This is a genomic window from Promicromonospora sp. NPDC060271 (assembly GCF_042726755.1).
Lineage (GTDB): Bacteria > Actinomycetota > Actinomycetes > Actinomycetales > Cellulomonadaceae > Promicromonospora.
In genome coordinates this window covers 1-53,911 of record NZ_JBHXBG010000012.1, presented here as the reverse complement: position 1 = coordinate 53,911, position 53,911 = coordinate 1, and the positions used below count along the sequence as shown (strand labels likewise).

The 53,911-nt window shown below is 71.9% G+C and carries 49 protein-coding genes; 29 read left to right on the top strand and 20 right to left on the bottom strand.

Features of this window, described 5'->3' with window-relative positions:
* Positions 1-44: 44 nt before the first annotated feature.
* Positions 45-881 (bottom strand): helix-turn-helix domain-containing protein, encoded by an 837-nt coding sequence (locus ACFWE2_RS03650; RefSeq protein ID WP_377222848.1) that lies wholly within the window; start codon positions 879-881, stop codon positions 45-47.
* Positions 882-931: 50 nt separating this feature from the next.
* Here ACFWE2_RS03650 and ACFWE2_RS03645 point away from each other — a divergent pair, with 50 nt between their 5' ends.
* Entirely contained in the window at positions 932-1,345 is a 414-nt protein-coding gene (locus ACFWE2_RS03645; RefSeq protein WP_377222847.1) for a DUF2000 family protein, read from the top strand.
* A 4-nt stretch (positions 1,346-1,349) separates the two neighbouring features.
* On the opposite strand, the gene ACFWE2_RS03640 is transcribed toward ACFWE2_RS03645, so the two are convergent.
* The 3 genes from ACFWE2_RS03640 to ACFWE2_RS03630 are packed head-to-tail and all read right to left on the bottom strand — an operon-like array spanning position 1,350 to position 4,401.
* Positions 1,350-2,093 (bottom strand): lactate utilization protein C, encoded by a 744-nt coding sequence (locus ACFWE2_RS03640; RefSeq protein WP_377222846.1) that lies wholly within the window; start codon positions 2,091-2,093, stop codon positions 1,350-1,352.
* Entirely contained in the window at positions 2,090-3,607 is a 1,518-nt protein-coding gene (locus ACFWE2_RS03635; RefSeq protein ID WP_377222845.1) for a LutB/LldF family L-lactate oxidation iron-sulfur protein, read from the bottom strand. Before ACFWE2_RS03635 ends, ACFWE2_RS03640 begins: the two co-directional genes overlap by 4 nt.
* Positions 3,604-4,401 (bottom strand): (Fe-S)-binding protein, encoded by a 798-nt coding sequence (locus ACFWE2_RS03630; RefSeq protein ID WP_377222844.1) that lies wholly within the window; start codon positions 4,399-4,401, stop codon positions 3,604-3,606. Before ACFWE2_RS03630 ends, ACFWE2_RS03635 begins: the two co-directional genes overlap by 4 nt.
* 70 nt (positions 4,402-4,471) lie before the next feature.
* On the opposite strand from ACFWE2_RS03630, the gene ACFWE2_RS03625 reads away from it, so the two are divergent.
* Positions 4,472-5,227 (top strand): FadR/GntR family transcriptional regulator, encoded by a 756-nt coding sequence (locus tag ACFWE2_RS03625; RefSeq protein ID WP_377222843.1) that lies wholly within the window; start codon positions 4,472-4,474, stop codon positions 5,225-5,227.
* Positions 5,228-5,273: 46 nt separating this feature from the next.
* Here ACFWE2_RS03625 and ACFWE2_RS03620 read toward each other — a convergent pair whose 3' ends face one another.
* On the bottom strand, positions 5,274-6,008 hold the full coding sequence (locus ACFWE2_RS03620) for a MerR family transcriptional regulator (RefSeq protein ID WP_377222842.1): 735 nt from the start codon (positions 6,006-6,008) through the stop codon (positions 5,274-5,276).
* A gap of 74 nt (positions 6,009-6,082) precedes the next feature.
* Positions 6,083-6,577, bottom strand: a complete 495-nt coding sequence (locus ACFWE2_RS03615; protein WP_377222841.1) for a MarR family winged helix-turn-helix transcriptional regulator — start codon at positions 6,575-6,577, stop codon at positions 6,083-6,085.
* A 117-nt stretch (positions 6,578-6,694) separates the two neighbouring features.
* Between ACFWE2_RS03615 and ACFWE2_RS03610 the strand changes: the two genes are divergently transcribed.
* From ACFWE2_RS03610 to ACFWE2_RS03595, 4 genes are all read left to right on the top strand, one after another.
* Positions 6,695-8,974, top strand: a complete 2,280-nt coding sequence (locus ACFWE2_RS03610) for an LLM class flavin-dependent oxidoreductase (RefSeq protein ID WP_377222840.1) — start codon at positions 6,695-6,697, stop codon at positions 8,972-8,974.
* Between the two features lie 147 nt (positions 8,975-9,121).
* Positions 9,122-9,736 (top strand): SprT-like domain-containing protein, encoded by a 615-nt coding sequence (locus ACFWE2_RS03605; protein ID WP_377222839.1) that lies wholly within the window; start codon positions 9,122-9,124, stop codon positions 9,734-9,736.
* Positions 9,737-9,740: 4 nt separating this feature from the next.
* The gene (locus tag ACFWE2_RS03600; protein WP_377222838.1) at positions 9,741-10,781 is read left to right on the top strand and encodes a 3-oxoacyl-[acyl-carrier-protein] synthase III C-terminal domain-containing protein; all 1,041 of its coding nucleotides are present in this window, start codon (positions 9,741-9,743) and stop codon (positions 10,779-10,781) included.
* A gap of 106 nt (positions 10,782-10,887) precedes the next feature.
* Positions 10,888-12,324: a Gfo/Idh/MocA family protein gene (locus ACFWE2_RS03595; RefSeq protein ID WP_377222837.1), complete on the top strand. Its 1,437-nt coding sequence runs from the start codon at positions 10,888-10,890 to the stop codon at positions 12,322-12,324.
* A gap of 117 nt (positions 12,325-12,441) precedes the next feature.
* On the opposite strand, the gene ACFWE2_RS03590 is transcribed toward ACFWE2_RS03595, so the two are convergent.
* From ACFWE2_RS03590 to ACFWE2_RS03575, 4 genes are all read right to left on the bottom strand, one after another.
* Positions 12,442-14,016, bottom strand: coding sequence for a polysaccharide lyase family 1 protein (locus ACFWE2_RS03590; RefSeq protein ID WP_377222836.1), 1,575 nt, complete (start codon positions 14,014-14,016; stop codon positions 12,442-12,444).
* A 143-nt stretch (positions 14,017-14,159) separates the two neighbouring features.
* Positions 14,160-15,287, bottom strand: a complete 1,128-nt coding sequence (locus tag ACFWE2_RS03585; protein WP_377222835.1) for an AEC family transporter — start codon at positions 15,285-15,287, stop codon at positions 14,160-14,162.
* A 57-nt stretch (positions 15,288-15,344) separates the two neighbouring features.
* Complete coding sequence (locus tag ACFWE2_RS03580) at positions 15,345-16,511, bottom strand: Gfo/Idh/MocA family protein (RefSeq protein WP_377222834.1); 1,167 nt, start codon at positions 16,509-16,511, stop codon at positions 15,345-15,347.
* Positions 16,508-18,577 carry a DUF6807 family protein gene (locus ACFWE2_RS03575; RefSeq protein ID WP_377222833.1) on the bottom strand — a complete coding sequence of 690 codons (2,070 nt, stop codon included), beginning with the start codon at positions 18,575-18,577 and terminating at the stop codon, positions 16,508-16,510. Before ACFWE2_RS03575 ends, ACFWE2_RS03580 begins: the two co-directional genes overlap by 4 nt.
* Positions 18,578-18,864: 287 nt before the next feature.
* On the opposite strand from ACFWE2_RS03575, the gene ACFWE2_RS03570 reads away from it, so the two are divergent.
* The 5 genes from ACFWE2_RS03570 (at position 18,865) to ACFWE2_RS03550 (ending at position 24,250) form a co-directional block, all read left to right on the top strand.
* Positions 18,865-19,788, top strand: coding sequence for a carbohydrate ABC transporter permease (locus ACFWE2_RS03570; RefSeq protein WP_377222832.1), 924 nt, complete (start codon positions 18,865-18,867; stop codon positions 19,786-19,788).
* Positions 19,781-20,734: a carbohydrate ABC transporter permease gene (locus tag ACFWE2_RS03565; protein WP_377222831.1), complete on the top strand. Its 954-nt coding sequence runs from the start codon at positions 19,781-19,783 to the stop codon at positions 20,732-20,734. The genes ACFWE2_RS03570 and ACFWE2_RS03565 overlap by 8 nt, the downstream gene beginning before the upstream one ends.
* 49 nt (positions 20,735-20,783) lie before the next feature.
* The gene (locus ACFWE2_RS03560) at positions 20,784-22,133 is read left to right on the top strand and encodes an ABC transporter substrate-binding protein (RefSeq protein ID WP_377222830.1); all 1,350 of its coding nucleotides are present in this window, start codon (positions 20,784-20,786) and stop codon (positions 22,131-22,133) included.
* 166 nt (positions 22,134-22,299) lie between these two features.
* Positions 22,300-23,898, top strand: a complete 1,599-nt coding sequence (locus ACFWE2_RS03555) for a UxaA family hydrolase (protein ID WP_377222829.1) — start codon at positions 22,300-22,302, stop codon at positions 23,896-23,898.
* A gap of 148 nt (positions 23,899-24,046) precedes the next feature.
* The gene (locus ACFWE2_RS03550) at positions 24,047-24,250 is read left to right on the top strand and encodes a hypothetical protein (RefSeq protein ID WP_377222828.1); all 204 of its coding nucleotides are present in this window, start codon (positions 24,047-24,049) and stop codon (positions 24,248-24,250) included.
* A 120-nt stretch (positions 24,251-24,370) separates the two neighbouring features.
* Here ACFWE2_RS03550 and ACFWE2_RS03545 read toward each other — a convergent pair whose 3' ends face one another.
* The 3 genes from ACFWE2_RS03545 to ACFWE2_RS03535 are packed head-to-tail and all read right to left on the bottom strand — an operon-like array spanning position 24,371 to position 30,326.
* Positions 24,371-26,602 carry a discoidin domain-containing protein gene (locus ACFWE2_RS03545; protein WP_377222827.1) on the bottom strand — a complete coding sequence of 744 codons (2,232 nt, stop codon included), beginning with the start codon at positions 26,600-26,602 and terminating at the stop codon, positions 24,371-24,373.
* Entirely contained in the window at positions 26,599-28,020 is a 1,422-nt protein-coding gene (locus ACFWE2_RS03540; protein ID WP_377222826.1) for a DUF1996 domain-containing protein, read from the bottom strand. The genes ACFWE2_RS03545 and ACFWE2_RS03540 overlap by 4 nt, the downstream gene beginning before the upstream one ends.
* 47 nt (positions 28,021-28,067) lie before the next feature.
* Positions 28,068-30,326: a discoidin domain-containing protein gene (locus ACFWE2_RS03535; RefSeq protein ID WP_377222825.1), complete on the bottom strand. Its 2,259-nt coding sequence runs from the start codon at positions 30,324-30,326 to the stop codon at positions 28,068-28,070.
* A 308-nt stretch (positions 30,327-30,634) separates the two neighbouring features.
* Between ACFWE2_RS03535 and ACFWE2_RS03530 the strand changes: the two genes are divergently transcribed.
* Complete coding sequence (locus tag ACFWE2_RS03530; protein ID WP_377222824.1) at positions 30,635-31,681, top strand: LacI family DNA-binding transcriptional regulator; 1,047 nt, start codon at positions 30,635-30,637, stop codon at positions 31,679-31,681.
* Positions 31,682-31,695: 14 nt separating this feature from the next.
* On the opposite strand, the gene ACFWE2_RS03525 is transcribed toward ACFWE2_RS03530, so the two are convergent.
* Together ACFWE2_RS03525 and ACFWE2_RS03520 are read right to left on the bottom strand one after the other, a co-directional pair.
* Positions 31,696-31,821 carry a hypothetical protein gene (locus tag ACFWE2_RS03525; RefSeq protein ID WP_377222823.1) on the bottom strand — a complete coding sequence of 42 codons (126 nt, stop codon included), beginning with the start codon at positions 31,819-31,821 and terminating at the stop codon, positions 31,696-31,698.
* Complete coding sequence (locus ACFWE2_RS03520; protein ID WP_377222822.1) at positions 31,821-32,468, bottom strand: MerR family transcriptional regulator; 648 nt, start codon at positions 32,466-32,468, stop codon at positions 31,821-31,823. Before ACFWE2_RS03520 ends, ACFWE2_RS03525 begins: the two co-directional genes overlap by 1 nt.
* A gap of 221 nt (positions 32,469-32,689) precedes the next feature.
* Between ACFWE2_RS03520 and ACFWE2_RS03515 the strand changes: the two genes are divergently transcribed.
* Positions 32,690-33,610: a glycoside hydrolase family 19 protein gene (locus ACFWE2_RS03515; protein ID WP_377222821.1), complete on the top strand. Its 921-nt coding sequence runs from the start codon at positions 32,690-32,692 to the stop codon at positions 33,608-33,610.
* 182 nt (positions 33,611-33,792) lie between these two features.
* Here ACFWE2_RS03515 and ACFWE2_RS03510 read toward each other — a convergent pair whose 3' ends face one another.
* Positions 33,793-35,997 (bottom strand): hypothetical protein, encoded by a 2,205-nt coding sequence (locus ACFWE2_RS03510; protein WP_377222820.1) that lies wholly within the window; start codon positions 35,995-35,997, stop codon positions 33,793-33,795.
* A 70-nt stretch (positions 35,998-36,067) separates the two neighbouring features.
* Here ACFWE2_RS03510 and ACFWE2_RS03505 point away from each other — a divergent pair, with 70 nt between their 5' ends.
* Both ACFWE2_RS03505 and ACFWE2_RS03500 read left to right on the top strand, forming a co-directional pair.
* Positions 36,068-37,123 (top strand): aldo/keto reductase, encoded by a 1,056-nt coding sequence (locus ACFWE2_RS03505; RefSeq protein ID WP_377222819.1) that lies wholly within the window; start codon positions 36,068-36,070, stop codon positions 37,121-37,123.
* Positions 37,124-37,331: 208 nt separating this feature from the next.
* The gene (locus ACFWE2_RS03500) at positions 37,332-38,558 is read left to right on the top strand and encodes an NAD(P)/FAD-dependent oxidoreductase (protein WP_377222850.1); all 1,227 of its coding nucleotides are present in this window, start codon (positions 37,332-37,334) and stop codon (positions 38,556-38,558) included.
* Between the two features lie 6 nt (positions 38,559-38,564).
* Here the strand turns inward: ACFWE2_RS03500 and ACFWE2_RS03495 are convergent, their stop codons facing one another.
* On the bottom strand, positions 38,565-39,317 hold the full coding sequence (locus tag ACFWE2_RS03495; protein ID WP_377222818.1) for a TetR/AcrR family transcriptional regulator: 753 nt from the start codon (positions 39,315-39,317) through the stop codon (positions 38,565-38,567).
* 104 nt (positions 39,318-39,421) lie between these two features.
* Between ACFWE2_RS03495 and ACFWE2_RS03490 the strand changes: the two genes are divergently transcribed.
* From ACFWE2_RS03490 to ACFWE2_RS03465, 6 genes are all read left to right on the top strand, one after another.
* Positions 39,422-39,919: a nitroreductase family deazaflavin-dependent oxidoreductase gene (locus ACFWE2_RS03490; RefSeq protein ID WP_377222817.1), complete on the top strand. Its 498-nt coding sequence runs from the start codon at positions 39,422-39,424 to the stop codon at positions 39,917-39,919.
* The gene (locus ACFWE2_RS03485; protein ID WP_377222816.1) at positions 39,916-40,887 is read left to right on the top strand and encodes an NAD(P)-dependent alcohol dehydrogenase; all 972 of its coding nucleotides are present in this window, start codon (positions 39,916-39,918) and stop codon (positions 40,885-40,887) included. Before ACFWE2_RS03490 ends, ACFWE2_RS03485 begins: the two co-directional genes overlap by 4 nt.
* A gap of 28 nt (positions 40,888-40,915) precedes the next feature.
* A complete protein-coding gene (locus ACFWE2_RS03480; RefSeq protein WP_377222815.1) occupies positions 40,916-41,584 on the top strand; it encodes a ThuA domain-containing protein in 669 nt (222 codons plus the stop codon).
* A 43-nt stretch (positions 41,585-41,627) separates the two neighbouring features.
* The gene (locus tag ACFWE2_RS03475) at positions 41,628-42,371 is read left to right on the top strand and encodes a hypothetical protein (protein WP_377222814.1); all 744 of its coding nucleotides are present in this window, start codon (positions 41,628-41,630) and stop codon (positions 42,369-42,371) included.
* 66 nt (positions 42,372-42,437) lie between these two features.
* Entirely contained in the window at positions 42,438-42,671 is a 234-nt protein-coding gene (locus ACFWE2_RS03470; protein ID WP_377222813.1) for an antitoxin, read from the top strand.
* The gene (locus tag ACFWE2_RS03465) at positions 42,658-43,008 is read left to right on the top strand and encodes a type II toxin-antitoxin system PemK/MazF family toxin (RefSeq protein ID WP_377222812.1); all 351 of its coding nucleotides are present in this window, start codon (positions 42,658-42,660) and stop codon (positions 43,006-43,008) included. Before ACFWE2_RS03470 ends, ACFWE2_RS03465 begins: the two co-directional genes overlap by 14 nt.
* A 24-nt stretch (positions 43,009-43,032) precedes the next feature.
* On the opposite strand, the gene ACFWE2_RS03460 is transcribed toward ACFWE2_RS03465, so the two are convergent.
* The gene (locus tag ACFWE2_RS03460; protein ID WP_377222849.1) at positions 43,033-43,512 is read right to left on the bottom strand and encodes a tRNA (cytidine(34)-2'-O)-methyltransferase; all 480 of its coding nucleotides are present in this window, start codon (positions 43,510-43,512) and stop codon (positions 43,033-43,035) included.
* 261 nt (positions 43,513-43,773) lie between these two features.
* Here ACFWE2_RS03460 and trpS point away from each other — a divergent pair, with 261 nt between their 5' ends.
* Both trpS and ACFWE2_RS03450 read left to right on the top strand, forming a co-directional pair.
* Positions 43,774-44,907 (top strand): tryptophan--tRNA ligase, encoded by a 1,134-nt coding sequence (gene trpS, locus ACFWE2_RS03455; RefSeq protein ID WP_377222811.1) that lies wholly within the window; start codon positions 43,774-43,776, stop codon positions 44,905-44,907.
* A 98-nt stretch (positions 44,908-45,005) separates the two neighbouring features.
* Complete coding sequence (locus ACFWE2_RS03450) at positions 45,006-45,509, top strand: hypothetical protein (protein WP_377222810.1); 504 nt, start codon at positions 45,006-45,008, stop codon at positions 45,507-45,509.
* Positions 45,510-45,669: 160 nt separating this feature from the next.
* Here the strand turns inward: ACFWE2_RS03450 and ACFWE2_RS03445 are convergent, their stop codons facing one another.
* The gene (locus ACFWE2_RS03445) at positions 45,670-47,583 is read right to left on the bottom strand and encodes a phosphoenolpyruvate carboxykinase (GTP) (protein WP_377222809.1); all 1,914 of its coding nucleotides are present in this window, start codon (positions 47,581-47,583) and stop codon (positions 45,670-45,672) included.
* Between the two features lie 192 nt (positions 47,584-47,775).
* On the opposite strand from ACFWE2_RS03445, the gene ACFWE2_RS03440 reads away from it, so the two are divergent.
* The gene (locus tag ACFWE2_RS03440; RefSeq protein WP_377222808.1) at positions 47,776-49,263 is read left to right on the top strand and encodes a helix-turn-helix domain-containing protein; all 1,488 of its coding nucleotides are present in this window, start codon (positions 47,776-47,778) and stop codon (positions 49,261-49,263) included.
* Between the two features lie 199 nt (positions 49,264-49,462).
* The gene (locus ACFWE2_RS03435; protein ID WP_377222807.1) at positions 49,463-50,077 is read left to right on the top strand and encodes a hypothetical protein; all 615 of its coding nucleotides are present in this window, start codon (positions 49,463-49,465) and stop codon (positions 50,075-50,077) included.
* A 106-nt stretch (positions 50,078-50,183) separates the two neighbouring features.
* On the opposite strand, the gene ACFWE2_RS03430 is transcribed toward ACFWE2_RS03435, so the two are convergent.
* A complete protein-coding gene (locus ACFWE2_RS03430) occupies positions 50,184-51,479 on the bottom strand; it encodes an alpha/beta fold hydrolase (RefSeq protein WP_377222806.1) in 1,296 nt (431 codons plus the stop codon).
* A gap of 70 nt (positions 51,480-51,549) precedes the next feature.
* Here ACFWE2_RS03430 and ACFWE2_RS03425 point away from each other — a divergent pair, with 70 nt between their 5' ends.
* The 4 genes from ACFWE2_RS03425 to ACFWE2_RS03410 are packed head-to-tail and all read left to right on the top strand — an operon-like array spanning position 51,550 to position 53,715.
* Positions 51,550-52,005, top strand: coding sequence for a helix-turn-helix domain-containing protein (locus tag ACFWE2_RS03425; RefSeq protein ID WP_377222805.1), 456 nt, complete (start codon positions 51,550-51,552; stop codon positions 52,003-52,005).
* A complete protein-coding gene (locus ACFWE2_RS03420; RefSeq protein ID WP_377222804.1) occupies positions 52,002-52,400 on the top strand; it encodes a DUF86 domain-containing protein in 399 nt (132 codons plus the stop codon). Before ACFWE2_RS03425 ends, ACFWE2_RS03420 begins: the two co-directional genes overlap by 4 nt.
* A gap of 27 nt (positions 52,401-52,427) precedes the next feature.
* Positions 52,428-53,138: a hypothetical protein gene (locus ACFWE2_RS03415; protein ID WP_377222803.1), complete on the top strand. Its 711-nt coding sequence runs from the start codon at positions 52,428-52,430 to the stop codon at positions 53,136-53,138.
* Positions 53,122-53,715, top strand: coding sequence for a TetR/AcrR family transcriptional regulator (locus ACFWE2_RS03410; RefSeq protein WP_377222802.1), 594 nt, complete (start codon positions 53,122-53,124; stop codon positions 53,713-53,715). Before ACFWE2_RS03415 ends, ACFWE2_RS03410 begins: the two co-directional genes overlap by 17 nt.
* Positions 53,716-53,911 lie beyond the last annotated feature (196 nt).

Genomic DNA, 53,911 nt, shown 5'->3' with positions numbered 1-53,911 from the left:
GCCCGGGCTGCCGATCACCTGACCTTCTACCGATCACCTCGTGCTCAGCGCGTTCGCGGCCGGTCACCCACCTCGCGTGGGGCACCGCGCTGGTAGCGGCCCGGCGTCGTGCGCAGGAGGCGGCGGAAGTGCCTCGTGAGGTGTGCCTGGTCGTGGAACCCGGTGGCGACGGCGACGTCGGCCGCCGGCTCGCCCGCCAGGAGCCGGCGGCGGGCCAGGTCGAGCCGCCGTCCGACCAGGTACCGGTGGGGCGGCAGGCCGAGCTCACGGGTGAACGCGCGCACCAGGTGCGGCACCGTGACGCCGAGCTCGGCGGCGACCTCGGCCAGCCGGACCGGCCGCGCGGGGTCGGCGTCGAGCAGGTCGCGGGCCCGTCGCGCGGTCGTGGTGCCGACGGGTTCGCGCGGCGGCGTCGGCCGACCGGACAGGTGCCAGGCCAGGCCCTCCGCGACCAGGGCGAGCAGGCCCTCGGCCGCGACGTCCTCGCGCACGGTGAGCGCCCGGTCCAGGCCGACGAAGCGAGCGCGGAGCGTGTCGTCGAGCACGAGCGGCGCGTCCACGGCGCGGCCGACCAGGCCGTCGTCGAGCACCGTGGGCTCCAGGTAGAGCACGCGCTTGCGGAAGCCCGCGGCGGTCACCGACCGCCCGTCGTGCACGACACCCGGCGGCAGCACCGTGACCCCGGAATGCTGCGCGGCGTGCTCCTGACCGTCCAGGCCGTAGCCGATCAGGCCGTGGTCGACCACCAGAACGGTCCACGTGTCGTGGGTGTGGGCGGGATAGGCGTGCTCGTGCCAGGCGGCGTGCAGCACCTCGGCGACGCCGGGCACCCCGGGACGCCAGGCGCGCACGACGTCCGAGTCCGCAGCGGGCGAGGCCATGTCAAGAACGTACAAGAATCCGGCCCGACGGCGGCCGCAGTGTGAGCGGTATGACCTTCGAACAAGCCAAGATCGTGATCGTGCTGCGGGACGACCTGCTGGGCTGGCAGGAGAACAACGTGACCGCCTTCCTGGCCAGTGCCGTGACCGCCGCCTACCCGGAGCTCGTGGGGGAGACGTACCACGACGCGGACGGCGGTGAGTACCTCGCGATGCTCGGCACCCCGGTCATGGTCATGGTGGCCGACGGCGACCAGCTCGCCACGATGCGCAGCCGCGCCGCCACCCGGGGGCTGCGGATCGGCGTCTACACCGCGGACCTGTTCGCGACGGGGAACGACGTCGACAACCGGGCCGCCGTCGCGAGCGTCGCCACCGAGAAGCTCGACCTGGTCGGGGTGGCGGTGGCGGGCGAGCGCCGCGTCGTGGACAAGGTGGTCAAGGGCGCGAAGCTGCACCCCTGACCCGTCAGGACACCAGCACCACGTGGAGCGTGCGGGGGCCGTGCACGCCCTCGACGCGTTCCAGCTCGATGTCGCTCGTCGCGCTCGGCCCGCTGATCCAGGTCAGCGGCCGGGCGGGCTCGGCGCCGAGCAGCCGCACCGCCTCGGGCACGGTCTGCGCCACCTGGTCGGTCCGGACCACGCACACGTGCACGTCGGGGACCAGGGAGATCGCGCGCCGGCCCTGGTCGGGCTCGCCGTCCAGCACTATCGTGCCGGTCTCGGCGACCGCGACCCGGGCGGCGGTGATCACGGCGTCCGCCTCGTCCAGCTCGGCCGCCGACAGGGGTGCCTCCCGCGAGTCGCGCCGCACGTCGACGTCGTCGACGGCGGACAGCCAGGTGCCGTCGAGCCCACTGGGCACCACCACGGACCTCCGCGCGCCCCGGGTGGTCGGCAGAACGTCAGGTGATCGGTAGTCCGAGCTGCCGACCACCTGACGTTCTGCCGATCGCTCCGTGAGCACCCTCGCCAGCACGCCCGGCAGGTCTGCGGCGGTCGTCCGGTGCACCTCGGCCTTGTAGTCCTCCAGGCGGTCGACCAGCAGGTCCAGCACCATCTCGGACCCGGGGGCGTGCTCCCCGGCGGCCCGGTACTCCCGGGGCACGACGCCGGCCGCGGGCCGCACCGTGCCGGTGCCGGCGGAACCGGCGTCCGAGCCCAGCGCCGTCCGGATGCGCGACAGGATCTCCGTGCGCGCGTCGCTCATCGCTCGTCCTCCCGTGCGGCCCACCAGTCGTGGAACGTCTGCTTCGGCGGCTCCGGGAGGTCCCGGGAGCGGGTCCACAGCGAGCCGGGGAACGGCAGCCGCCGGATCACGCCGTGCCGTGAGATCGCCCGCAGTGCCCGCGGGACGCGCGCGGCCCGGCGGAACCGGGCGCCGTCCGCCATCGCGAACGACGCCGCCTTCATCGCGGCCTTCCACACCCGGTCCGCGGTCTCGGGCGAGGCGCCGCCGAGCTCGACCTCGCGCGCCCGCAGCTCCACGAGGATCGACGGGATGTCGATCTTGACGGGGCACACCTCGTAGCACGCGCCGCACAGCGTGGACGCGTACGGCAGGTCCGACTTCTCGCCGGTGAGCTGCGGCGTCAGGATCGCGCCGATCGGGCCCGGGTAGACCGAGCCGTAGGCGTGGCCGCCCACCCGCTCGTACACGGGGCAGACGTTGAGGCACGCCGAGCAGCGGATGCAGTGCAGCGCCGCGCGCCCCGCCTCGTCGGCCAGCACCTTGGTGCGGCCGTTGTCGAGCAGCACCAGGTGGAACTCCTGCGGCCCGTCGCCCGGGGTCACGCCCGTCCACATCGAGGTGTACGGGTTCATCCGCTCGCCCGTTGAGGACCGCGGCAGGAGCTGCAGGAACACCTCCAGGTCGCGATAGGTCGGCACCAGCTTCTCGATGCCCATCACCGTGATCAGGGTCTCGGGCATCGTCAGGCACATGCGGCCATTGCCCTCGGACTCCACGACGGCGAGCGTCCCGGTGTCCGCCACAGCGAAGTTGGCGCCGCTGATCGCGACCTTCGCCGACAGGAACTTGCGCCGCAGGTGCGCGCGGGCCGCCATCGCGAGCTCGCGCGGCACGTCGGTCAGGTCGGGCGGGGCGTCGCCCATCCGCTCCAGGAAGATGTCGCGGATCTCCGTGCGGTTGCGGTGGATCGCGGGCACCAGGATGTGCGAAGGCATGTCGTCGGCGAGCTGCACGATCAGCTCCGCGAGGTCCGTCTCGACCGCCGCGATGCCCTCCTCGGCGAGCGCCTCGTTGAGCCCGATCTCCTGGGTGGCCATGGACTTGACCTTGACGACCTCGTCGGCCCCCTTGGCGCGCACCAGGTCGGCGACGATCCGGTTGGCCTCCGCGGCGTCCCGCGCCCAGTGCACCACCCCGCCGCGCGCAATCACGTTGCGTTCCAGTTCCTCGAGCAGCTCCGGCAGCCGCGCCATGACGTCCGTCTTGACCGCGGACCCGGCGTCGCGCAGCGCCTCCCAGTCGGGCACCTCGCCGACCACGCGGGCGCGCTTGGCCCGGATGGTCGACGTCGCCCTGCCCAGGTTGCGCCGTAGCTGGCCGTTGTCGAGCGCGGCCTTCGCGGCGCCGGGGAACGAGGCGCCCCAGTGCAGCGGGTCCTCCGGACGCCCGATGCCGGACAGGGTCCCTGGTGCGGCGTCCGGGCTCGGCGCGCCCTTGGAACGCGCGGCAGGCATGCCGAGGAACGTGCTCATCGGGCCACCTCCTGCTGGGCGCTGCCCTGCGGGCCGGGCACGGTCGGCGACTCCCGCGTGGAGGCGAGGATCTCCGCCAGGTGCATGGGCCGCACGCCGGTGCCGTCGCGCGAGAGGCCGCCGCCGATGTGCATCAGGCACGACCAGTCGCCCGCGGTGAGCACCTCCGCGCCCGTGTCGACGACCGTGGCGACCTTGTCCTTCAGCATCGCAGCGGACGTGTCCGCGTTCTTCAGCGAGAACGTCCCCCCGAACCCGCAGCAGCCCTCGGCCTTCGCGAGCGGGGCCAGCTCCAGGCCCTCGACCGCCCGCAGGAGTCGCTCGGGTTTGTCGCCCACGCCGAGCATCCGCAGCGAGTGGCACGTGGGGTGGTAGGTGACCCGGTGGGGAAAGTACGCGCCGACGTCCGTCACGCCGAGCACGTCGACCAGCAGCTCGGACAGCTCGTACGTGCGCTCGGCGACGGCGCTCGCGGTCCGCGCCGCCGAGCGCAGCCCGGCGCGCTCCAGGACCATCGCCTGCTGGTGCCGGATCGACCCCGTGCACGAACCGGACGGCACGACGACGGCGTCCCACTCGCCGTCGGCCACGGGGGCGAACGTGCGCACGTGGTTCTGGACCACCGGGACGGCGTCGGCGAGGTACCCGGTGTTGACGTGCATCTGGCCGCAGCACGCCTGCGCCGCCGGGAACACCACCTCGTGGCCCAGCCGCTCCAGCAGCGTGACGACGGCCCTCGGGGCCTGCGGGAACATGGCGTCGGCGATGCAGGTGGCAGCCAGGGCGATGCGCATGGGCACTCTCCTTCGAGGTCTTACCTCACCATAGCCCACTGTGGACAGACCACAGAAGTACAATCGCCCGGTGAGAACCCACGAGCGCGTCCTGGCCCAGATCGAGACAGGCCTCGCCGCGGGCAGGTGGTCCATCGGCGAACGGCTCCCCGCGGAGCGGGCGCTCGCGGAGGAGCTGGGGGTGTCCCGCCCGTCCGTACGCGAGGCGATCCGCATCCTGGAGGCGATGGGCATCGTGCGCACCGCCGTCGGCTCGGGCCCGAGCGCGGGGGCCACCCTGATCGACCGGCCAGCGGCCGGCCTCGGCGCGGCGGTCCGGCTGCACGTGGCGTCGGGCACCCTGCCCGTGTCCGACGTCGTCCGCACGCGTGTGCTGCTGGAGGCCGGTGCGGTGCGCGACGCCGCCGCGCGAGCGAGCGGCGACGCCGCGCTGGCGCGGGCGCGTGAGCACGTAGTGGCGATGGCTGACCCCGGACTCGATGCCGGAGTCTTCCTGGAGCACGACCAGGACTTCCACATCGAGCTGGCCCGCCTGGGCGGGAACCAGCTCGTCGAGGCCATCCTGAGCGGTATGCGGGCCGCCGTCGCCTCCTATGTGGCGGCGGGTGCGGCGGCTGTCGAGGAATGGCCGAGGACGGCCGCGCGCCTGTGCTCGGAGCACAGTGCGATCCTCGACGCCGTCGCGCGGCACGACGGCGCCGAGGCGGAACGCCTCATGCGCGAGCACATCGAGGGGTTCTACCGCGAGACGGGTCTGGACGAGCACCACGGCGTGGTACCGAAGCCCTCGGCCGTCGCGGTGCGGGGCAGCGCGACGGCGTCCTGACTCGGCCCTGTCCGACTTGGCCGAGTCCGACTCGGCCCTGTCCGGCTCAGCCCTGGTACAGCCAGATCCAGTTGCCGTCGGGGTCGGTGATGGCGCTGTTGCGGGGCATGCCCTCGGGGGTGTTGATCGCAACGGCCTCGATGGCCCCGGCCTCGACCGCCTGCCGGTGCGTGGCGTCGAGGTCCTCGACCGTGAGGCCGAAGGTGCTGCGTCCTGGCTGGTCGAACGACTCCGAGTCGGTCAGGACGAGGAGGAAGAAGCCCGCCTGACCGTAGGTGCCGAACTGGTACCCGGTGAAGTCGGCCTCGTCGGTGTGGCGGATGACGCTCTCGGCCAGGCCGAACGCCTCCTCGTAGAACTGTCGTGCCTTGCTCTTGTCGGCGACGGCGATCTTGATCTGCACCGGTGCGGTGGTGGTCGTGATGGCGGGCATGGTTGCTCCTTCGTTGGCGTATCGGCTTGACTGGGCGATCTGTCGGTCGAGGTGGTCTCGTTCGCGTCCGAGGCGGTCCGTGTGGGCCGCAAGGAGCTCCCGCGCCCGGGTCGACCCCGGGCTGCGGACGATCTCGCGCACCTGGTGGATCGGGATCCCCAGCCAGCGCAGGTTCGCGATCAGCCGCGCGGACGGCAGCTGGTCGCGGGCGTAGCGCCGATAGCCGTTCCAGGCGTCGACGTCGGCTGGTGTCAGCAGGCCGACCGCGTCGTAGTGACGCAGCGCGTGCACGGTCAGCCCGGACAGCCTTGCGAACTGTCCGACCGACAAGGCGTTCTCATCGTCCATACGACAAGCGTGCGGGTTCGGGCTACCCGAGGGTCAACACCGGCCGGCCGGGCCGCGTGTCATGGCTGTGGCGGCTAGGCGGGCTTGGTCGCCTGCACCACGGTGCGGCACGGGTCGTCGTCGGGGCCGGTGCCGGTGGCGGCGCGCTCCAGGAGATGGCGGAGCAGGAGGCGCTGGTCCGGCTCGAGTCCCGAGAGCAGTTCCTCCTCCGCTGCGGCGACCCGCGCGTCCATCGCGGCGAGCACCTCCAGGCCCTTGTCCGTTGCGACGATCCGCCGCGCACGCCGGTCGGCCGGGTCGAGCTGCCGTTCGACGAGACCGCAGCCCTCGAACGCGTCCAGCAGGTAGGTCATGACGGTGCGGTCGATGCCGAGCGTCGAGGCGAGCGCCGCCTGGCTCGGCAGGTTCCCGTGCACCACCGCCGTGAGGAGCTGGTACCCGCGGGTGCCCTGCGGCAGGTCGTCGGCCGCGGCGTCGACCCGGGCGCTCCACTCGCGCAGGAGGGCCGCGAGAGACCAGCCGAACAGGGAGTGCTGGCCCGTGCGGGTCTCGGTGGGCGTGGTGCTCATGCGTCCATCCTACGGGAATGTGCGGACAGTCAGAAGAGTTGTGAGTAATATCGTCTGTGGCACAGACGATCTGCCGTGACGAGCGGCAGACGAAGCGACACGAGGGACACCGCACGCATGACCGACTACGGGCACGATCTGCTCTTCGGCACGTTCATCACCCCGACCAACAGCGACCCGCAGACGCCCGTCCGGCTCGCGCAGCTCTCCGAACAGCTCGGCCTGGACCTGGTCACCTTCCAGGACCACCCGTACCAGCCGTCGTTCCTGGACACGTGGACGCTGATGTCCTGGGTCGCCGCGCAGACCGAGCGCATCCGCATCTCGGGGAACGTCCTCAACCTCGGCATGCGCCAGCCGGCGCTGCTGGCGCGCTCGGCCGCGAGCCTCGACCTGCTCAGCGGCGGCCGGTTCGAGCTGGGCCTCGGTTCCGGCGGCTTCAACGACGCGGCGGTGGCGATGGGCGCCGAACGCCGGACGCCGGGCGAGGGCGTGAGTGCGCTCGAGGAGGGCCTCGAGATCATCCGCGGCATCTGGGACGCGTCCAACCGCACCCCGCTGCGTGTGCCCGGGCAGTTCCACCGGGTCGACGGCGCCAAGCGCGGCCCGGCCCCGGCGCACGACATCCCGATCTGGCTCGGGGCGTACAAGAAGCGGATGCTCCGCCTCACCGGCGCGAAGGCCGACGGCTGGCTGCCCTCCCTGCCCTACTTCAAGGACGGCGACCTGGCGCGCGGAAACGCGACGATCGACGAGGCCGCCGTCGAGGCCGGGCGGTCGCCGAGCGAGATCCGGCGCCTGCTCAACGTGGGCGGGGCCATTACCGACCGCTCGACCGGCCCGCTGCAGGGACCGGTCGACCAGTGGGTCGAGGAGCTCACCCACCTGGCGCTGGAGGACGGCGTGAGCGGGTTCATCGCCATGGGCGACGACCCGGACCAGATCCGCGCCTTCGCGCAGGAGGTGGTACCGGCCGTGCGGGAGGCCGTCGCCGCCGAGCGACGGACGGCGGGCACGCTGCCGGCGTCCGCCCGCCGGGGGACCGCCGCGCTGGCCGCACGACGACAGGGGATCGACTACGACTCGCTGCCGCCGGAGCTGGCGGCGCACGCCGTTGAGCCCGGCGACCGGGAGTACGGCGCGGTGCGCCACAACTACCTGCGGTCCGGCGCGCCGGGCCTGGTGCTGCGGCCGCAGGGCGTCGACGAGGTGGCCTCCGGGCTCGCCTGGGTGCAGAAGCAGGGCGTCGAGTTCGCCGTCCGCTCGGCGGGGCACGGGATCTCCGGCCGGTCCACGAACGACGGCGGCGTGGTGCTCAGCATGCGCGGCCTGCGGTCCGTCGAGGTGGTCGACGAGGTCACGCGCCGCGTGCGGATCGGTGCCGGAGCCACCTGGGGCGAGGTCGCGGCGGCGCTCGCGCCGCGCGGCTGGGCCATCACGTCGGGCGACTACGGCGGCGTCGGCGTGGGCGGGCTCGGGACCACGGGCGGGATCGGGTTCCTGGGCAGGCTGCAGGGCCTGACGATCGACCACGTGGTCGCGGCCGAGGTGGTCACGGCCGACGGTCGCGTGCTGCACGCCTCCCGCGACGAGCACCCCGACCTGTTCTGGGCGCTGCGCGGCGCCGGCGGGAACATGGGCGTGGTGACCTGGCTGGAGATCGAGGTGGGCGCCGTCGGGGACGTGGTCTTCTCGCAGATGACGCTCGACGCGACCGACACCGCGGGACTCCTCGAGAAATGGGGCGCCACCGTCGAGGCGGCGCCGCGCGGGCTCACGTCGAACATCATCATCGCCCCCGGACGTGGCGGTCAGGCGCCGATGGCCCAGCTCATGACGGTGATCGCCGCCGAGGGTGCCGACGTCGACCCGGACGAGGCCATCGCCCAGCTCGAGCTGCTGGCCGACGCCGGTCCGCTGCTCGGCCACCAGGCGCAGCTCCTGCCCTACTCGGGCGTGGTGCGCCAGGAGGACGCCCACCACTCGGGCGGCGGCGACCCGTCGGCCAGGTCGGGTCTGCTCACACACCTCGACCAGTCGACGAGCCGGGCGATCGAGCGTCTGCTGGGCTCGCGGGAGTCGTACTTCATGGCGGTCCGGGCGACAGGCGGCGCAACGAACGACGTCGCACCCGACGCCACGGCCTACGCGCACCGGCACCAGAACTTCAACCTCTCGGCGCTCGGCTCGAACCAGGACCGGCTCAACGGGGCCTGGGACGCCGAGATCGGTCCGGTGATGGACGGCTCGTACCTCTCCTTCGACACCGACAGCCGGCCCGAACGGCTGCTGGAGGCGTTCCCCGAACCGACGCTCGCCCGGCTGCGCACGGTGAAGGCCGCGTACGACCCGTCGAACGTGTTCCGGACCAACTTCCCGATCCCGCCCGCGGGTTAGGTCCGGCGGCCGACCAGCTCGGCGGCTCCGGATCGCCGTGTGGCATGGAGCTGTGGATAACCTCGCGTGGGTGTCGGTGGAGCCCCGTAGGTTCGACAGCGTCCGGAACGGCCGGACACAATCATCACGATCACCGCAGGGGTACGCATGAACCTTGTCGCCGCCTCGCGCCTGGCGCGCGAGCTGATGGACCAGCACGGCCTGAAGACCTGGAGCTTCGAGTTCGACGACGCCGTCCGGCGCGCCGGGATGTGCAGCTACGTCAAGAGGCGCATCAGCCTCTCCGCGCCGCTCACCCGGATCCACGACGAGCGGGAGGTGCGGGACACGATCCTGCACGAGGTGGCACACGCGCTCGCGGGGCCGAAGGCGAAGCACGGGCCGGTGTGGCGCGAGGTGGCGGTGCGGATCGGGTGCTCGGGCCGGCGGTGCGTCGACCCGTCAGCGCCGTCCATCGACGGTCCATGGGTCGGGGCGTGCCCGGCCGGCCACCGGACGACGCGGTTCCGCCGGCCGCCGGGCATCATGTCCTGCCGGTCGTGCCGTCCGCGGTTCGACCTGGCCAACCTGGTCGCGTGGACGTACAAGGGCCGCAACGCGGCGATGGGCGAGCGGTACGACGCTCAGCTGCGCGGCGCGCTCCGCGAGGTGGGCGAGACTCCGGAGACGGGCCCGGGTGCCGAGGAGCGCGTGGTGCGGGCCGCCCGGGACCGGGTCCCGGGTCTGGTCGTGGAGCCGTTCGACCTGGGCGCGCTACGTTGACCTCATGGCTACGTCGCCCGCAATCGTGCTCCCGCCCGGCGCTGCCGGCTCCCGCATCGTCGGTCTCGGCCACCACCAGCCACCGAGGACGCTCACGAACGATGACATCGCCGCGCTCGTGGAGACCAACGACGAGTGGATCCGGTCGCGTACCGGCATCGTCACCCGCCACGTAGCCGCCGACGACGTCACCGTCGCCGACATGGCGACGGCCGCCGCCGAGCACGCGCTCGCCGACGCCGGTGTGGCGGCCGCCGAGGTCGACCTGGTGATCGTCGCGACGGCGACCAACGACGACCGCTCGCCCAACACCGCCGGGCGGGTCGCGTACGCGCTGCACACGGGGGTCCAGCCGGGGGCCTCGACGCCGGAGGGCGAGGAGGCGCCCGACCTGCGCAACGTCGTGGGTCCGGCGGCCATCGACGTCAACGTGGCCTGCTCGGGCTTCGCGCACGGGATCGGCCTGGCCGACCAGGCGATCCGCGCCGGGTCGGCGCGTACGGCCCTCGTGATCGGCTCCGAGAAGCTGACCGCGTACACCGACTGGACCGACCGCTCGACGTGCATCCTCACGGCCGACGGCGCGGGCGCAGCGGTGCTGCAGGCCGCCGACGTACCCGCCGTCGGACCGGTGGTCTGGGGCTCGGAGCCGGAGCTCACGCCCGCCGTGCGGATCGAGGCGCCTGAGGTCAAGTTCCAGCAGGACGGCCGGGCGGTCTTCAAGTGGGCGATCACGCGCGCCGCCGACCGGGCACGGGAGGTCGTGGCCCGGGCCGGGCTGAGCCTCGACGACATCGAGGTGCTGGTCGCGCACCAGGCCAACCTGCGGATCATCGAGCCGCTGGCCAAGGCGCTCGGGATGGAGGGAAAGGTCGTGGTCACGGACATCACGGAGTCGGGCAACACGTCGGCGGCGTCGATCCCGCTGGGTCTGTCCAAGTGGTGGCATGCGGGCAAGATCCCGGCGGGTGTGCCCGCTCTGCTGTTCGGGTTCGGCGGTGGGTTCGCCTGGGCCGGCCAGGTGGTGCTCACCCCGGAGCGCTGACTCGGGCGGAGGAACAGGTCATGGACAGCGCTTTCCCGGCGCCGTATCGTTTCAACCCCGACCCCTCCCACCCGACGTCGACGACGACCGAAGGAGCTCCGCACCGATGCCCGAGCCGACCATCGAGCCGATCACCGAGCACACCATCGAGCCGACCACCGAGCCCATCACCGGTCCGACGCGGGAGCCCGTGCCGCCGTCGGGCCCGCTGCCCGAGGGACGCCGCCGCTACGCGGTGGTCGGAACGGGGCACCGCGCGTCCATGTACATCGACGCCCTGATCGGCACGCACGCGCCGGACGGGGAGATCGTCGCCTGGGTCGAGCCCAACCCGGTGCGCGCGGCGGTGTACGAGGCGCGTGTCGCGGCCGCGCTCGGGGGCCTCCGGCCCGTGTACGCGCCGGACGATCTCGAGAAGGCGATCGCCGAGCAGTCCGTCGACCGCGTGATCGTCACCTCGGTCGACCGCACGCACGGCGATCTGGTGGCGCGCGCGCTGCGGGCCGGCGCCGACGTCGTTGTGGAGAAGCCTCTCGCGGCCCACCCCGACCAGGCCCGCCAGATCGTCGACGCCGTCGCCGAGACGGGGCGCGACCTCGTCACGACGTTCAACTACCGCTACTCGCCGCGCAACAGTGCGCTGCGCCAGGTCATCGCGAGCGGCGAGATCGGTCGCGTGCTGTCGGTGCACTTCGACTGGGCCCTCGACACGGTGCACGGCGCCGACTACTTCCGGCGCTGGCACCGGGAGAAGGTCAACAACGGCGGCCTGCTGGTGCACAAGTCGAGCCACCACTTCGACCTCGTCAACTGGTGGATCGACGGTGTGCCGCAGCGCGTGTTCGCCACGGGCGGCCGCCGCTTCTACGGCGACGACGGTGCGCACGAGACCGGCTACGAGCCCACCGAGGCCGAGCGCGCGCTGAACGAGCGCGGCATCGACCCGTGGCAGCTCTCCGTGGAGAAGAACGAGTGGCTGTCCGCGCTGTACGGGCCCGAGGCCCAGGCGGTGGACGGCTACGTGCGCAACCGGTCGGTGTTCGACGAGGGGATCACCACCGAGGACACGCTGGGACTCGTCGTCGAGTACGAGGGCGGCGCCGTGCTGACCTACTCCCTCACGGCGCACGCGCCGTGGGAGGGCTACCGCGTGGTCGTGAACGGCACGCGCGGCCGGGCGGAGCTCGAGGTCGTCGAGCGCGGCTCGGTGGAGTTCGGCGAGAACGGTGCGGCGATCCTCGACCCGAGTGCGACCGAGGTGTTCGCCACGGACCCGGTACGGCCGATCGGCGAGCGGCTCGTGGTGCAGCGGCACTGGGAGCGCGCCGAGGAGCGGCCGATCGTGCACGGCGGCGGCGGGCACGGCGGCGGCGACGCGCTGCTGCTGGCCAGCGTGTTCGCGCCGGCCGCTGAGCCGGACCCGCTGGGCCGGGTGGCCGGCTACGTCGACGGCGTGCGCGCGTCGTCGGTGGGCTACGCGGGCAACCGTTCGCTGGAGACGGGCGACCCGGTCCGGATAGCTGACCTCAACCTGGGCATCTGACCGAGCTGTCGCCGAAGTAGAGCGCCTGTCCGGACACGCGCTCTACCTCGCCGACCACTTGTCCGCGAAGTAGAGCGTGCGTCCGGGCAGGCGCTCTACTTCGCGGAGGTGGTGGGGTTAGCTCGGCAGGTCTGAGTTCAGGACGCCCGCGCCCGCGAACGTCGTGACCACCCACGGGACCGCCGCCGCGGGCAGCGGTCGGTACCGGTACGCGTCGGACGGCGTCCAGCGGGCCTCCTCGGCCAGCGGGGTCGCCGCCGTCGCGTTGTACGCGGCCAGGAGATCCGCCTGCCGGCCGTTCAGCACCGTGCCCGACTCGCTGATCATCGTGCCGCCGTACGCACCCACGACCAGTGCGGGATCGGTCCCGCGCGCGAGCGAGACCGCGTTGTTCTCGACGACGAGACTCGATTCCTTGCCCGCGCCCCAGTAGTACTGGAACCCGCCCGCCTCGGCCTGGCGGCGGGTCTGCCGGTAGTAGTTGTTGTAGACGTGCACGTCCCCGAACCGGACACGCGGCGCGCGCTGCCCGATGCCCTGCCAGTAGTTGTGGTGGAGCGTCACGCGGTGCTGCCCGCGGTCCTGGAGGCGTGAGTCGGACGAGCCGATCAGCATCGTCTTGTCGTGGTCGAGGAACTCGTTGTACGACACCGTCACCAGGTCGGAGCCGTGCGTGATGTCGAGCAGGCCGTCGTGCACCTCGAACGGCCGCCCGAAGACCACGGGAAGCGACCCGGCGGGGTGCGCGCCGTCGTCGAACGTGGAGTGGTCCACCCACACGCTCGTCGACGTCCACAGCGACACGTTGTCGTACGCCGAGTTCCAGTTGCCGGCGTCGCCGTCGCCCGGGCTCCACTGCGGGAAACAGTCGTAACCGTCGGAGAACCGCAGGTTCCGGAGGATGACGTTGTGCGCGTCCCGGATCCGGAGGTTCGCCCCGGAGATCCGGGCGTCGTCGCCCACGCCGACGATCGTCACGTTCGAGCCGACGTGCTGCTGGGTCTGGGCGGCCTGGACGCCCGCGGCTCTGACCCGCGCCTCCTCCAGCGGGCCGGACGGGGCGGTCCGGCCCCACGGGCCGGACGGGTCGAAGTGCGCGATGTATTCATCCATCGAGAACGGCTCGCCGGTGTCCCCGACGGTTACCTGCGCGGCGAAGTCCTCGCAGGTCAGCCGGGTTCCGTCCGCCGCGGTGAAGGCATCCACCTCGCCCGTGACGTACACGATCCGCGGGATCTGGTTGGTGCGTGCGTCGGTCTGGCTGCCGCCCGCCCGGCCGGCGAGCGCGTCCCGCAGCTCCTGCCAGGTGTCCACCTCGTAGACCTCGGCGGGCGCCGCCGCCGCGCCGCCCGTCGTCGGCGTCGCCTGCCGCTCCACACCCTCGGGGAACGTCGGGCCGGACCAGGCGGCCCAGCCGTCGTCGGGCCCGATGGTCTCGCGACCCAGGTCGGCGTGCTGCCCAAGTCCGGGGTATCCACCGGTGGTGTGGCCGACGGCGGCCGGCGCTGCCTCTGCGACAGGGCTCGCCTCCGCCGGCTGCCCGACGGCGACCAGCGCGCCGGCCATGCCGACGGTGAACGCCAGCGGCAGCACGAAGGAACGGGTGAGAGGGCTGCCGGCCGGCAGCGCGCGGGTGTTCCCCGATGTCTGGCCGACGGCGCGGCGCGAGTGCGGGGATGGTCGTGTTCGCATGTGACTCCTTCGTCCATGACGCCGGCCGCCCGCCGTGGGAAACCGGTTTCTCACACGATGTCAGCCGGCCCGCTCCACCACAAGGCCCAGGGATCAGGACGCGTTGGATTCACCCGGGAGCCCGACCAGGGTGGCTGCCGCCGTCACCCGGTGAGCGCGCCGACGGCGACCAGGACGGGCACGCACAGGGCCGTCGTCCAGACCGTCGCGCGGGCCGCGACGCCGTCGAACACCCCGTACCGGGTGGCGTACGTCGTGACGTTCACCGCGGTGGGCAGCGCGGCCATGGTGACGACCAGAGCGAGGGCCGCCGGGTCGAGTCCCACGGCATTGCCGACGACCCACGCCGCGAGCGGGTGCAGGACGTTGCGTACCAGGACGGCGAGGGCGACGACGGCGCGCACGAGCAGCCGGTCGCGGCCCGTCCACCAGGGGCTCGACGCCGGGGTCGCCGTCGGCGCGGCCGGGCCTGCGGCCGGCCCGCCGTCGGAGCCGTGCCGCGATCCGGTGCCTGCCTCCGGCGGTGTGAGCGCCGGCATCGGCACCGCGAGCGTCATGCCGAACGTCAGCAGGCCGAGGGGCGGTGCCGCCGCGCCGATCAGGTCGAAGGGGATCAGGGCGACCTCGGGCAGCCGCGCCCCGGTCAGCTCGCTCACCACCGCGACGAGCAGCCCGGCGAGCGTGCCCACCGTTATCGGGTTCCGGACGGCCGCGAGCAGCACGCGGACCACCGACGTCCAGCCGGACCGCGCGGTGGTCCGACGCGCACCGGCTGCCGGGCCGCCGGGCCCGGAGGCGGCCCCCGCACGGTCGAGCACCGCGAGCGTCAGCGGCGCCAGCACGAGCAGCTGGAAGAGCAGGGTGGGCACCACGGCGAGGGCGTCGTCGAACAGGTAGACCGCGAGCGGGATGCCGATGTTGCCGCCGTTGACGTAGACGGCGGCGAGCGTCGTCACGGCGGCCGGGCCCGCCGGGAGCCGCAGCACCCACCGGGCCACCGCCGCGGTGAACAGGGCGAGCCCCGCGGTGGTGGCCCAGGTGACGGCGGCCCCACGCGAGACGACGTGCGCGAGGTCGGTGCCGGCGAGCGTGCTGAACATCAGCGCAGGGGCGCAGATCGTGAACGACAGCGTGGCGAGGATCTGGCGTGCTCCTGCGCCGTCCGCCGCCGCGTCGCCCGGGGCGTCCCGGCTGGTGCTGCGGGAGATCCGGTGGCCGGCGAGCAGGCCCCGCCGCTGGATCACCCAGCCGAGCGCGACGATGCAACCCATGGACACGATGGCAGTCAGGACGGACAACACCCGAGCACCCTCCCACGGCCGGGCGTGTCAGCTCCCGAGCGTCCAGGGGGCGCCGAGCTCCGTGAACGTCCGCTGCTCGCGTGCGGCCCGGTCGCACCACTCGGCGACGTCGTGCACCACCGGATGCCGGGAGTCGCCCTCAGGGTTGCCGTCCGTGCCGCCGATGCCGGGACCGGTCGCGAGCCCGTCCGCCCAGTCCACGTACGCATCGCCGATGGGCGCCGGGTCGGGGGCCGTCCGCACCGCCTCGAGCACCTGCATGAACGCGCCGGTGTCCCGCACGTCGCACAGCAGCCGTTCCCCGGTGCGGGCCAGGAGCAGGTTCTCCAGCAGATCCGTCCGGCCGTACTGCTTCTCCGCGACGACGCGTCCGGTGCGCAGCCGCACCACGTCGTGCTCGTACTCGAGCTCGATCTCGCCCTCGGTCCCCAGCACCAGGACGCGGGCCGGGGTGCGCTCCGCCGCGCAGAGCGTGAGGCCGAACCCGTACCGCGTCCCGTCCGTGCCGACGGCCCGCAGGGACGACGTGTCGTCGGCCTCTATCGGGTTGGCCCGCCAGAGGTCGGTGTTCACGTAGGCGATGTCCGTGCTGGCCCGGGCGCCGCCGACCCACAGGGCGGTCGCGACGGCGTGCGCGAGCGGGTTGGTCACCACGCCGTCGACCACCGCGCGGTCACCCATACGCCGCCGCCCGGCCCAGGGCGAGCGTGCCCAGTACGCGGCGGTCCGGACCCAGGTCCCGATCGCGCCGATCCCGGTCACCTGACCCACCTCGCCGTGCGCGACCATGTCGACGACGGCGGGCAGCGCGTGCGACCCGAAGGTCTGGAACCCGACCTGACAGAGCCGCCCGGTCCGCTCCGCGACGGCCACGAGCTCGGCATGCTCGGCGAGCGACGCGGTGGTCGGCTTCTCGAGCAGCACGTCGATGCCCGCCTCCATCGCCGCACGCGCGAGCGGCAGGTGCGTGTGGATGGGCGTGGAGAGCACCACTATGTCGGGCAGCGCGTCGGCGTCCGCCGAGAGCAGGTCACCCAGGTTCGCGAACCACGGCGCGGAGGCGTCGTCGGGCTGCCTCGGGTCGACGACGGCACTCAGCCGCGCCAGGCCTCTGTTCTCCAGGTCCGCGACCTTCCGGAGGTGCGAGCTGCCGTGGCCGTGGATGCCGACGACCGCGATCTTGGGCAGGCTCATCGTCGGCCTCCGTCTGTCAGGTGGGCTGCGAGCGCGGCGGCGGCCGAGCTCGTGAGCTCAGTGTCGAGCAGGACGGCGACCAGGTCGAGCTGCACGGAGCCGCCCGCGGGGACGAGCAGCGGCGAGTCCCAGGCGAGCGCCGGGCAGGCGCCGGAGTACTCGGCACTGCGCAGGAACCACGGCCGGACCTGACCTGGCTGCACCAGCAGGAGCGTCGTGGACCGGCCACCGTGCCGCTGCACGAAGGCCACCCACGGCGACGAGCTGCCGTGCGCGCGGTTCTCACCGGCGCCGCCCGCCGACACGACGGACGTGCTCTCGGCGATGGGCAGACGCCAGAAGAGGCCGCCGTAGCCGGCACCCGGCCTGCCATTGGTGGCGGGAGAACGGATCTCCAGGGGGCCGTGGTCGGCGTGCAGGGTGGAGCGCCAGTCGAGCACCCAGCCGGGTGCGGCGGGGGACCCGGGGATCTGGGGGAGCAGGCGCGCGGTGATGCGGCGCTCCTCGCGAAGCTGCGGTTCGCCGTGCTCGTCGGACCACAGCACGTCCTCGACCAGGACCTCACCGGCCTCGGCGCCCGTACCGGGCGGGCGGGCGGTGGGCGAGGCCTCGATGCGGATGCCCTGCGACGTCTGGCTGCCGTGGTTCTTGAGCAGCGTCGGACCGACGTCCTCGATGAAGGTGCGGCCGCCCCAGTGGCTGGTCCCGTTCACGTCGGGCACCGCGATGCCGACGCCGTAGTGGTGCCGGTGGTCGACCGGGCTCACCTCGGTCAGCGGGATGCCCGCCAGGGTGTGCACGGGGTGCAGGTAGGGGCGCCGGGCGTGCACTTTCGGCATCCGGTCGCCCGCGTCGCGCCGGATCAGCTCCAGGCCGTCACCGCAGGTCAGCGTGACCGCCTCGGTGCCGGGATCGGCGGGTACGGACCAGGTGGGGGCTGCCGTGGGAGGCACGGTGGGGATCTCCTCCCTCTCCTCCCGTCGCGCACGGGCGACGTCGTCGTCCGTGATGTGCACGCGTTCCGGGCCCTGTCGTACGGGCCCGGTGCTCCCGCGCACCTCCAGGCTGGGCGTGAACCGTGCAGAGCTTGCGGGGTGGGCGTCGTCGTCGATCACGGCGTGCAGCTCCCTCCAGGCGTGTCGGCCGAGCTCGGCCTGCGGCACCGCGACCGTCGTCAGCGCGGGTGTGGCGTAACGGGACAGCTCGATGTCGTCGAAGCCGGCCACCGAGATGTCGGCGGGTACGGCCACTCCGGCCTCGTTCAGGCCTGCGAGCAGGCCGAACGCGACGAGGTCGTTGAAGGCCACCGCTGCGGTGGCGCGGGTCGCCAGGACGGCGGGCGCGGCGAGGTGGCCCGCCTGGATGTCCGGTCCGGCGGGCAGGTCGAGGATCTCCAGGTCCGCGTGCTGCTTCCTGGCGCGGGCGAGGCCGGCGCGGCGCAGCTCGTCGGAGGCGCTGCGCACCGGGCCGCCCAGGTACACGATGCGGCGGTGGCCGAGCGCCACGAGGTGCTCGACCACCTGGAGAGCCGCGTCCTCGTAGTCCACGACCAGGCTGGGCGCCGCTCCACCGGTCTCCCGGTTGACCAGCACGACCGGCTCGACGTCGGCGATGAGCGCGTTCAGCTCGGCGTCCCCGATGCGTGGCGACACGAGCACCAGGGCGTCGCAGCGCATGCGGGCCTCCAGCGCGATGGCGCCTTCCTGCTGGTCGTCCTCGACCGTGTCCGCGACGAGCACCCGGTAGCCGTCCTCGGCCGCGCCGTCCATGACACCGCGCAGGATCTGCTGGAACACCGGATTGCCGAGATCGGGCACCACGAGGGCAACGGTCTGGGTCCGGCCGAGCGCGAGGCTCCGCGCGGCGTTGCTGGGCCGGTAGCTCAGCCCTGCCGCCGCCACCCGCACGCGTTCCGCGATCGCCGCGTCGACAGTGCTCCGCCCGTTCATCACGCGCGAGACGGTTGCCCGTGACACGCCGGCCGCCGTCGCGACATCTCCGATCGTGGCCGTGACACGGCGCTGACCTGCGCGCTGACCGGCGCCCCGTGCGCTGCCGCTGACCATCTGCTCTCCGTCCGTCACCTCGTCCGACCGGTGCGCGGGCGTCCCGAGCCTGCTTCGGCGCGGCGCACGTGCTACCGGTTTCCCGATGTGACGGTACACCATGGGAAACCGGTTGCTCGTGTGGTACGTTCCTCCACCAGAGACCGGTTTCTCACCGAAGAGGCCGGGGATCGACGACGAGACCGGGAATCAACGATGATCCGGGAGGACAATTCGATGCACCACCCGAACCGCGAGCCCGGACCCCGGTGGTCCGAGCCCCCGTCCAGCCGGGCGGGGGTGAGCACGTGTCAGTGATCCAGGAGCTCTCGCAGAGCAGGAAGACCGTGAGCCCGCGCAGGAAGGGCGACGGCCGCTGGGCGCTGTTCTTCCTCGCGCCCTGGTTCGTGGGGCTCGCGCTCATCACGGCCGGACCCATGGGCGCGTCCCTGTACCTGTCCTTCACGGACTACGACCTGCTCTCGGCACCCGAGTGGGTGGGCCTCGAGAACTACACGCGGATGTTCGAGGACCCGCGCTTCGTCAACTCCCTCGGCGTGACGTTCACCTATGTGTTCGTCTCGGTGCCGCTGCAGCTCGCCGCGGCCCTCGGCCTGGCGCTGCTGCTCGACAAGGGCATGCGCGGGCTCGCCCTCTACCGCTCCGTCTACTACCTGCCCTCCCTGCTCGGCGGGTCCGTGGCCATCGCCATCCTGTGGCGCCAGATCTTCGGCGCGGACGGCCTGGTCAACCAGGTCCTGGCACTGTTCGGGGTGCAGGGCCAGGGCTGGGTCTCGCACCCGGACCACGCGCTCGGCACCCTCATGGCGCTCAACGTCTGGACGTTCGGCGCCCCCATGGTGATCTTCCTGGCCGGCCTGCGCCAGATCCCTGCGATGTACTACGAGGCGGCCTCGATCGACGGCGCCTCGAAGTGGCGGCAGTTCCGGTCGGTCACGCTCCCGCTGCTGACGCCGATCATCTTCTTCAACCTCGTGCTGCAGCTCATCGAGGCGTTCCAGTCCTTCACCAGGGCGTTCGTGGTGAGCGGCGGCAACGGCGGCCCGTCCGACTCGACGCTGCTCTACACGCTGTACCTCTACCTCAAGGGGTTCGGATCGCTCGACATGGGCTACGCGTCAGCGATGGCCTGGTTCCTGCTGCTGATCATCGGCGGCATGACGGTAGTCAACTTCCTCGCCTCCAAGTACTGGGTCTTCTACGATGACTGACGCCTCGACGCCCACCCGGACCAGGACGACGACGGCGCTGCGACCGCCGTCGGACGGCGACAGCCGCCCCAGGACCGAGGACCGCCGCCCGACCGTCCGGCCCCGCGGCCGGCACCTGCGAGCCCGGATCGGCAGCGTGCTCAAGCACGCGGGTCTGATCGCCTTCGGCTTCGTGATGCTGTACCCGCTGCTGTGGATGGTGGCCAGCTCGTTCAAGCCGAACGCGCTGATCTTCCGCGAGCCGGGGCTCATCCCCACCGACATCGACCTGTCCAACTACACGGACGGGTGGAACGCGCTGCTGCACCCGTTCAGCCACTACCTGATCAACTCGGGCGTGGTGGTGCTCGGGTCGGTGCTCGGCAACCTGCTCTCGTGCTCCATGGCGGCGTACGCGTTCGCGCGGCTGGAGTTCCGGGGCAAGCGGCTGTGGTTCGCGGTCATGCTCATGTCGATCATGCTGCCGATCCACGTGGTGATCGTGCCGCAGTACGTGCTGTTCTCCCAGCTCGAGTGGATCAACACGTTCCTGCCGCTGATCGTGCCGAAGCTGCTGGCCACCGACGCGTTCTTCATCTTCCTGATGGTCCAGTTCTTCCGCGGGATCCCGCGCGAGCTGGACGAGGCCGCGACGCTCGACGGCGCGGGCCACCTGCGCATCTACCTGCAGATCATGCTGCCGCTGTCGATGCCGGCCCTCGCCACCACCGCCATCTTCACGTTCATCTGGACCTGGAACGACTTCTTCAGCCAGCTCATCTTCCTGACCCGGCCCGAGATGTACACCGTGCCGATCGCGCTGCGCACGTTCGTCGACTCCACCGGCAACAGCTCGTGGGGGTCGCTCTTCGCGATGTCGATCGTGTCGCTCGTCCCCGTCTTCATCGCCTTCCTTTTCGGACAGAAGTACCTGGTCAAGGGCATAGCGACCACCGGAATCAAATAGCTCCGCCCGCGATCCGACAACGACGTCAACGTCACCGAAGGAGAAATTCATGAGCAGCACCGGCAACGGACTACCCACGAGGCGCGGAAAGCGCTTCGCAGGATCGGCCGCGGGTATCGCGGCCGTTGCGCTGACCCTCGCGGCGTGCGGGGGAGGCGACTCGGGCCTCGGGGGCGGCAACGACGATCCGCCGGCCGCCGCCGAGGAGTGCCCCTGCGAGATCCGGTTCTCGTGGTGGGGTTCCGACACCCGCCACGAGTCCACGCAGCAGATCATCGACGCCTTCGAGGCCGAGAACCCGGACATCACCGTGGTCCCGGACTTCACCGACTGGGACGGCTACTGGGACAAGCTCGCCACCTCGGTCGCCGCCGGCGACACCCCGGACGTCATCACCCAGGAGGAGCGGTACATCTCCGACTACTCGACGAAGAACGTGCTCGCGGACCTGGGCACGCTCGACATCGACACGTCGAAGGTGGACGAGGGCGTCCTGACCGGCGGTCAGATCGACGGCACGCAGTACGGCATCCCGACCGGCATCAACGCCTACGCGCTCGTCGCCGACCCGGAGATCTTCGCCGACGCCGGCGTGGAGCTGCCCGACGACACCACCTGGACCTGGGAGGACTACGTCACCACGGCGAACGCGGTCGCCGAGGGCGCGGGCGACGGCGTCTGGGGCACGCAGGACTACGGCTTCAACGAGGCAGGGCTCAACGTGCTGGCGCGCCAGCGCGGCGAGACCCTGTTCACCCCGGAGGGTGAGCTCGGCGTCTCGGAGCAAACCGTCGCGGACTTCTTCCAGGTCTCGCTCGACCTGATGAAGGGTGGCGGTCAGCCCGACGCCGCCCGCACCGTCGAGTACCAGGCGGCCGGCCCCGAGGGTGGCCTGCTCGGCACCAACCAGGGCGCGATGGGCGTCTGGTGGACCAACCAGCTCGGCGCGCTGTCCGACTCGTCCGGGCACGAGCTCGAGCTGCTGCGGCTGCCGGGCGAGTCCGAGGGCGAGCGCACGGGCATGTACTACAAGCCGGCGATGTTCTACTCGATCTCCGCCGACACCGAGTACCCGGAGTCCTCGGCGAAGTTCGTCGACTTCCTCCTGAACTCCGAGGAAGCCGCGAAGATCATGCTGACCGACCGCGGTCTGCCCGCGAACACCGAGGTGCGCGAGTCGATCCTCGGTGACCTGTCGCCGACCGACCAGAAGGTCGCCGACTTCATGGCGGACATCGAGGATGAGATCGTCGACACCCCGCCGGTGCCGCCGCACGGTTCCGCGGACCTCGCGGACATCATGGAGCGCGTCAACACCGAGGTGCTCTTCGAGCGCATCACCCCGCAGGAGGCGGCGACCCAGTTCATCGAAGAGGTCAACGCGGCCATAGCCGACTGACCCCCGGTCGTCCCGCGAAGTAGAGCGTGTGTCCCGGACACACGCTCTACTTCGCGGATCGCTGGTCGGCGAGGTAGAGCGGGTGTCCGGACGCACGCTCTACCTCGCGGGAGCGACCGGGCGGGTCCGGCTACGATGAAACGGTTCAGACAAGAGAGGTGCCGGCGTGTCAGAGGTTGATCTGCTCGTTCTTCGCGAGGGGGACGACGTCGCCGTCGCGACCCGCGACCTCAGGCCGGGTGACCAGGCCCACGCCCCCGGGACGGGCCCGGTCGCCGTCGGGCAGCCGGTGCCGCGGGGCCACAAGATCGCCCTCCGTGCGGTGCCCGCCGGCACCGAGGTGCACAAGTACGGGCAGGTCATCGGGGTTGCGACCGCCGACATCGCCCCGGGCGACCACGTGCACTCGCACAACCTCGGCTTCGAGGAGGGCACGCGCGAGGCACCCCTTGGCGGCACCCGCACGGACCTCCCCACGCCCGACGGCGCCCGCCCTACGTTCCGCGGTTTCCGGCGGGCGAACGGGCGGGTCGGCACCCGGAACTTCGTCGCGATCCTGACCAGCGTGAACTGCTCCGCGTCGACGGCGAAGATGATCGCCGACCAGTTCAGCGGCACGGCCCTCGACGAGTTCGAGAACGTCGACGGCGTCATCGCGCTGACCCACACGTCGGGCTGCGGCCTGGTGCCGGACTCCGAGGGCGGCCAGATCCTGCTGCGCACCCTGCGCGGGTACGCCGCCCACCCGAACGTCGCCGGCCTGCTGGTGCTGGGCCTGGGCTGCGAGATGGTGCCGGGGGCCGCGCTGTCGGCTCGCTCGGGCCAGGTCGCCGACCTGGGGATGCCCACCGTCGGACCACCCGACGACACGCGGCAGGGGCTGCTCGCGGCCATCCCTGACGACACCGTCGTGCGCTCGCTGACCATCCAGGAGGCCGGCGGCGTGCGGGCCTCGGTCCGCGCGGGCGTTGCCGCCGTCCGCGAGATGCTGCCGCTGGTCAACGCGCGCGAGCGGGTCGAGTGCGACGTCGCGGAACTGGTGCTCGCCCTCAACTGCGGTGGTTCCGACGGCTACTCGGGCATCACGGCCAACCCAGCGCTGGGCTGGGCCTCGGACCGGCTGGTCGCCTACGGGGCGACGTCGGTCCTCGCGGAGACCCCCGAGGTGTACGGCGCAGAGCACCTGCTGACCGCCCGGGCGACCTCGCCCGGCATCGCCAAGAAGCTGCTGGACCGCATCGACTGGTGGCGGGGCTACGTCGCGGCGGGCGGAGGCACGCTGGACAACAACCCGTCGCCGGGCAACAAGGCCGGCGGGCTCACGACGATCCTGGAGAAGTCGCTCGGCGCGGTCGCCAAGGGCGGGCAGGCCGACCTCGGCGCCGTCTACGAGTACGCCGAGCCGATCACCGAGCGCGGGTTCGGCTTCATGGACACCCCCGGCTACGACCCCGTGTCGGTCACCGGCCTGGTCGCTGGCGGGGCCAACGTCGTCGTCTTCACCACCGGCCGTGGTTCGGTCTTCGGCTGCCGTCCGACGCCGTCCATCAAGGTGGCGACCAACACCCCCATGTACTCGGTGATGTCCGAGGACATGGACATCAACGCGGGGGTGGTCGTGGACGGCACCGCGACCGTCGCCGAGGTGGGCCGGCAGATCTTCGACCGGATCCTGGCCGTCGCGTCGGGGGAGCAGACCGTCAGCGAGGAGCTGGGGATCGGGGCCGAGGAGTTCGTCCCGTGGCACATGGGCGCCGTCACGTGAGCGCCTGACCTCGCCGACTTTGCTGGCTGGCACCCGGGGGCGCGCGGCTACTCTCCTGGTCATGGAGATATTGGTGATGTCGTTGATCGTCCTGTCGGTTTTGGGCTGGATCTCGGAGAGCGGTCACCGGAGGACGCAGCAGCACGCGATGGACAAGCTCCACACCAAGATCGACCTCGTCATGGCGCAGCTCGGCGTCGTCGTGCCTGAGCCGGAGGGGATAGCCGACGTCGACGCGCTGATCCGGGCCGACCGCAAGATCGAGGCGGTCAAGCGCTACCGCGAGCTCACGGGCGACGGCCTGCTCGAGGCCAAGCAAGCGGTCGACCGCCGCGCCGAGACCCTCCGCTGAGCCGGATCGGCCCCCGCGGATGACCACGCACTTGCTGCCAGGATCGGGCTCCGCCTGGCAGCAGGTGCATGGTCATCCGGCCGGCCGATCAGCCGGCCGCTCGACCTGCCGACCACCTGGCTACGGGTAGCTCACCACCTTGGCCGGGACCGTCTCCGTCCCCGCGGCGCGCGGCCCGACGCCGTTGATCACGTGCTCGTACGTGCCCACCCCGCCGAGCGACACGGTGAGCAGCGAGTGCATCCGCACCCCCGGCGTACGCGGCACCTCGAAGCCGTTGTCCGAGGTGATCGACGCGTCCGAGGTGAACACGCAGTACGACCCCAGACCCCACGCCTCGTGCTGCGTCACGTGGTCCGCGACCTTGTACGCCGCCCAGCCACGGATGCCGTCGTGGTTCCAGGCGGCCTGGTTCGGTGGGTCGTACGGCAGCTCGTTCTGGTAGAAGATCGTGCGGCCGCGCTCCCCGTTCCACAGGGTGTTGTACTCCTGGTAGTGCTCGACGAAGAGCCCGTACCCGTCGACGTCGTCGCCGTTGACCACCAGGCCGTTGTCGGCGGTGTTGACGTCCCAGCCGATGCCCTCGCCGTGGTCACCGCGCCAGGACCAGATGTGGTCGACGATCGTGTCGTCCGCGTTCACGACGATCGCCTGGTCCACGCGCCCGACGTGCGCCCCGCCGACCCGGACGAACACGTCGTGCAGGGAGACCGGGTCGTCCGCGTGGTCCGCCGTGGACCCCTCCGTGCCGACCGTGAGCATCGACGGCGACTCGGTGGCGCCGGCGTCGAAGAGGACACCCGCGATGCGGACGCCGTCCACGTCGCCCACCCGCATCGCCGTCTGCCCGGCGGTGGGCACGATGGTGGCGTACCCGAGGCCGAGCACGACGGTGTCCGCACGGTCCACCTCGATCGTCCCCGTCGTCTCGTAGATGCCGGGCGTGAGCAGCAGGTGCAGGCCCTGGTCGAGCGCCTGGTTGATCCGCTCGGCCGAGTCGCCGGGCCGGGTCACGTAGAACTCGTCCAGCGGGATCGAGGTGCCCGACGTCGTCCCGCCGTCCCAGGTCGCGCCCCGCGTGCCCTCGCGGGCCGACGGCACGAACACCGCGTAGTCCTCGCCGTCGAGGTAGAGGTACGGCTTCTCGCGGATGATCCCGGTGGTGGCGAGGGTGGTCACGGCAGGCTCGGGGAAGGACGTCGGTGGGGCGTTCTCCACGCCGGAGAACACCATGTTCCACAGTGTCCCCGCCCAGCCGCCCGTGAGCGTCGAGTCGCGGGTGTACCACTGCTGCTGGGTCCAGGCGCGGACCTGGCCGTCGACCACGGAGTCTGCGATGTAGCCGCCCGACGCCCAGCCGTACCGGGACGAGTGCAGCATCAGGTTGCCCTTGACGTGCACGCGACGCATCGGCGCGGCCTGCGAAACCGCCCATCGCATGTCTCCGCCCGACGGCGTCACGGCGAGGTTCTCGACCGAACGCCAGAAGTTCTGCGTGGCGTTGCCCTCGAACCACTCGGCGTCGGCCCAGACGCCGCCGGTGATGTTCACGTCGTCCGGGCGGGTGCCCAGCCCCGCGATCGAGGTGTGGAAGCCTGCGTTGACGTGCACCGGGTACGTGCCGGGCTCGAACAGGAACTGGTGCCGCCCGTCGCCGAACTGGTCGGACTCCTGCTGGTCGTACACCGCGTCCACCGCGGCCTGGACCTGGCTCGTCGGCGTGTCCGGGCCGAAGACGTGCACGTTCGGCCCGAGGTCACCGCCGCCGGGGATCGGGTCGCCGGGTGTGCTGCTGCCGTCGTCCGTGAGCACCCTGAGCTCCCACAGGGAGTAGCCGTAGCCGGTGCCCCGCTCCGTGCCGGTGATCCGCACGTACCGGCCGGTCCCCACGACGTCGAAGCCCTGCGCGCCGCCGGTCCCGTCGGTGACGGTCCGGAGGGTCCGCCACGTGGTGCCGTCGTCGGAGGCCTCGATCCGGAAGTCCCTGCCGTACGCCGTCTCCCAGGAGAGCTCGACCCGGCACAGGTCCTGCACCGAGCCCAGGTCGACGCGGATCCACTGCGGATCGGCGGGCAGGCTGCTCCAGCGGGTCCCGGCCTCGCCGTCCACGGCCAGGGCCGCGCCGAACGGCCCCTCGGTGGACGACGCCGTGGCCGGCCTCCCGAGCGCGGCGTTCGTGGTGCACGCCGCCGCGGCCTCGGCCCCCGCGGCCTCGGCCCGCGCCGCCTCCGCCCGCACGGGAGCGGGGCCCGACGCCGGCGCGGCGACCGCCGTCAGCGGCGCGGCGACACAGGCCGCCGCGACCGCGACGGCGAGCCAGGCCCGCCGTCCGCGCTGCCGTGCCCGGGTCATGAGCGGACCTCCTCGCGTGCGGCGGGCTCGGGCACGAGCTGGTAGTTCTCGTCGAGCACGGTGCCGCGGTGCGGCTTGTACAGGTCGTAGCCGCGCGGGTTGCACTGGAGGCCGCCGTTGATGCACTGCTCCACGAGGCGGCGGAGCACCTCGGGGTCCCAGGCGTTGACGAAGTCGTAGTGCCAGGACTGGTCGGATCCGCTGACGAGCGCGACGTCGGACATGTCACCGCTGACCGGCCAGGCGATCTTGAACTCGAGCATCGGGACGGCCACCGGGTGGGTCATCGGGCACTGGCCCGAGACCGGGTACGCCATGTGCGTGCCGTGGCCCATGTGGGCGGACTCCTCCGGGGTCAGGTGCATGCCGTCCCAGCAGCTCGGCGCCTGGTACCGGATGTTGAGCTGGGTCCCGGGCGGGCAGTACGCCGGGATCTCCCAGCTCTTGGAGATGTCGCCGCACTCCCAGCCCTCCACGGCGCCCGGCGCGGTGCGGAACTCGTCGACGGAGGCCATCATGTCGCCGGCCAGGAACTGCAGCCCCGCCGGGAACGGCACGACGGAGGTGTAGTCGTCGATGCCCGACTTGTAGTAGACGGTCAGCGGGATGTTCGGCTCGACGGGCACGCCGCCCTTGGTGAGCGCGGGGAACCAGTAGGCCGACTTGTCCTGGGGCACGGTGCACGTCCCGGCCGGGTTGGCGAGCAGGCTCGCGGGCGTGGTGAACGCGTTGGTCGACCGGTTGCCGATGAACGTGTGCAGGTGCGACCGTCCGGGCTGCCCGGGGTACACGATCGGGTCGTCCGGCAGGAAGTGCGAGAAGGTGCAGTTCGCCTGGAACTCGTGGTGCGTGACCTCGTCGTCGGGGAAGGGCGGCGGGTCCTCGGGGCCACCGGCCTCGCCGTCGCCGAACACCTGGAACTCGAGCAGGGAGTAGCCGTAACCGGTGCCGCGGGCGGTGCCGACGAGCTGGACGTAGCGACCCGTTGCCGTGACGTCGTACACCTCGGTGCCGCCCGTCCCGGAGGACTCGGTCACGACGGTGCTCCACGCGTTGCCGTCGGCGGACACCTGGAGCCGGAACGCCGCGCCGTACGCGGCCTCCCACTCCAGGGCGATGTGGTCGAGGGCGTACGAGCGGCCCAGGTCGATCCGGATCCACTCGTCGTCCGTCTGGGCGCTGGCCCAGCGGGTGCCGCGGTCGCCGTCGACCGCGAACCGCGGGCCGAGGCCTGCGGACTCCGAGCTCGAGGCCGCCGTGAGCGCGCCCTGCGAGAGCAGCGTGTTCGGCTCGGCGACGGCGGTGACGGCGCCGACGGTCCCGGCCGCGCTCAGGGTCGAGGCGAGCAGTACCGTGGCGAGAGCGCCGGCCAGTACGCGAGGACTGAGGCTGGTGGGCGTGCGGAGTGCTGTGCGCATGGTTCCTCCTTCACTGCTGGTTCTTGGCTGTTGACGTCTTCGCTGTGTCACCGCTGGTAGATCCCGACCTCGTACAGGGAGTAGCCCCATTCGGTGCCGCGCTCGGTGAGGTTGAGGCGCACGTACCGGCCGGACCCCGAGACGTCGATGCTGTCGACGCCGCCGTTGCCGCCCGTGACCGTCCTGATCGTGTTCCAGGTGCTGCCGTCGTTTGATGTCTGGATCTCGTAGGACTTGCCGTAGGCCGTCTCCCAGACGAGCTGCAGGTGGTCGAACGACTGCACCGATCCCAGGTCCACCCGGTACCAGGCGGACGGGCCCCACTCGCTGGCCCAGCGGGTGGCCGGGTCCCCGTCGATCGCGCGGCCGGGCGTCCAGTCGCCGTTCCACGGGTCGAAGCTCGACGCCGTCGCCGTCCTGCCCCGGGCGATGTTCGTCCCGTCGACCTGCGGCGCGACGACGCGGAACGACCTGGTCTCCACGCCGACGTTGCCCTCGCCGTCCTCGGCGAACACGTAGACCTTCCAGACGCCGAGCATCTCCGGCGCCGTGACCCGGAACGTGCCGGGTGCGGACTGCGTGAACTGCGCCTGCGCGATGCCGCCGGCGTTGTTGATGTACTTGCTGTTCAGCATCACGTTCGACGTGATCGGGTCGCCGTCGGGGTCCGTCACGTCCACGGAGACCGTGAACTGCTCGCCTGCCTCCACCGCGGTCGAGCCGGGAACGCTCATGGCGGAGATGCGCGGCGGCGTGTTCATCCCGGAGGTGTCCACGCCCCAGGCCCGCGCGATCGAGTAGTAGCCGAGGCGCTTGTTGTCGCCGGGCAGGATGTTGAACCACACGCCGCCGAAGTCGCCCTCGATGCCGTAGTGAAAGAACGTCGCGCCCAGCGAGACGCCCTCGTGCTCCCGCAGGCACCGCCACGAGTCCACGTACGCCGCGCCCTTCTCGAGGTCGGTCGGCTCCTCCGGGACGCCGTTGGCGTCGTCCGGCACCTCCCACTCGCCGGCCGCACCGCCCTCGGTCAGCAGGTAGGGGCGGTCGTAGCCGCCCGTCTCCCAGGCCTCGCGGATGTTGCACACGTCGCCGTAGGCGTTGATCGACAGCAGGTCGAGGTCCGGGGCGTTGCGCTCGATGTACGGCCAGGCACCCGCCCAGGCATCGGTGTTCGTGGTCGGGTGGTTCGGGTCCGCCTGGTGCACGGCGACGCTCACCTCGTTGACGAAGGCCGCGTAGGCGTTGCGGATCTGCTCCAGCTCCGTGCCCGAGTAGCAGTTCTGCAGGCCAAGGATCGCCTCGTTGCCGATGTTCCACATGAGCACGCCGGGGTGGTTCTTGTACGTCTCGACCCAGCGCAGGATGTCGGCCTTGGTCTCGGACTTGTACGCGGTGTCGCTGCGGTAGTCGATGCAGCCGCCGGAACCTGGGCCGCCGCCGGGCAGGAGCCAGAACCCCATCACCACGCGCACGTCGTGCGCGGCGGCGGAGTCGAGCAGCTGGCGGGTGTCCGCCCCGGTGCCCCAGGTGCGGACCGTGTTGGCGCCCATCGCGACGAGCGGCGGCATGTAGTGGTCGGCCGCGCTGAACGACGGGCCCCACGTGAAGCCCCGCACGGTGTAGGGCCGGCCGTCGACCTGCAGGTCCCAGGCACCGTTGCCGCCCACCACCTCCACCTTGCTCGGCCCGGAGTCGCGCACGGGCACGTTCGGGTGACCCGGGTCCACGTAGGTCGGGTCACCGGGGTCGCCCGGGTCGGTCCCGCCCTCGCCGAATACGCGCAGCTCCCACAGCGAGTTGCCGTAACCGCCCGACCGGGCCGTCGACAGCAGCCGCACATGGCGCGCGGTCCCGTCGACGGCGAACGTGTCGGTACCGCCGTCGCCCGAGCTGGTCGAGTACACGGTGGACCACGAGCTGCCGTCCGCCGAGACCTGGAACTGGTAGGTCGTCGAGTACGCCGCCTCCCAGACCAGCTCCACGTGGTCGAGGTCGGCGGAGCGGCCGAGGTCGACCCGGATCCACTGCGGGTCGCTGAACTCGCTCGCCCAGCGGGTGCCGAGGTCGCCGTCGACGGCGGCGCTCGCGGGCGTGTAGTCCGCGTTCTCGACGGAGGACGCGGTGGCCGGCCGACCCTGGGACAGCAGGACCGGTGCGGCCTGGGCCGACGTCGCGGGCGCGACCAGGGCCGTCGCCGCCAGCAGTCCGGTCGCGAGGGCGGCGGCTCCGGCGCGTAGGCGGCGCAGGCTGCGCAGGCCGCGCCCGAGCAGGGCCGTCCCCGCGCCGGGTGATCCGGTGGTGATCATGGGTCTTCCTCTCCGTCCGCGCGTCGGCCAGGTGCGCGGCCGGGGCGGGGTCGTCGTTGAGCCTGCCTTCGCGTCGCTCCGGTGCGTCGCGAATCTGGGAGAGCGCTCTTACGCTGCCCATACTCGACCTGCTCCCGACGGGTCGTCAAGGGTTCCGGTGTCGCTCTTGCGCTCGTGTTTAGTGGCGATTGGCGCCTTCAGGCAGATGTTGTTCAAGCTTCCCAATGGTGTCGCCGCAACTCGAACGGGCCTCATGTCACCCGGCCGAAGTCCATGGGAGAGCGCTCTTACTCTGTTACCGTCAGCCTGTGAGCAAGGATCTGCGGCGTCCGGCGCCGACCCTGGAGGACGTGGCGAAGGTCGCCGGCGTCTCCCGCGCGACCGTGTCCCGCGTGATCAACGGCAAGCGCAAGGTCGCGCCCGCGGTGCAGGAGGTGGTCCTGGAGGCGGTGGCCGAGACCGGCTACGTGCCCAACCGCGCGGCGCGTTCCCTGGTCACGCGTCGCACGGGCACCGTAGCCGTCGTCATCTCGGGAGCCGACGCCGATCCGGACACCGAGCTGGACCTGTCGGGCGTCTTCTCCGACCCGTTCTTCGGACGGGTGGTCGGGTCCCTCGTCCGGACGCTCCGGCCGCACGACGTGCACCCCGTCCTGATGTTCGCCGACAACGACCAGACGCGCGCCCAGGTTGTCTCCTACCTGCGGTTCGGCAACGCCGACGGGGCGCTGCTGGTGTCGACGCACGCCGACGACCCGCTGCCGGAGGAGCTGCTGGGTACCGGGAGCCCGATAGTGCTCTTCGCGCGGCCGGGCCACGCGATCCCGGCGAGCTACGTGGACCTCGCCAACGCGGACGGCGCCCGCCTCGCGGCGAACCACCTGCTCGACCGGGGCTGCCGTAGGCTCGGCGTGATCTCGGGGCCGGTCGACGTCCCGTCCGCCCGGGACCGGCTCGACGGCTTCCGTGATGCGGCGGCCCGGCGTGGGCATGCGTTCGTCCCGAGCGTCGAGGGCTCGTTCACGTTCGAGAGCGGCGAGGTCGCGATGGCGGAGCTGCTGGCGACCGCCCCGGACCTCGACGGGGTCTTCGTCTCGAACGACCTCATGGCCCAGGGCGCCATCCACGTGCTGCAGACCGGCGGCCGGCGGGTGCCCGAGGACGTCGCGATAGTCGGCTTCGACGACAGCCCCGTTGCGGTGCAGACCCGGCCCCGGCTCACGACCGTGCGCCAGCCGGTGGAGAAGATGGCGGAAGAGATGGCGCGCATGCTGCTGGAGCAGATCGACGCCGACGAGCCGATGGTGCGCTCCGCCATCTTCGAGCCGGTGCTGGTCGTCCGCGACTCGGCCTGACCCGGCACCCCGGGTCAGGCCCGGGTGACCGGCTGCTGCAGCTCGGTGACCCAGTCGGCCTGGTCCTCCCGTTCGGCCCGGACGTACAGCTCGCGCCCGGGGCCCGACGGCGTGAGCCCGCGCTCCGCGGCCTCCGTCATCAGGCCATCCAGCTCCTGGAGATCCCGTTCATGGGCCCCAGGTGGATGGCGCACGCGGCGAGCGGCTCGGCGGGCAGCTCGACGATCTCGATGCCGGGCAGCGGCTCGCCGTCGTACTCGAATCCGCAGACGATGCTGACGCCGTCCTCGCCCATGTCGTACTGGGCGACCGGGACCTCCAGGAGCCCTGGCCCGTGCGCGTCGGTGAGGACCTCCGCGACGGCGTCGAAGAGCGGCCCGACGACGGCCCCCACCTGTGGCTGCTCCGCCACGGTCGTGGAACGTGCGGCAAGCCTGACCGCGGGCAGGTCCTTGGTGATCATCTCGATGGTGGACATGGTCTTCTCCTCTTCGATGAGCCGGAGCCTCCGCGCGACGTCGGCCAGCTGCGCGGTGGCCAGTGCGTGCTCGCGGGCCACCTCGTCCCTGCGCTCGCGCAGCAGCACGGCGAGCCGGCCGGTGTCGACGCCTTCGGCCAGGGCGGCCGCGATGTCGTCGAGGCCGAAGCCGAGCTGGCGCAGCGCCACGATGCGGTGCAACCGGGCGAGCTGTGACGGGTCGTACGACCGATAGCCGGTGAACTCGTCGACGTGGGCGGGTACGAGCAGGCCTGCCGTGTCCCAGTGCCGCAGCATGCGATGGGACACCTGGCCGATCCGTGCGAACGCTCCGATGGGCAACACAGTCCAGTTCTCCCGCCTGACACGGTGTGAGGGTCAAGGGGAAGGCTTCCCGACGGCGGCGGTCCCTGCCTACGGGTCGGCGTGTGGGAATCCCTCACTCCCGCACGACGCACACCTTGCTAGGTTCCTGAACAAATCGGTCGCCGACGTACGGCGGCCCCGAACCGGAAGCGAGGTGGTTCCCCGTGAGATCTCGTCGCGCACCGCTACTGATCGCAGCTCTCGTCGCTGCGCTCCTGGCGCCAGGAGCAGCAGCCGCGGCCCCCGCACCGGCAGCCCAGGCCGCTGTGGCCAGCTGCAGCGCGGCTGCCTGGAGCAGCAGCGCCGTCTACGTCGGCGGCAACCAGGTCACGCACGCCGGCGCCGCATGGCGGGCCAAGTGGTGGACGCAGGGCGAGACGCCCGGCACCACCGGCGAATGGGGCGTGTGGGAGCGCACCGGCACGTGCGACGGCGGTGAGCCGCCCGTCGACCCGCCCGGCGCCGAGGACTTCCCGGTCAGCCAGGCCCAGTTCAACCAGTTCTTCCCGAACCGGAACTCGTTCTACACGTACTCGGGGCTCGTCGCCGCGCTCAGCGCCTACCCGGGCTTCGCCAACAGCGGCAGCGAGACTATCCAGAAGCGTGAGGCCGCCGCGTTCCTCGCCAACGTCTCGCACGAGACCGGTGGGCTGGTGCACATCGTCGAGCAGAACACGGCGAACTACCCGCACTACTGCGACCTGTCCCAGCCCTACGGCTGCCCGGCCGGCCGCGACCAGTACTACGGCAAGGGCCCGATCCAGCTGAGCTGGAACTTCAACTACAAGGCGGCGGGCGACGCGCTCGGCATCGACCTGCTGAACAACCCGCGTCTGGTGCAGACCGACTCGGCGATCGCCTGGAAGACCGGCCTCTGGTACTGGAACACCCAGAACGGCCCGGGCACCATGACGCCGCACGCGGCGATCGTGAACAGCCGCGGCTTCGGCGAGACCATCCGCAGCATCAACGGCAGCATCGAGTGCAACGGCGGCAACCCCGCCCAGGTGCAGAGCCGCGTCGACACGTACCTGCGCTTCACGAGCGCGCTGGGTGTGGACCCGGGCGGCAACCTCCACTGCTGACCCGACCTCGCTGACACGGTCAGCGCCGTTCAGCACAGCGCCTGCTGCCAGGAGCACGACTCGACTGGCAGCAGGCGCTGGGGTGAACCGAAGAAGGAGGACGAGGAGAGCGTGGCGACTAGGTTATCCAGAGAGGGAGAAGGAAGCCGCCACATGGCCTCGTCCGGGGGACATCCTAGACGTCAGGCCGGTACCAGGTCGAGCAGGTTCTGCGGTGTCACCACCCGGGAGCCCGCCGGCAGCTCCTCCGGAGCCCCGAACCCGAGGTAGGTCACCGGGCCCGTGCCCTGCGGCATCTCGTGGTGCACCTTCACGCCGTCGGCCCGGAGCAGCTCAACCAGGTAGCGCACCGTGAGGTACTGGCGTGCCGCGATGGCGCGGACCAGCGTCGTCGTGGTGACCCGGTGCTCCTCGACCGTGTTGTACCCGGGCGAGCCGTTCAGGTCGAGGTGCAGCCAGAGCGCCTCCCAGCCGTCCTCGCCGCGCAGGAAGGCGGCCGGGATCACGACCCGCCCCGCGCCCGTGAGGTCGGACTTCAGGCGCACCGTCGCCGGCTCGAACGGCAGACCGGCCTGCGCGGCGTCTCGCGACATGAAGCCGAAGAACCCCTCGGCCAGCTGGTCGAACCGCTCACCCGAGTACAGGTGCACCTCCGGCACGACGACGGGCCGCCGGATCCGGTGGGTGCTCACATCCACGAACTCGGTGGCGCCGCCGGGGGCCTCGGTGAGGTCACCGGAGTGCACAAAGCCCTCACCGCGGAGCCGCGTCCACGAGACGTGCTCGGCGTCGGCGAAGTCCCGGTCCAGCAGCAGGCACGACAGGTCGAGGTCCGTCGTGCGGCTCGTCTGCCGCCAGTGCACGAAGAACCGCAGCAGCTCACCCGTCACGCGCGTCCGCGAACCGCGGGGGAGCACCCCGGCGCCGTCAGGCCGGGCCCGTGCGGACAGCGGGAGCGCCACGTCGAGGAGGTCGGGGTCGACCACCAGGTCCTGCGGCCTCGGCACCCGGCGGAGCACCTCGGCGTCACAGGCCCGGGCCAGCGTGGTCAGCGCGTCCGGGGGGAGGCCCGGCCGCTCGTCGGCCGAGGCCCACGCGCCACCGCGACGGTTGACGAAGACCCGTCGACCCGGGTCTGGGTGCCCCACGCTCGGTCGTCCGCTCCCGCTTGGTCCCCGCGCCGTCTGCGGGCGACGGTTCTCCAGGTGCTCACGGAGGCCGAGCACGACCCGGCCGGACACGCCCGGCAGCGCCCGTTCGAGCGCGTCGACCACGGCGGCCGCCTCCGCGTCGTCGGCCGCGGACCGCAGCAGGTGGTCGGCGCGCCGCACAAGCGCGCCCGGGGCCGCCGCGAGCAGCTGCAACGCCTCGGCCCGCGCGCCCGCGGCGAACGCCCGCTCCACGCGAGCGGGCAGGGACGGCGCATCGTCCTCACCGCGGGCGACGGCGAAGACCCGTGCGCCTGGTCCGGTGTGCTCGTGCGGGTGCAGCCGCTCACCCAGCCGTTTCCACGCCTCGCGGTACGTACCGACGTCGCCGACCTTGGCGGGCGACGCGCCGACGACCGCGTCGAGAGCGGCGAGCAGCGTGCGCCGGACCGGACGCGGCAGCGAGCGGAACCGCGTCGAGGTCTCCAGGGTCACGTCGCCGCCGGAGAGCGCGCAGGCCAGCCGCAGCACGTCGGTGACGGTGTCGATCTCGGGCTCCCTGCCGTACAGGACGTGCGTCGCGTTGACGATCGCGCGGGCCGACCGCAGCGGGACCGTCGCGGGCTGCTCCATGCCGGCGCAGTACGGGGCCAGCAGCGCGAGCGCCGCGAGGTCGGCGTCGGACAGCGGTGTGGTGCTCCCTGCCAGGTGGCGGTAGAGGCCGTGCACCTCCTCGTCGAGCGTGCCGCCCACGTCGAGCACCGTGCGGCGGTCACCGAGCGTGGGGAGGAACGCGTCGTGTGCGGCGACCATCTCCTCGTAGGTGTGCTGGTACCTGCCGTAACGCGGCAGGGCGAGCAGGTCGAACCCGCGGCGCGTGAAGATCGCCCCGGTGTCCGCGGCTCCGGGCGCGCCCTTCAGGGCCTCCTCGAGGCAGGACACCCAGAAGTCGAGCGTGTCGGGCACGTTGCGCGGGAAGTCCCGGAAGTAGGGGTTGTGCTGCGCGTGCGCGCCGACCGCCTCCTGCACCACCGCCAGCACCTGCACCGACACCTGGCGCGCGTCCTGCGGTGTCAGGGTGCCCAGGTAGCTCAGCAGGCGGCCCGAGGCCTTGTAGCCGAAGGTGAGGAGGACGCCGTCGAACCGCCGGGCGACCGAGGCGGCGTCGCCGGAGGAGACCGCCGTGAGAGGAACTCGCCAGGTCCGCCGGACGACCAGGTCGAAGATCTGCTGGGACATGACGCGCATCGTGGCACGGAACGGTGGTCCGGGCGGACAGCTTTCCCGCCATCCGTGCCACGATGACGGCATGCCTCTCGAACCCCGGTACCTCGCGGCGGAGAACCGCTACGACACCATGACCTACCGCCGGACCGGCCGCTCCGGCCTGGACCTGCCCGCGCTCTCCCTCGGGCTCTGGCACAACTTCGGTGACACCAGCCCGTTCGACGCCCAGCGCGCCATCCTGCGCCGCGCGCTCGACCTGGGCGTGACCCACCTCGACCTGGCGAACAACTACGGCCCGCCGTACGGGTCCGCCGAGGTGAACTTCGGGCGGCACTTCGCGGCGGACCTCAAGCCGTACCGCGACGAGCTGATCCTCTCGACCAAGGCGGGCTACGACATGTGGCCCGGCCCGTACGGGGACCACGGGTCGCGCAAGTACCTGCTGGCCTCCCTGGACCAGTCGCTCGCCCGGATGGGGGTCGACTACGTCGACGTCTTCTACCACCACCGGCCGGACCCCTCGACGCCGCTCGAGGAGACGATGGGCGCGCTCGCGTCGGCGGTCCAGCAGGGCAAGGCGCTCTACGTCGGCGTCTCGAACTACTCGCCGGCGCGGACGCGCGAGGCGGCGCTGGTCCTCCGCGACCTGGGTGTCCCGCTGCTCATCCACCAGCCGTCCTACTCGATGCTCAACCGGCACATCGAGAACCCCGCCCACGAGGACCCCTACGACGGCAGGCAGAGCGAGTCGCTGCTCGACGTCGTCGGTGAGCTGGGGGTCGGGACCATCGTGTTCTCCCCGCTGCAGCAGGGCCTGCTGACCAGCAAGTACCTCGCGGGTGCGGCGCCGGAGGGATCCCGTGCGGCCCGTCCGGACTCGCCGTTCCTCTCGTCCGGCGCGCTCACCGAGGACTACCTGGGCCGGGCCAAGGCGCTCAACGAGATCGCGGAGGGCCGCGGCCAGACGCTCGCACAGCTCGCGCTCGCCTGGGTGCTGCGCGACAGCCGCGTGACCTCGGCGCTCATCGGCGCGTCGTCTGTGGCGCAGCTCGAGGACAACGTGGCGGCGCTCTCGGCGGGCCCGCTCACCGAGGACGAGATCGCGGCGATCGAACCCCTGGCGCAGCCCCTCGCCTGAGAGGGACGCGAGCGTGGGACGCCCGCTCCGGCGTCCGCCCCGGCGCCGGAGCGGGACAACCAGGAAATCCACACCACACGTTCCACCGCACTTCACGGAGCCGTTGCGCCATATCGATCCGGCGGGCGGACGATTGGAGGGTTCACCGCTCGACGGGGAGGGGTACCGAGGTACGGCCCTGGAGAGAAGGAGCACGAGCGTGTCCGAGATGAAGACCGCGACAGTCGTCGGAGCAGGCATGGTCGGCCTCGCGACCGCCTGGCACCTGCAGGAACGTGGTGTGGAGGTGACGGTCCTCGACCGGCACGGCGTCGCGGCAGGGGCGTCCTGGGGTAATGCCGGCTGGCTCACCCCGGGCATGGCGATGCCGCTGGCCGACCCGTCGCTCTGGGCCTATGGACCCAAGGCGATGCTGGACCCCAGCGCGGCCCTCAGCGTCCCCTTCCGGTTCGACGGCGCCCTGTGGGCGTTCCTCGTGCGCTTCATGGCGAACGCGACGCACGGTGCGTGGCAGCGCGCCATGGCAGCCCTGACCCCGATCGACCGGCTCGCGCTCGAGGCGTACGACGAGCTCGAGGCCGGTGGCGTGCACGCGACGTCGCACCCGAGCCGCTGGGTGGTCGGGTTCGAGCGGGAGCGGGAGTCGCGCCCGTTCGTGCACGAGCTGCGCGGCGTGGCCAAGGCGGGCCAGGAGGTCCGCCTCTCGAGGATGCCCGACGGCGTCCGTGTGCCGCACCTCTCCCGGGCGGTTCAGTCGACCTGGACGCTCGAGGGCCAGCGGTACATCGATCCGGGGGCCTATGTGCAGGCCCTCGCGACGTCGGTCAGCGCACGCGGCGCGAAGGTGCTCTCGGACGCCCGGGTCGAGGGCGTCCGCGTGGTCCCGGGCGGCGTCGAGACAGCGGTCCACGGACACGACGCCGTGACGTCCGACGCCGTGGTGCTCGCCACGGGCGCGTGGCTCCCGGAGCTGGCGCAGCGGTTCGGGGTGCGGACCCGGGTGCAGGCGGGACGGGGCTACTCGTTCAGCGTGCCCGTGGCGGGCCCGCCGATCGACCACCCCGTCTACTTTCCGGCCAGGCGCGTGGCCTGCACGCCGTACCAGGGGCGGCTGCGGATCGCCGGGACCATGGAGTTCCGCGGGCCCGACGAGCCGTTCCAGCCCGCCCGCGTCGACGCGATAGTGAGCTCCGTCCGGGGCCTGTTCGAAGGTGTGGACCTGGACTCCCGCGAGGACGAGTGGGTGGGTTCCCGGCCGGTGACGCCGGACGGGCTGCCGCTCGTTGGCCGGACGGCCGCGCCCGGCGTCTACGTGGCAGGCGGTCACGGCATGTGGGGCATGGTGCTCGGCCCGGCGACGGGCCGGGCGCTGGCGGCGTTGATCACCACGGGTCAGGTGCCCGAGGAGATCCGGCCGTTCGACCCCCTGCGCTGACCCGGGTCAGGGCCGCTCGCGCTCGGCCAGCCGGTCGAGCCCGTCGAGGATGATGTCCAGGCCGAACTCGAACTCGGTCTGGTCGTCGCACCAGCCGAGGGTGGGGTCGGCGTCGTCGTGGCTGACGGCGGCGAGCATCTCGACCATGTGCGGGACCTGGTCGGCCATCTGCATGAGCATCGCGGTGGCGGCGTCGGCGGCGCCCTCCTTGGCGCCGCCACCGGCCGCCGAGCCCGCCGTGGCGCCGTCGGGCTCGAAGAGCTCCTGGGAGAAGCCGAGCGCACGGCTGCCCAGCGCGTGCATGGCGTGGTGGACCAGGTCGTACGAGAATCCGCCGCGCCGCATCAGCCCGATCAGCGAGTCGTAGTACCGGACGACGTGCAGGCTGAAGGACTTCCTGGTCTCCAGGACCGTCGACGCCCACGGGTGGCGCAGCAGCACCGCCCGGGCCGTGAGGATCTGCCGGCGCATGGCCGGCTTCCACGAGGACCGGGGCGCGTCGTCGGCCACGGGCTCCAGCCGGCCGACGGCGTCCTGGATCTCCGCCGCGACGACGTCGACCACGCCGTCCAGGAGGTCTTCCTTGTTGGCGACGTGGTGATAGAGCGACATCGCCTCGATCCCGAGCTCGCGGGCCAGGCTGCGCATGGTGAGTGACCCGAGGCCGTCGCGGTCGGCCAGGGCGACCGCCGACTCGAGCACCCGGGCGCGCGTCAGGGCGCTCCGTTGGGCCGTGCCCGTCGTCCTGGGTGAAGTCATGGTCTCGCGATCCTACGTCGGCAGAACCCTTGACGGGCCCCGCGCACGGGCCTACCTTACGTCGTAAGGCTTACACCGTAAGTCTCTTCGAGAAGGTAGATGTCATGTGGACCTGGATCCTCTGGACGGTCGGAGGGCTGCTGGCGGTGGCACTCGCTGCGTTCCTCGCCCTCGTGGTGACGATGCGTACCAAGAACCGCCGCGGGCTCGGCGCCATCCGCAGGTTCAGCAAGCGGTTCGGCCGCCCCATCGAGCTGCGGACGGCAGGCGAGCCCGGTGCGTCCGCCGCGCTGATCCGCCACGTCGGCCGGCGGTCGGGTGCGCCGTACGCGACACCGATCACCGTGTATCCGATGGACGACGACTTCCTCGTCTACCTCCCGTACGGACCGGACGTGGACTGGCTGCGGAACATCCGCGCGGCGGGCTCCGCGGAGCTGCGGGTCGAGGGGTACACGCACCAGGTGGCCCCGCAGGTCGTGGAACCGGCTGAGGCCCTGCCCTACCTGTCCAAACGGGACCGTGGGGTCGCCCGTCTCTTCGGCGTCACCGACTTCCTCGCGCTCCGGCGGGCGCCGGTCGCCTCGGGCGGCACCGCGTGAGGGCAGTGCTCCGGGACGCGTACGGCCCTGTCGACATCCTTCGGGTGTCCACGGTCGAGGACCCGGTCCCGGGCCCCGGCGAGGTGGTGGTCCGGGTCGCCGCAGCCTCCCTGAACATGGCGGACCTCGATCACCTCCTCGGCCTCCCGCGTCTCGCCCGCCTCGGGACAGGGCTGGTGCGGCCAACCAACCGCCGGGTGGGGGTCGACGTGGCGGGGACGGTCGAGGAAGTGGGGCCGGACGTGACCGGGCTCCGGCCGGGCGATCGGGTCTGGGCCGACCTCTTCGACAGCGGGCACGGCGCGTTGGCCGACCGGGTGCTCGTCCCGGCGTCGGCCCTGGCGCCCCTGCCGGACGGTGTCCCGTTCGACGTCGCCGCCACCGCCCCGCACTCCGGAACACTCGCCCTGCAGAGCCTGCGTGCCGTCGGGCCGATCCGGCCGGGCGAGCGGGTGCTGGTCAACGGGGCCGGGGGCTGCGTCGGGCCGTTCGCCGTGCAGATGGCGAAGGCGCGCGGAGCCGTCGTGACCGCCGTCGATCACGGTGACAAGCTCGACTTCCTCCGGGAGCTGGGTGCGGACGAGGTGATCGACTACACCCGCGAGGACTTCGTGCGGGGTGACCGGCGGTTCGACGTCGTCCTCGACATCGCCGACACCCGGTCCCTGGTGGCGCTCCGGCGTTCGCTGGCCCCGGGCGGGCGGTACGTGCTGGTCGCGCGGCGGATCGGCTCGTTCGCGGAGAAGGCGCTCCTGGGTCCGGTCGTCGGCAGGCTGACCGGGACCCGGATGTCCACGTTCTTCTGGCGTCCCAACCAGCGGGCCGACCTGGACGAGCTGGCCCGGCTTCTCGTCGCCGGCGACGTGCTGCCCCGGATCGACCGGCGCTACGGGCTCGACGGCACCGTCGAGGCGTTCCGGCGCCTCGGGTCGGGGCGAGCGCGGGGCAAGGTGCTCGTAGTCCCGTAGGCCACGGACGTCGTGGCAGGATCGCATCGTGACGACGAAGCGCATCCTCATCCTGTCCGGCCGCGGACGCTACGAGGACCCCTGGCACGACCACGCCGCGACGTCGCACCAGGTTGCCGGGATCATCGGTGACCTGGGTGCGGTCGAGGTCCGGGGGATCTTCCGGGACGCGCTGGACGACCTCGACTCCGTGGGCCTCCTGGTGGTCAACGGCGGCTCGGGTCGCCGGGACCCCGAGTTCGACGGGTCCGACGACGACTGGCTCGCCTTCCACACCCGGCTGGCGGGCTGGGCGCGGGCCGGGGCAGCGGTGCTCGGCCTGCACCAGGCCGCCAACACCTTCTACGACGCACCCGAGTGGCCGGAGGTGCTCGGCGGACGGTGGATTCCGGGCGAGTCCATGCATCCTCCGATCGGCCAGGCGCGGTTCGAGCTGGCGCAGGGACACCCGGTCACCGAAGGTCTCGACGCCGTCGAAGCCTTCGACGAGCGGTACTGCCGCCTGCAGGTGACTCCGGGCGCGCGCGTGCTCGGCACCACGGTGGACGACGACGGCGCCGAGCAGCCGATCCTGTGGGTCAACGACGCGCACGGCGGACGCACCGTCTACTCGGCGCTGGGCCACGACGCGCGCTCGTACGCCTCGGCGGGCCACCGCGAGCTCCTGCGCCGGTCGGCCTCCTGGCTGCTCTCGTAGCGGGGTTGACCTCAACCAAGGTTGGGGTTGTTGGCTGGGCCGCATGCAGATCATGAGCGTCGACACGGTGACCCGATCGATCACGGAGACCGCCGCGTACTACCAGACAGTCCTTCGCCTGCCGGTGCGGAAGGAGATCGGCGCGGTGGAGGTCACCGTCGGCCGATCGGTGGTCCGGTTCCGGGAGGACGCCGACGCCGTGGGCGACCAGCACTACGCCTTTCTCATCGACGACGCGCGGTTCGACGCGGCCCGAGCCTTCCTCGCGGCGGGCCCAGGGCTGCTGAGCGACGGCGACCGGACGGAGTTCGAGGCGCAGCCCGAATGGAACGCGCGGTCGCTCTACTTCCCGGGTCCGGACCGGTCGGTCCTGGAGGTCATCGCGCGCCGTGATCTGCCCTCGAACCTGGATGCCGGGCACGCGTCGGGGGCGAAGGCCTCGAGCCCGCACGTGCCCGGCACCCAGCCTGCCCCGTTCGGCCCCGGCGACCTGCTCTCCGTGAGCGAGGTCGGCATCGCGGTGCCCGACGTCCCGGGCACCGCCGACCGGCTCACCGACGCCGGCATCGGGCGCTACCCGGACGGCTCGGCGACGTTCAGCCCGGCCGGGCACATCGACGGCATGCTCATCCTGGTGAGCCCGGGCCGCACGTGGTTCCCGACGTCGGACCGGGTGGTGGCCGAGCCGCCGGTCACGGTGCTCGCGCAGGCCGGCCCCGCGAGCCCCGGCGTGCGTCCCGGGAGGTACGAGCTGGCGCCGGGGCGTGTGCTCGTCGTCCGGCCGTAGCCGGGTAGGTGCCACCTGGGTACTACCCCTGGTCCAGAACGGGGCAGTTCGGGTAGGATCTCCGGTATGAAGGTCAGTGTGAGCATTCCGGAACAGGATCTACGGTTCCTGGACGACTATGCGGAGGACAAAGGGCTCGGCTCCCGGTCGGCCGCCGTCCACGAGGCGATCGTCGCACTGCGGCAGATGGCACTCACGCTCGAGGCTGAGCAGGCGATCGCAGAGTGGTATGACTCAGGTGAAGCAGAGATCTGGGACGTGACAGTGGCCGACGGACTGGAGTCCGATGTACCGCGGTGAGATCTGGTACGCGGACCTCGACCCGGTTCGGGGGTCCGAGGCGAACAAGGTTCGTCCTGTCGTGATCGTGTCGAATGACGCCTATAACGCAGCGGCTCGACGGCTCGGGCGCGGCGTGCTGACCGTCGTGCCGCTGACAAGCAACGTCAAGCGGGTGCACTCGTTCCAGACGCTGGTCTCGAAGCAGGGCTCAGGGCTGCCCGTCGACTCCAAGGCGCAGGCGGAACAGGTGCGTGCAGTCGACATGGCGCGCCTGGTGAACCGTGTCGGGAAGCTGTCCGCTGAGGAGGCTGCCGAGCTCGATGACGCCCTGCTCGTACACCTCGGGCTCTCTTGAGGCGTGCCCCCGAGTTCACCTGCGTCACGCCCCCTCGGCGAACCCCGCCTGCCGCCACACCTCGTACACCGCGATCGACGCCGCGTTCGTCAGGTTGAGCGACCTGCGCCCGGGCAGCATCGGGATCCGCAGCTCGTCGGTGACCCGCGGATGGGCGAGCGCCTCGGGCGGCAGGCCGGTGGGCTCCGGCCCGAACAGCAGGACGTCACCCGGCCGGTACTCGACGTCGGTGAACCGAGTGGTGGCCCGGGTCGTGAACGCGAAGACGCGCGCGTCCGGGAGGGCGTCGAGCGCCGCGTCCAGCGAGGGGTGCACGTCCATGACGGCGAGGTCGTGGTAGTCGAGGCCCGCGCGCTTCAGCTTGGCCTCCGAGAGGTCGAAGCCCAGCGGCTCCACCAGGTGCAGCCGGGCCCCGGTGACCGCCGCGAGCCGGATCGCGGACCCGGTGTTCCCAGGGATGCGCGGTTCGAAGTACACGACGTGGGCGAGCGGGGTCTCTGGCAGCGTGGGGGCATCGGCGGAGTGCGGCACGTATCCATTCTCGCTGCCCGACGGCGGAGCTCCGTCCCGCCCGTGGGCATTGCTCAGCGCCGGACCTCCGCATACCCTGACCGCATGACGCACGGGCTGAGCTGGTGGCGGCTGCACTCGCAGCCGTGACCTGACGCGCCCACCGCACAGAAGTCCCGAGCTGCTCGCCGCAGCCGGGACTTTTTCTGTGCCCGACGTCGTGCGCGGGCAGCTCCTCGACCGAAGGAGACCCCCATGTCCGTCACCATCACGCCCCAGGCGACCACCTCGCCGTCCGGCACACCCCGCGAGCCACGCAGCACTACCCGGTCCGCCGCGGCGGCCCGCGAACGCAGCGCCGTCCTGGAGAGCCGGATCGCCCGGAACCCGGGGGAGTACCGGGTCCTGACCGGGGACCGACCCACAGGCGCGCTGCACCTCGGTCACCTGCTCGGGACCGTCGAGAACCGGGTGCGCCTGCAGGACCTGGGCGTCGAGGTGTTCCTGATCGTCGCCGACTACCAGGTCATCACCGACCGGGACGACGCCGGGGACCTGCCCGCCACCGTCCGCGAGGTGCTGCTCGACTATCTGGCGGCCGGCCTGGATCCGGAGCGCAGCACCGTCTTCACGCATTCGGCGGTGCCGGCGCTGAACCAGCTTCTGCTGCCGTTCCTCTCGCTGGTCACCGTCGCCGAGCTGGAGCGCAACCCCACGGTGAAGGCCGAGGCGGCGGCCGCGGCCGAGCGAGGCAGGCGGGGGACGAGCGGCCTGCTGTTCACCTACCCGGTGCACCAGGCCGCCGACATCCTGTTCTGCCACGGCAACCTCGTGCCGGTCGGCGAGGACCAGCTACCGCACCTCGAGACCACCCGGATGGTGGCGCGGCGCTTCAACCAGCGGTACTCGGCCGCGCAGCCGTACTTCCCCGAGCCGGACGCGCTCATCGCGCAGTCCCTCACGATCCTGGGCAACGACGGCGCCAAGATGTCGAAGTCGCGCGGGAACGCGCTGGAGCTGCGCGCCTCGGCGGACGAGACCATGGCGTACTTCAAGCGGGCCAGGACCGACGCGGACCGGACGATCACCTACGAGCCGGAGCGTCGGCCCGAGATCGCGAACCTCCTCCAGATCGGTGCCCACTTCACCGGGACGTCGCCGGGGACGCTCGCCGACGAGGTGGGCTCGGCCGGCGCGGGGCGGCTCAAGGAGATCGTCAGCGAGGCGGTGGTGGAGGGCCTGCGCCCGCTCCGTGCCCGGCGGCAGGAGCTTGCCTCGGCGGGACCGCGGTACCTCGCCGAGGTGCTCGCGAGCGGCAACGCCCGGGCGAACGCGATAGCGGACTGCACCCTCGACGAGGTCCGCGACCTGATGGGGATGCGGTACTGAGCGGGCGTACCCGGGAGGGGTCCCCGACTGCCGCGGTTACGGTCGGCGCGCGTGCGGTGGGCACGCGTGCCGGTTCACAACGATCCTTGGAGGCAGTCATGATCACCACCCCTCGGAAGCCCTGGGGCAGACGGACCATGGCGCTGGTCACGGCCCTGACCCTTGCGCTGCCCGCCACCGCCGCGGCCGCCGCGCCCGTGCCGGCCGCGCCCGTGCTGGCCGCACCGGCGGTGGCGGCGGCCCCGGCGTCGTCGGCAGGACAGGTCGGGTCGATGGCCACCGCCTGCCCGGGGAGCCGCATAGTGCACAAGCCGATCAAGGTCGGCCGCCGTACGGTCGCGTGGCTGAACGTCTTCCACGACCGTGGCTCCGGCACCAAGTGTGCCGAGACTGCGCACACCGGCCCGAGCTGGGGAGTGTGGGCGTACACCGAGGTCCAGATCTGGACCCGGAGCAGCTCCTCCGGTGTGGGCGGTGACTACCGCTACCGCACCGGTCCGGCGTCGATCGGGCGCGCCAACGGGGTCTGCGTCGGCGCGCGGGGAATCATCGAGTGGCGCGGCGCCATGCGGTCGACCCCGGTGCACCAGCTCTGCGGCTGACCGCAGCGCACGACGGGCGGTCCCCGGAAAGTCGGGCGCTCCCGGAGAAATAAGATCCCCGGCCGGGATGCCTCAATAACCCGGCCGGGGAACTTGGTTCGGACGGTCGACGGCGCGACGGGTAGCCACCCAGGGAAGCCGCGCCGTCGGCCGTCCGAAGTCAGCGGGCCAGACGCTCCTTCAGGGCGTCGAGCTGGGCACGCAGCGCGGCCGGCGTGTGGTCGCCGAACTGCGCGAAGAACTCCTCGGTCAGCTCGGCCTCGGCCAGCCACGGCTCCGTCGGGACGTCGAAGAGGGCGGCCAGGTCGGCGTCCGGCACGTCGATGCCGGCAAGGTTCAGCGTGCCAGGAGCGGGCAGGGCGCCCACCGGGGAGGCCACGGAGGCGTCCGGCCGCAGGCCGCGCCCCGCCTCGACCTGGCCGACGATCCACTCGATGACGCGCGAGTTCTCGCCGAAGCCGGGCCACAGGAAGCGGCCGTCCTCGCCCTTGCGGAACCAGTTCACCTGGAAGATCCGCGGGCGCTTCGACTCCTCGATGCCCGCGCCGACCTCCAGCCAGTGCGCCCAGTGGTCGGCCATGTTGTAGCCGCAGAACGGGAGCATCGCGAAGGGGTCGCGGCGCAGCTCACCGAGCGCGCCCTCGGCAGCCGCCGTGCGCTCCGACGAGATGGTGGCGCCCATGAACACGCCGTGCTCCCAGCCGAACGACTGGGCGACCAGCGGCACGTTGGTGGCGCGGCGGCCGCCGAACACGATCGCGTCGACCGGCACGCCCGCCGGGTCCTCCCAGGTGTCCGCGATGGTGGGGCACTGGGCAGCGGCCACGGTGAAGCGGGAGTTCGGGTGGGCTGCCGGCTTGTCGGAGGCGGGCGTCCAGTCGTTACCCTGCCAGTCGATGAGGTGCTCCGGCGCCTCCGGCGTGAGGCCCTCCCACCAGACGTCGCCGTCGTCGGTCAGGGCGACGTTCGTGAAGATCGTGTCCCGGTCGAAGGTCGCGACGGCCGTCGGGTTGGTGTCGATGCCGGTGCCCGGCGCGACGCCGAAGAAGCCGGCCTCGGGGTTGATGGCGCGCAGCGTGCCGTCGGGCCCGGGGCGCATCCAGACGATGTCGTCACCGAGGGTCTCGACCTTCCAGCCCGGGATGGTGGGCTGCAGCATCGCGAGGTTCGTCTTGCCGCACGCGCTCGGGAAGGCGGCGGCCAGGTGGTACTGGCGCTGCTCGGGCGACGTGATGCGGATGAGCAGCATGTGCTCGGCGAGCCAGCCGTCGGAGCGCGCCATCGTCGAGGCGATCCGCAGCGCGAAGCACTTCTTGCCGAGCAGGGCGTTGCCGCCGTAGCCGGAGCCGTATGACCAGATCTCCCGGGACTCCGGGAAGTGCACTATGTATTTGGTGTCGCTGCACGGCCAGGGGACGTCGGCCTCGCCGTCGGCCAGGGGCGCGCCGACGGAGTGCACGGCGGGGACCCACTGCTGCCCCGCGTCGATGAGGTCCAGGATCTCGGCGGACACGCGAGTCATGACGTGCATCGAGACGACGACGTACGGCGAGTCGGTGATCTCGATTCCCACCTGCGAGATCGGGCCGCCGACGGGACCCATGGAGAACGGCACCACGTACATGGTGCGGCCCCTCATCGAGCCCTCGAACACGCCCTTCAGCTCGGCGCGCATCTCGTCAGGAGCCACCCAGTTGTTGGTGGGGCCGGCGTCCTCCTCGTCCTGCGAGCAGATGAACGTGCGGGACTCGACCCGGGCGACGTCGGCCGGGTTGGAGCGGGCGAGGTACGACCCGGGACGCTTGTCCTGGTTGAGCTCGAGGAGCGTGCCCGCCGCCAGCATCTGGTCGATGAGGCGCTGCTTCTCCGCGGCGGAGCCGTCGCACCAGACGATCTCGTCCGGCTGGGTGAGCTCGGCGACGCCTGCCACCCAGGCACGCACGTCCTGCTCACCGACCGGCGGCACGGCGCGCAGCCGGGTCTCCGAGGACGTGCTGTAGCCCTGGCCGGTCGTCATGTCGGCGACGAGCTCGGCGACTAGCCGGGTTCGGCGGGGGTTCGCGAGGACGGACATGTGCGCTCCGATCGTCGTACGGCAGGCCACGGTGGCGGGCTTGTTTCCACTCTTGTGTGTTGATCCGCCCGAATTCCAGTCCACGGGCTGTCAAGAATCGGCGATCTTCACGTACTGTGAAGGAGTGGGTTCCTGTCGGCCTGTCCCGGACGTCTCCCGGTGACGGCCCTCACACGAACGGACGGAGGCGACGTGCCGGGCTCGAACGAGGCGTCAGCGCGCGGTGAGACCGACCTGATCACCCTGGGGCGCCGCATCCGGCACCTGCGCACCGCGCGAGGGCTCACCCTCGACGCGCTGGGCGAGAAGGTCGGCTCGGCGCCCAGCCTGCTGTCGCTCGTCGAGAACGGGCGGCGCGAACCACGCCTCGGTCTCCTGCGGTCGATCGCGGATGCCTTCGGCGTGCCGATGAGCGAGCTGCTCAGCGCGGAGCCGCCGTCGCGTCGCGCGGCCCTCGAGATCGCGCTCGACCGCGCCCAGCGCGGGCCGCTGTTCACCACCCTCGGCGTGCCCGCCGTCAAGCCGAGCCAGAAGCTGCCGATGCCCGTGCTGGAGCAGCTTGTCGGCCTGCACGAGGAGCTGGCGCGTCGCGAGCAGCTCGCCATCGCGACACCCGAGGAGGCGCGCCGCGCCAACACCGAGCTGCGTCTGGAGCGGGAGGCGCGCGACAACCACTACCCGCAGTTCGAGGCGGTGGCGGAACAGCTCGTCAAGGCAGCCGGGTACACGGGCGGCGCGCTGACGCACCGCACCGTCGCGCGGATGGCGGAGCAGATGGGCTTCACCCTGCTGCACGTGGACGACCTGCCGCGGTCCGCCCGCTCCGTGACGGATCTCCGGAACGGACGCATCTACCTGCCCCCGGCGTCGACCCCGGGAGGGCACGGGCTGCGGTCGCTGGCGCTGCAGGCGCTCGCCCACCGGGTGCTCGAGCACGACCGGCCGCGCTCCTACGGCGAGTTCCTGCGCCAGCGGGTCGAGATCACGTACTTCGCGGCCGCCTGCCTCGCGCCGCAGTTCGTGGCGGTCCCGTTCCTCGAGGCGCGCAAGCGGGACCGCGACCTGGCGGTGGAGGACTTCCGGGACGCGTTCGGCATCACGCACGAGGCCGCCGCGATGCGGCTCACCAACCTCGCGACGCACCACCTCGGCATTCCGCTGCACTTTCTGCGGGTCGGGGCCGACGGCGCGCTTTTCCGGGGCTACGCGAACGACGGCCTCCCCTTCCCGCAGGACGTCACGGGCGCCATCGAGGGGCAGCTCATCTGCCGGCGGTGGGCCGCCCGCGAGGCGTTCGAGCGCCGCGACCGGGCGACCGAGTTCTACCAGTACACCGACACGCCCGCCGGGACGTTCTGGTGCTCCACGCAGACCGGGTCGATGTCGCCGTCCGGTGGGCCCGACGGCGGATCGGGCGCGTTCTCCATCACGGTCGGGGTGCCCTACGCGCACGCCAAGTGGTTCCGCGGGCGCGACACCCAGGTGCGACGGGTCTCCACGTGCCCGGACCCGGCGTGCTGCCAGCGTCCGGCCCCTGCGCTCACCGAACGCTGGTCCGGCGAGGCCTGGCCGTCGGGGCGCATGCACCAGCAGATCCTCGCCGCGCTGCCGCGCGGTGCGTTCCCCGGGGTGGACGACGCGGAGGTGTACGCCTTCCTGGACAAGCACGCGCCGGAATGACCTGTCAGACGTGGCCCCACGTGTCGGACGCACACGTCACCCGAGTGACCCGTGCGTCTGACACCTCCGCCGGGTTCTGACAAGTCCGGAGGTTTCGCCGCGTCCTTCGCACGCCGCCGGGTTAGCGTAGGCAACCGTGGCATCGAACCTGGCTTGCATCGGACTGGACGTCTGGCGACGAAGCGACTTTCGCGACCTGGTGGCATCGGCCCGCGCCGAGGCGGAGACCATCGCGAAGGACGGCGAGGTCGGCGTGCACATCTGGACCGACGTGTCCGGTGCCCGCCTGATCATCACCACGGAGGGCGACCTGGTCCGGGTGGTCACGCCGACGTTCTACGCGGCGCCCGGCGCCATCATCTCCGAGCCGCAGGCCGTCGACGGCGGGCTCGTGCTCGCGGAGCTCGTGAACGGGGACGACGAGGTCATCACCGAGATCGCCTGCCAGCTCGAGGAGCTCGCCCTGCTCGCCTCGGCGTCGCCGCCGGTCGAGGGTCCGGTGTCCGTCGTCGTCCTGGGCAACTCCGTCCAGGTGCTCGACCAGGCCGAGGACGGCGTGCCCGACCTGAGCTTCGAGCCGACCGGGGCGTACGCCCTGTCGACCGACGCCACCGCCCACCTGACCGGCGTCGTGCTCGCGATCGAGCAGCGTTCCGTCGGCCGCACCGGCCAGGCCTTCACCGCCGCACGGGTGGAGACGGCGGGGTTCCAGGTGACGCTCTGCGTCCCGGCGGGCAAGCCGGGGCTCGCAGCGGGCGACGTCGTCGAGGTGGACGGCTACGTGGTCGCGTCAGTGCCCGCCCTGCGCGGCTGACCCGACCTGCCGAGAATCATCCCCTTCGAGGTCTAAGCTGCTCCCTTCTGAACCGATTCAGGACGGAGCAACTTAGACCTCGAAGGGGATGCAAACGTCATCGACGCTAGATGAGCGGCCCGCCCCGGGCGTCCAGACGGTCGAGCAGCCGGGACAGGACGTCGCCGAGGCGCAGGCCGTCGTGCTCGAACTCGTTCGTGACCCACGGCTCGACGTTCCCCACGTGCGCCGCCGTCTCGAGGGAGAGCGTCGAGTCCACGAACATGTCGTCGAAGTACACGGCGGCCTCGACGGGCACCTCGTTCTCGGCGAGGCGGTGCAGGTCGTACAGGTCGCGCCAGTGCTGCCGCTCGGCGAGGGCGTGCGCGGCCGCCTCGAACGGGCGCAGGGCGCTGATCTCGGCGAACATCCAGGGGTAGATCATCTCGCCGGTCATCAGCAGTGGCCGGGCGCTCTCGGCGAAGGCCGGATCGGCGTCGCGCACCGACTGGGCGGCCCACGCCGTCGGGCCGGTATGGGACTGGGCGTAGATCGACTCGTGCAGCACCGCGTACAGCGGGTTGGTCGCGAACGACGTCTCGGCCGCGACCGTGGCGAGGAACGTGTCGGTGAGGGGGCCGCCGTGCGGTGAGTCGAACGCCTCGTCGAGGATCCAGTGCACCCGCTCGAACCCGGGCTGCATGCCGAAGTCCATGCCGAGCGTCTGGAACCGGCGGGCGGTCAGGACGTCGCCGCCGGGCTCCGTCACGCTCCCGGTGGAGAGCCGGTCGGCGATGCGGCCGAGGGCCTTCACCGCATGCGGGTAGCGCGCGCGGAACTGCTCGTTCTTGGCGACCACGCGTGGCTGGGTGCGTTCGTAGACCTCGCGCGCCGACGCCGTGAGGCCGGGCAGGCCGCCGGTGACCAGGCTCGCGTTCAGGCCCTCCGGCGCGAACGACAGGTAGGTCATGGTGATGAACCCGCCGTACGACTGGCCCAGCGAGGTCCAGCGCCGGCCGTCGAACAGCGTCTTCCGGACGTGCTCCGCGTCGCGCACGATGTTGTCCGCGCGGAAGTGGCTGAGGTACTCCGCCTGCTCCTCCGCCGTGCCGAGGTCGCCGAGCGCCGCCGCCCGGACCGCGCTGGAGCGCCCGGTGCCGCGCTGGTCGAGCAGTACCACGCGGAACCGCTTCAGTGCGGTGCCCACCCAGCCGTCCGGGCCGGTCGGACGCGGGCCCTTGCCGCCGGGGCCGCCCTGGAGGAACACCAGCAGGGGCAGGTCCTCGGTGCGGCGTGTTGGATCCACGAGCTCACGGGCGAACACCGAGATCGTCGGTGAGTCGTCGGGCTGGGACCAGTCGAGCGGGACGTCGACGGAGTGGTCGGTGATGTGGACGCCGGGAAGGGTGTAGCTGATGGGCACGGGGTCACGTTATCGGTGCGGAGCGATCCTTCAACAGGGAGCTCTGATCACAGGTCGATATAATCGGTCTGTGAGCAACTACGGGACGGATCTGCGCACCCGGCGGCTGCGTGCCGGCCTGACGCAGCGCGAGCTGGCGGCGAGATCCGGAACCTCGCAGCCGGCGATAGCCGCGATCGAGAATGGTGTCCGCAGTCCCGCGCTGGAGACCCGTGCGCGGCTCGACGCCGCCCTCCGGGTGCGGCCGTCGATCCTGCTGGAGAACGCGCTCGAGCAGGTCCGGGAGGTGCTCGGCCGCTACCAGGTCACGAACCCACGCGTCTTCGGTTCCGTGGCGCGGGGCGAGGACACGGAGGAGTCCGACGTCGACCTGCTGGTCACGACCCCGGCGGACTTCGACATCTTCGACAAGGTCATGCTGACCGAGGCGCTGGAGGAGGTGCTGGGTGTGCACGTCGACGTGGTCCCGGACGATGCTCGCGGCGCCACCGTCGCGCGTGCGACGGCCGAGGCGGTGCCGCTGTGACCGGAGGCGGCGCAGCGCCCCTCGACGGCGAGGGCGCAGCCGACCGCGAGAAGGTGGCCCGGTATCTCGCAGACCTGTCCCGGTTCGGTGAGCAAGCACGTCAGCTGGTCTCCGAAGGGCGGGAGGCCTATCTGGCCCGGACGTTCGACGGCGAGCGGAGCAGGGGTTTCGGCGAGCACATAGTGCTGAACATCGCGACGGTGGCCGAGCGGCTCCCGGAGTGGTTCAAGGAGCTGCACCCCGACGTCGGGTGGCGGGCGCTCAAGGGCATGCGGAATCTGATCGCCCACGTGTATGACGGCGTGGACGACGAGCTCGTGTGGCGAGCACTGGAGAACCGCGTGCCCCGGATGATCGCTCAGCTGGTCGATCCCGAGGAAAACCCGTTGCATTAATGGAGTGTGCGCTCCAATAATTGGTCCATGACGACCACAGACGTGCGCCAGCACCCCGCACTACCCGTCCTGCTCGGCCTGGGCGTGCTCGTGATCGGCGTCGTGCTCGGCTGGTTCGCCTCCGCGTTGGCCGGCGGCCTCGCCGGCCTGATCGAGGCGACGCCGCTGCCGGTGCCTGGGCCGGTCAAGCTCGTCGAGTCGATGCCGCTCGCCTGGACCCTCGGCATCCTGGGCGGGCTCGGCCTGCTCGGCGGGGCGTTCGTCGCCTTCATGACGGTGGGCGAGGCGCCGGCCCTGAGTGTCGCGGACGACCACCTGGAGCACCGGCAGGAGGAGCGCGAGGTGTGGATCGAGCGGTCCGACGTCGGCGCCGCGTTCCGTGACACGAGGTACCTCGTGCTCCTGCGGCCCGACGGCGGGTTCCGTGCCCGGCTCGACGCCGACACCCTGTCCTGGGCCAAGGTCCGGGCCGCCCTGGAGCAGCACCGCTGGCCGTGGCGCGACGCCGACCCGTACGAGGAGCGCTTCGAGCGCTGGCTCGACGGCCGCCCCGGGTTCACCGCCGCGGAGAACGAGGCGCTCCGCCGTCGGCTCGAGGACCGCAAGGACGCCGCCGCCCTCCGCAAGGCGGACGACGACCTGGCCGCGCTCGGACTGGTGGCACGCGTCCGTGACGACCGGATCCAGGTGCGCCGGGCGGCGTCGGCCGACGAAGGCACGCGTGGCACGGACCGTTGACCCGGCACGCCACGAGGCGCGCAGGCTCGTCATCATCGACGCGGCCCTGACGGTCTTCGCCGAGCGCGGGTACGACGGTGCGACGACCGCCGAGATCTGCCGGCGGGCGGGTATCGGGTCGGGCACGTTCTTCCACTACTTCCCGACCAAGCTGGAGCTGCTGCTCGCGATCCTCACCCTCGGCATCCAGGAGGTCCGCGAGCAGGCGGAGCACTACGCGGGCCGCACCGACCCGCTCGGCGTGCTGCTCGACATCATCAGTCAGGGCGCGGAGGACGCCGCGGACCCCCGGATGCCGGGCTTCGTGCGCGCGGTGGGCGGCGTCATGCAGCAGCCGGAAGTCGCCGCCAAGCTCGAGGAGGACGCCCAGGCCCAGCGCGACCTGCTCCTGCCCTGGGTGGAGAAGGCCCAACGGGCGGGCGAGATCAGGACCGACCTGCCACCCGAGCGGATCGCTTCGTGGCTCTACCTGCTGACCGACGGCTTCCTGGGCCGCATCGCCGACGAGGAGACCTTCACGGCCGACACCGAGAAACCGATCCTCCTGGAAACGGCCCGCCGCTTCCTAACCCCCTGACCACAACCCAACCCACAACCCAACCCACAACCCAACCCACAACCCAACCCACAAGCCAACCCACAAGCCAACCCCACCAAACGACTGGTGGACGTACCCACCGCACAAGGCGCGGCAACAGACGAGCGGAGGGCAAGGAAGGCCTTGTCCGGCAGTAAGACGTTCCCGAAGTGGAGCGCCCCCTGGGGCGCGTGAA

Coding starts and splice junctions, on each gene's coding strand:
- ACFWE2_RS03650 (WP_377222848.1), bottom strand. CDS start 881: ATGGCCTCGCCCGCTGCGGACTCGGACGTCGTGCGCGCCTGGCGTCCC.
- ACFWE2_RS03645 (WP_377222847.1), top strand. CDS start 932: ATGACCTTCGAACAAGCCAAGATCGTGATCGTGCTGCGGGACGACCTG.
- ACFWE2_RS03640 (WP_377222846.1), bottom strand. CDS start 2,093: ATGAGCGACGCGCGCACGGAGATCCTGTCGCGCATCCGGACGGCGCTG.
- ACFWE2_RS03635 (WP_377222845.1), bottom strand. CDS start 3,607: ATGAGCACGTTCCTCGGCATGCCTGCCGCGCGTTCCAAGGGCGCGCCG.
- ACFWE2_RS03630 (WP_377222844.1), bottom strand. CDS start 4,401: ATGCGCATCGCCCTGGCTGCCACCTGCATCGCCGACGCCATGTTCCCG.
- ACFWE2_RS03620 (WP_377222842.1), bottom strand. CDS start 6,008: ATGGACGATGAGAACGCCTTGTCGGTCGGACAGTTCGCAAGGCTGTCC.
- ACFWE2_RS03615 (WP_377222841.1), bottom strand. CDS start 6,577: ATGAGCACCACGCCCACCGAGACCCGCACGGGCCAGCACTCCCTGTTC.
- ACFWE2_RS03610 (WP_377222840.1), top strand. CDS start 6,695: ATGACCGACTACGGGCACGATCTGCTCTTCGGCACGTTCATCACCCCG.
- ACFWE2_RS03605 (WP_377222839.1), top strand. CDS start 9,122: ATGAACCTTGTCGCCGCCTCGCGCCTGGCGCGCGAGCTGATGGACCAG.
- ACFWE2_RS03600 (WP_377222838.1), top strand. CDS start 9,741: ATGGCTACGTCGCCCGCAATCGTGCTCCCGCCCGGCGCTGCCGGCTCC.
- ACFWE2_RS03595 (WP_377222837.1), top strand. CDS start 10,888: ATGCCCGAGCCGACCATCGAGCCGATCACCGAGCACACCATCGAGCCG.
- ACFWE2_RS03590 (WP_377222836.1), bottom strand. CDS start 14,016: ATGCGAACACGACCATCCCCGCACTCGCGCCGCGCCGTCGGCCAGACA.
- ACFWE2_RS03585 (WP_377222835.1), bottom strand. CDS start 15,287: ATGGGTTGCATCGTCGCGCTCGGCTGGGTGATCCAGCGGCGGGGCCTG.
- ACFWE2_RS03580 (WP_377222834.1), bottom strand. CDS start 16,511: ATGAGCCTGCCCAAGATCGCGGTCGTCGGCATCCACGGCCACGGCAGC.
- ACFWE2_RS03575 (WP_377222833.1), bottom strand. CDS start 18,577: ATGGTCAGCGGCAGCGCACGGGGCGCCGGTCAGCGCGCAGGTCAGCGC.
- ACFWE2_RS03565 (WP_377222831.1), top strand. CDS start 19,781: ATGACTGACGCCTCGACGCCCACCCGGACCAGGACGACGACGGCGCTG.
- ACFWE2_RS03560 (WP_377222830.1), top strand. CDS start 20,784: ATGAGCAGCACCGGCAACGGACTACCCACGAGGCGCGGAAAGCGCTTC.
- ACFWE2_RS03550 (WP_377222828.1), top strand. CDS start 24,047: ATGGACAAGCTCCACACCAAGATCGACCTCGTCATGGCGCAGCTCGGC.
- ACFWE2_RS03545 (WP_377222827.1), bottom strand. CDS start 26,602: ATGACCCGGGCACGGCAGCGCGGACGGCGGGCCTGGCTCGCCGTCGCG.
- ACFWE2_RS03540 (WP_377222826.1), bottom strand. CDS start 28,020: ATGCGCACAGCACTCCGCACGCCCACCAGCCTCAGTCCTCGCGTACTG.
- ACFWE2_RS03535 (WP_377222825.1), bottom strand. CDS start 30,326: ATGATCACCACCGGATCACCCGGCGCGGGGACGGCCCTGCTCGGGCGC.
- ACFWE2_RS03525 (WP_377222823.1), bottom strand. CDS start 31,821: ATGACGGAGGCCGCGGAGCGCGGGCTCACGCCGTCGGGCCCCGGGCGC.
- ACFWE2_RS03510 (WP_377222820.1), bottom strand. CDS start 35,997: ATGTCCCAGCAGATCTTCGACCTGGTCGTCCGGCGGACCTGGCGAGTT.
- ACFWE2_RS03505 (WP_377222819.1), top strand. CDS start 36,068: ATGCCTCTCGAACCCCGGTACCTCGCGGCGGAGAACCGCTACGACACC.
- ACFWE2_RS03500 (WP_377222850.1), top strand. CDS start 37,332: ATGAAGACCGCGACAGTCGTCGGAGCAGGCATGGTCGGCCTCGCGACC.
- ACFWE2_RS03495 (WP_377222818.1), bottom strand. CDS start 39,317: ATGACTTCACCCAGGACGACGGGCACGGCCCAACGGAGCGCCCTGACG.
- ACFWE2_RS03490 (WP_377222817.1), top strand. CDS start 39,422: ATGTGGACCTGGATCCTCTGGACGGTCGGAGGGCTGCTGGCGGTGGCA.
- ACFWE2_RS03475 (WP_377222814.1), top strand. CDS start 41,628: ATGCAGATCATGAGCGTCGACACGGTGACCCGATCGATCACGGAGACC.
- ACFWE2_RS03470 (WP_377222813.1), top strand. CDS start 42,438: ATGAAGGTCAGTGTGAGCATTCCGGAACAGGATCTACGGTTCCTGGAC.
- ACFWE2_RS03465 (WP_377222812.1), top strand. CDS start 42,658: ATGTACCGCGGTGAGATCTGGTACGCGGACCTCGACCCGGTTCGGGGG.
- trpS (WP_377222811.1), top strand. CDS start 43,774: ATGTCCGTCACCATCACGCCCCAGGCGACCACCTCGCCGTCCGGCACA.
- ACFWE2_RS03450 (WP_377222810.1), top strand. CDS start 45,006: ATGATCACCACCCCTCGGAAGCCCTGGGGCAGACGGACCATGGCGCTG.
- ACFWE2_RS03445 (WP_377222809.1), bottom strand. CDS start 47,583: ATGTCCGTCCTCGCGAACCCCCGCCGAACCCGGCTAGTCGCCGAGCTC.
- ACFWE2_RS03415 (WP_377222803.1), top strand. CDS start 52,428: ATGACGACCACAGACGTGCGCCAGCACCCCGCACTACCCGTCCTGCTC.